The 49,307-nt window shown below is 50.4% G+C and carries 47 protein-coding genes and 1 tRNA gene; 30 read left to right on the top strand and 18 right to left on the bottom strand.

The genetic code is table 11. From position 1 onward, the window contains the following. The 3 genes from MR847_RS02915 to MR847_RS02905 form a co-directional block, all read right to left on the bottom strand. Positions 1-936, bottom strand: a 936-nt coding sequence (locus MR847_RS02915) for an efflux RND transporter periplasmic adaptor subunit (protein ID WP_287722894.1), incomplete at its 3' end; no start/stop codon positions are given. Positions 937-951: 15 nt separating this feature from the next. After that, positions 952-2,355 (bottom strand): TolC family protein, encoded by a 1,404-nt coding sequence (locus tag MR847_RS02910; RefSeq protein WP_100424681.1) that lies wholly within the window; start codon positions 2,353-2,355, stop codon positions 952-954. A gap of 194 nt (positions 2,356-2,549) precedes the next feature. Beyond that, positions 2,550-4,079, bottom strand: coding sequence for a carbon starvation CstA family protein (locus tag MR847_RS02905; protein ID WP_106519017.1), 1,530 nt, complete (start codon positions 4,077-4,079; stop codon positions 2,550-2,552). Positions 4,080-4,275: 196 nt separating this feature from the next. On the opposite strand from MR847_RS02905, the gene hisE reads away from it, so the two are divergent. From hisE to MR847_RS02860, 9 genes are all read left to right on the top strand, one after another. Beyond that, the gene (gene hisE, locus MR847_RS02900; RefSeq protein WP_100424679.1) at positions 4,276-4,536 is read left to right on the top strand and encodes a phosphoribosyl-ATP diphosphatase; all 261 of its coding nucleotides are present in this window, start codon (positions 4,276-4,278) and stop codon (positions 4,534-4,536) included. Further along, positions 4,533-5,372 (top strand): ATP phosphoribosyltransferase, encoded by an 840-nt coding sequence (hisG, locus tag MR847_RS02895; protein WP_100424678.1) that lies wholly within the window; start codon positions 4,533-4,535, stop codon positions 5,370-5,372. The genes hisE and hisG overlap by 4 nt, the downstream gene beginning before the upstream one ends. Positions 5,373-5,383: 11 nt before the next feature. Beyond that, positions 5,384-6,622 (top strand): EAL and HDOD domain-containing protein, encoded by a 1,239-nt coding sequence (locus MR847_RS02890; protein WP_100424677.1) that lies wholly within the window; start codon positions 5,384-5,386, stop codon positions 6,620-6,622. Then, positions 6,615-7,208, top strand: coding sequence for a recombination mediator RecR (gene recR / locus MR847_RS02885; RefSeq protein ID WP_241899413.1), 594 nt, complete (start codon positions 6,615-6,617; stop codon positions 7,206-7,208). The genes MR847_RS02890 and recR overlap by 8 nt, the downstream gene beginning before the upstream one ends. Continuing rightward, the gene (yihA, locus tag MR847_RS02880) at positions 7,205-7,819 is read left to right on the top strand and encodes a ribosome biogenesis GTP-binding protein YihA/YsxC (protein WP_100424675.1); all 615 of its coding nucleotides are present in this window, start codon (positions 7,205-7,207) and stop codon (positions 7,817-7,819) included. Before recR ends, yihA begins: the two co-directional genes overlap by 4 nt. Then, positions 7,819-8,691 carry an MlaE family ABC transporter permease gene (locus MR847_RS02875; RefSeq protein WP_100424674.1) on the top strand — a complete coding sequence of 291 codons (873 nt, stop codon included), beginning with the start codon at positions 7,819-7,821 and terminating at the stop codon, positions 8,689-8,691. Before yihA ends, MR847_RS02875 begins: the two co-directional genes overlap by 1 nt. After that, complete coding sequence (locus tag MR847_RS02870; protein ID WP_100424673.1) at positions 8,691-9,470, top strand: ABC transporter ATP-binding protein; 780 nt, start codon at positions 8,691-8,693, stop codon at positions 9,468-9,470. Before MR847_RS02875 ends, MR847_RS02870 begins: the two co-directional genes overlap by 1 nt. A gap of 90 nt (positions 9,471-9,560) precedes the next feature. Continuing rightward, positions 9,561-10,496: an MlaD family protein gene (locus MR847_RS02865; protein WP_100424672.1), complete on the top strand. Its 936-nt coding sequence runs from the start codon at positions 9,561-9,563 to the stop codon at positions 10,494-10,496. Further along, a complete protein-coding gene (locus MR847_RS02860) occupies positions 10,490-11,272 on the top strand; it encodes a hypothetical protein (RefSeq protein ID WP_100424671.1) in 783 nt (260 codons plus the stop codon). The genes MR847_RS02865 and MR847_RS02860 overlap by 7 nt, the downstream gene beginning before the upstream one ends. Positions 11,273-11,295: 23 nt before the next feature. On the opposite strand, the gene MR847_RS02855 is transcribed toward MR847_RS02860, so the two are convergent. The 11 genes from MR847_RS02855 to MR847_RS02805 all read right to left on the bottom strand — a co-directional run bounded on the left by MR847_RS02855 (position 11,296) and on the right by MR847_RS02805 (position 22,922). Next, a complete protein-coding gene (locus MR847_RS02855) occupies positions 11,296-12,123 on the bottom strand; it encodes a hypothetical protein (protein WP_287722893.1) in 828 nt (275 codons plus the stop codon). A 27-nt stretch (positions 12,124-12,150) separates the two neighbouring features. Beyond that, on the bottom strand, positions 12,151-13,023 hold the full coding sequence (pyrF, locus tag MR847_RS02850) for an orotidine-5'-phosphate decarboxylase (protein WP_100424669.1): 873 nt from the start codon (positions 13,021-13,023) through the stop codon (positions 12,151-12,153). Continuing rightward, on the bottom strand, positions 13,023-14,486 hold the full coding sequence (locus tag MR847_RS02845) for a TrmH family RNA methyltransferase (RefSeq protein ID WP_287722892.1): 1,464 nt from the start codon (positions 14,484-14,486) through the stop codon (positions 13,023-13,025). Before MR847_RS02845 ends, pyrF begins: the two co-directional genes overlap by 1 nt. Continuing rightward, the gene (gene dxs, locus MR847_RS02840) at positions 14,483-16,351 is read right to left on the bottom strand and encodes a 1-deoxy-D-xylulose-5-phosphate synthase (protein WP_287722891.1); all 1,869 of its coding nucleotides are present in this window, start codon (positions 16,349-16,351) and stop codon (positions 14,483-14,485) included. The genes MR847_RS02845 and dxs overlap by 4 nt, the downstream gene beginning before the upstream one ends. Continuing rightward, positions 16,351-17,238 carry a polyprenyl synthetase family protein gene (locus MR847_RS02835; protein ID WP_287722890.1) on the bottom strand — a complete coding sequence of 296 codons (888 nt, stop codon included), beginning with the start codon at positions 17,236-17,238 and terminating at the stop codon, positions 16,351-16,353. Before MR847_RS02835 ends, dxs begins: the two co-directional genes overlap by 1 nt. A 45-nt stretch (positions 17,239-17,283) precedes the next feature. Continuing rightward, a complete protein-coding gene (locus MR847_RS02830; RefSeq protein WP_287722889.1) occupies positions 17,284-18,546 on the bottom strand; it encodes a hypothetical protein in 1,263 nt (420 codons plus the stop codon). Then, complete coding sequence (locus MR847_RS02825; RefSeq protein ID WP_100424664.1) at positions 18,543-19,385, bottom strand: TIGR02147 family protein; 843 nt, start codon at positions 19,383-19,385, stop codon at positions 18,543-18,545. Before MR847_RS02825 ends, MR847_RS02830 begins: the two co-directional genes overlap by 4 nt. A 65-nt stretch (positions 19,386-19,450) precedes the next feature. Beyond that, positions 19,451-20,074 carry a hypothetical protein gene (locus tag MR847_RS02820; RefSeq protein ID WP_100424663.1) on the bottom strand — a complete coding sequence of 208 codons (624 nt, stop codon included), beginning with the start codon at positions 20,072-20,074 and terminating at the stop codon, positions 19,451-19,453. 64 nt (positions 20,075-20,138) lie between these two features. Beyond that, the gene (locus tag MR847_RS02815) at positions 20,139-20,567 is read right to left on the bottom strand and encodes a hypothetical protein (RefSeq protein ID WP_100424662.1); all 429 of its coding nucleotides are present in this window, start codon (positions 20,565-20,567) and stop codon (positions 20,139-20,141) included. Positions 20,568-20,569: 2 nt separating this feature from the next. Beyond that, positions 20,570-21,868 carry a GGDEF domain-containing protein gene (locus MR847_RS02810; protein ID WP_287722888.1) on the bottom strand — a complete coding sequence of 433 codons (1,299 nt, stop codon included), beginning with the start codon at positions 21,866-21,868 and terminating at the stop codon, positions 20,570-20,572. A gap of 43 nt (positions 21,869-21,911) precedes the next feature. Then, the gene (locus MR847_RS02805) at positions 21,912-22,922 is read right to left on the bottom strand and encodes an SGNH/GDSL hydrolase family protein (RefSeq protein WP_287722887.1); all 1,011 of its coding nucleotides are present in this window, start codon (positions 22,920-22,922) and stop codon (positions 21,912-21,914) included. Between the two features lie 32 nt (positions 22,923-22,954). On the opposite strand from MR847_RS02805, the gene MR847_RS02800 reads away from it, so the two are divergent. Next, a complete protein-coding gene (locus MR847_RS02800) occupies positions 22,955-23,494 on the top strand; it encodes a c-type cytochrome (protein ID WP_277002354.1) in 540 nt (179 codons plus the stop codon). A gap of 29 nt (positions 23,495-23,523) precedes the next feature. Here MR847_RS02800 and MR847_RS02795 read toward each other — a convergent pair whose 3' ends face one another. Then, a complete protein-coding gene (locus MR847_RS02795; RefSeq protein WP_100424658.1) occupies positions 23,524-24,093 on the bottom strand; it encodes a hypothetical protein in 570 nt (189 codons plus the stop codon). A 134-nt stretch (positions 24,094-24,227) separates the two neighbouring features. Here MR847_RS02795 and aroC point away from each other — a divergent pair, with 134 nt between their 5' ends. Next, positions 24,228-25,310 (top strand): chorismate synthase, encoded by a 1,083-nt coding sequence (gene aroC, locus MR847_RS02790; protein ID WP_106519009.1) that lies wholly within the window; start codon positions 24,228-24,230, stop codon positions 25,308-25,310. Between the two features lie 71 nt (positions 25,311-25,381). Here aroC and MR847_RS02785 read toward each other — a convergent pair whose 3' ends face one another. Continuing rightward, positions 25,382-27,298, bottom strand: coding sequence for a DEAD/DEAH box helicase (locus MR847_RS02785; RefSeq protein WP_287722886.1), 1,917 nt, complete (start codon positions 27,296-27,298; stop codon positions 25,382-25,384). A gap of 86 nt (positions 27,299-27,384) precedes the next feature. Between MR847_RS02785 and MR847_RS02780 the strand changes: the two genes are divergently transcribed. After that, positions 27,385-27,473: transfer RNA gene (locus tag MR847_RS02780), tRNA-Ser, on the top strand. A gap of 38 nt (positions 27,474-27,511) precedes the next feature. Here MR847_RS02780 and MR847_RS02775 read toward each other — a convergent pair. Next, a complete protein-coding gene (locus MR847_RS02775) occupies positions 27,512-29,170 on the bottom strand; it encodes a bifunctional diguanylate cyclase/phosphodiesterase (protein ID WP_287722885.1) in 1,659 nt (552 codons plus the stop codon). A 190-nt stretch (positions 29,171-29,360) separates the two neighbouring features. Beyond that, positions 29,361-30,548: a saccharopine dehydrogenase family protein gene (locus tag MR847_RS02770; protein ID WP_100424654.1), complete on the bottom strand. Its 1,188-nt coding sequence runs from the start codon at positions 30,546-30,548 to the stop codon at positions 29,361-29,363. A gap of 69 nt (positions 30,549-30,617) precedes the next feature. Between MR847_RS02770 and MR847_RS02765 the strand changes: the two genes are divergently transcribed. From MR847_RS02765 to MR847_RS02680, 18 genes are all read left to right on the top strand, one after another. Further along, positions 30,618-31,328: a tetratricopeptide repeat protein gene (locus MR847_RS02765; RefSeq protein ID WP_320872828.1), complete on the top strand. Its 711-nt coding sequence runs from the start codon at positions 30,618-30,620 to the stop codon at positions 31,326-31,328. Beyond that, complete coding sequence (locus MR847_RS02760; RefSeq protein ID WP_287722884.1) at positions 31,325-32,491, top strand: serine/threonine protein kinase; 1,167 nt, start codon at positions 31,325-31,327, stop codon at positions 32,489-32,491. Before MR847_RS02765 ends, MR847_RS02760 begins: the two co-directional genes overlap by 4 nt. A gap of 18 nt (positions 32,492-32,509) precedes the next feature. Next, a complete protein-coding gene (locus MR847_RS02755) occupies positions 32,510-34,024 on the top strand; it encodes a sigma-54 interaction domain-containing protein (protein ID WP_287722883.1) in 1,515 nt (504 codons plus the stop codon). A gap of 61 nt (positions 34,025-34,085) precedes the next feature. Next, positions 34,086-34,514, top strand: a complete 429-nt coding sequence (locus tag MR847_RS02750; protein ID WP_287722882.1) for a hypothetical protein — start codon at positions 34,086-34,088, stop codon at positions 34,512-34,514. 78 nt (positions 34,515-34,592) lie between these two features. Beyond that, positions 34,593-35,786, top strand: a complete 1,194-nt coding sequence (locus tag MR847_RS02745; RefSeq protein WP_106519003.1) for a hypothetical protein — start codon at positions 34,593-34,595, stop codon at positions 35,784-35,786. Positions 35,787-35,834: 48 nt separating this feature from the next. Further along, entirely contained in the window at positions 35,835-36,152 is a 318-nt protein-coding gene (locus tag MR847_RS02740; protein WP_287722881.1) for a hypothetical protein, read from the top strand. Between the two features lie 177 nt (positions 36,153-36,329). Then, the gene (locus MR847_RS02735; RefSeq protein WP_100424647.1) at positions 36,330-36,929 is read left to right on the top strand and encodes a riboflavin synthase; all 600 of its coding nucleotides are present in this window, start codon (positions 36,330-36,332) and stop codon (positions 36,927-36,929) included. Then, a complete protein-coding gene (locus MR847_RS02730) occupies positions 36,922-38,127 on the top strand; it encodes a bifunctional 3,4-dihydroxy-2-butanone-4-phosphate synthase/GTP cyclohydrolase II (protein WP_277002378.1) in 1,206 nt (401 codons plus the stop codon). Before MR847_RS02735 ends, MR847_RS02730 begins: the two co-directional genes overlap by 8 nt. Positions 38,128-38,138: 11 nt before the next feature. Next, positions 38,139-38,615, top strand: coding sequence for a 6,7-dimethyl-8-ribityllumazine synthase (gene ribH, locus MR847_RS02725; protein ID WP_241899412.1), 477 nt, complete (start codon positions 38,139-38,141; stop codon positions 38,613-38,615). Continuing rightward, positions 38,612-39,076: a transcription antitermination factor NusB gene (gene nusB / locus MR847_RS02720; protein WP_287722880.1), complete on the top strand. Its 465-nt coding sequence runs from the start codon at positions 38,612-38,614 to the stop codon at positions 39,074-39,076. Before ribH ends, nusB begins: the two co-directional genes overlap by 4 nt. Further along, complete coding sequence (locus MR847_RS02715) at positions 39,073-42,159, top strand: glycosyltransferase family 117 protein (protein ID WP_287722879.1); 3,087 nt, start codon at positions 39,073-39,075, stop codon at positions 42,157-42,159. Before nusB ends, MR847_RS02715 begins: the two co-directional genes overlap by 4 nt. 20 nt (positions 42,160-42,179) lie before the next feature. Beyond that, positions 42,180-43,130: a glycosyltransferase family 2 protein gene (locus MR847_RS02710; RefSeq protein WP_100424644.1), complete on the top strand. Its 951-nt coding sequence runs from the start codon at positions 42,180-42,182 to the stop codon at positions 43,128-43,130. Beyond that, complete coding sequence (locus MR847_RS02705; RefSeq protein WP_100424643.1) at positions 43,127-43,840, top strand: polyprenol monophosphomannose synthase; 714 nt, start codon at positions 43,127-43,129, stop codon at positions 43,838-43,840. Before MR847_RS02710 ends, MR847_RS02705 begins: the two co-directional genes overlap by 4 nt. Positions 43,841-43,855: 15 nt before the next feature. Then, the gene (locus MR847_RS02700) at positions 43,856-45,394 is read left to right on the top strand and encodes a glycosyltransferase (RefSeq protein ID WP_100424642.1); all 1,539 of its coding nucleotides are present in this window, start codon (positions 43,856-43,858) and stop codon (positions 45,392-45,394) included. A 72-nt stretch (positions 45,395-45,466) separates the two neighbouring features. Continuing rightward, positions 45,467-45,697: a Trm112 family protein gene (locus MR847_RS02695; protein WP_241899410.1), complete on the top strand. Its 231-nt coding sequence runs from the start codon at positions 45,467-45,469 to the stop codon at positions 45,695-45,697. A gap of 15 nt (positions 45,698-45,712) precedes the next feature. Continuing rightward, entirely contained in the window at positions 45,713-47,368 is a 1,656-nt protein-coding gene (locus tag MR847_RS02690) for a hypothetical protein (RefSeq protein WP_287722878.1), read from the top strand. A 22-nt stretch (positions 47,369-47,390) separates the two neighbouring features. After that, positions 47,391-48,491 (top strand): type IV pilus twitching motility protein PilT, encoded by a 1,101-nt coding sequence (locus tag MR847_RS02685; protein WP_100424639.1) that lies wholly within the window; start codon positions 47,391-47,393, stop codon positions 48,489-48,491. Position 48,492: 1 nt separating this feature from the next. Beyond that, the coding region (locus MR847_RS02680; protein WP_287722877.1) for a nitrilase-related carbon-nitrogen hydrolase at positions 48,493-49,307 on the top strand (815 nt) is incomplete at its 3' end.

The raw sequence follows: 49,307 nt of genomic DNA, 5'->3' as shown, positions 1-49,307 counted from the left end.
AAGCTTCACGAGCTTACGACGGGCTTTGCCTTCTTCGTCCACGATCCAGACGGCGTTCGAACCGTTGCGGTAAACAACGGCTTCGGTCGGAACTGCAACACCGTTCACCTGGCGAGCGTCAAGTTCTGCGGTCACGTACATGCCCGGAAGGAGCTTCTTGCCCTTGTTGTTGAAGGTCACTTCTACCGGGAAGAATCGAGTTGTCGGATTGGCGGCGAGAGGAATCAGGGAAACTTTACCCTTCATCTTTTCGCCGGCGATGGTTACAGTAGCGGCAGCGCCTTTCTTGAAGTAGCCGATATCCTGGCTTGTGACGTTGAGCTTTAAGATTACCTTGTCGAGCTTCGCAATCGTGGCGAGTACGCCACCGACTCCCGGAGTCTGGCCTTCTTTGAACTTGAGTTCGGTGACGACACCTGCTTCAGGAGCGAGAATCAGGGAGGCGCGGCGAGCGGTTTCCAAGTTCATCTTGGCTATTTTCAGATTCGTTTCCTGGGCATCCATGTCCTGCTGGCTGATGCCGCCCTTGTCAAAGACGTCACGCATACGCTGGGTGGCGGCTTCGAGGAGCTTCACCTGTTCTGCGGCCTGCTGGTACTGGGTGTTGTCGCCGGTGAAGAGGTATTCGGCAAGGACCTGGTCCTTCTTCACGGTACTGCCAACTTGTACGTGGATCTTGGCGAGCGGATCGCCCATCTTGCAGATGGCGCTGTTCTGCTGCATGCCTTCAATCGAACCGCTGAATTTGCGGACGTCGGTAATCGTTTGAGTAGAGGCCTTGGCGATACGAGCCGGCTTACCCTTTTCCTTTTGGATTTCTTCGATGGTGGACGCTTTTTTGGCGACCGGTTCCGTCTTGGCTTCTTTCTGGTCGCAGGCAGCCAAGAGCATGGATGCCGTTGCAATGGTCAGGAGGGTTTTGAATGTCTTGTTCATGGATTCCTCTACTTATTAATATTCACCGGTGGCCTGAAGGAGTGCGTTATAAGCCTTGTTCCAGTCGACAATCGCCTGAAGGTAGTCGTTCTTTGCAGAGCGGAGTTTGAGCGATGCGTCGAGGAAGTCGAGCTGGGTGGATCTTCCCACCTTGTACGAAGCTTCAGTCAAATCAAAATTGCGCTGGGCCAAATTGACTTGATTTTTTTGAATTTCGATCTGGTTGTTCGCGTCTTCGAGCGTGTTTGCACAGGATTCAATTTGCACGCGGAAAGCGCGTTCGGTGGATTCCTTTTGAATCTGGACGCTACGCATGCTGGACTTTGCCTGGACGACGGATTCCTTTGTCTTCATACCGTTGAAGAGGTTCATCGTCAGGTTCAGGGCGACGTACTTGTTGATGTTGTCGTCCCAGTCCGGAGCGTCCCATTCGTGGAACTTGTTCTTGTTGTTTGAATACTTGAGGCCGCCTACGAGAACGAGCGTCGGCTTAAATCCGCCTTCTTCAATTTCGATGTTCTTTTCGGCCATCTTCTGCTGGGCATCGAGAAGGGCGAGTTCCTTGCGACGTTTCTTCACATTTGCCATGGCGGTATCCGGATATGGGAGATTGTCCGAAGGGAAGCGGAGCTCTCCTTCGAACTGAGCATCGGAATCCCATTCAAGGCCCATGGTGTTCAAGAGATTGTTGCGGGCGAGAACGCGGTTCTTCTTTGTCTTTTCGAGGGTCGATTTGAGCTTGTCGAGTTCGAGCTGGGCGCGAATCTGGTCGAGTTCCGAAGCGAGGCCGCTTTCGACGGACTTGTTTACGAAGTCGATGTGCTTTTGCGTCTGGTCGATGCTCGTTTCGAGAATCGCGATGGAGGAGTCGAGGAAGATGAGCTGGTCAAAGGCGTTTTCGACGTCGTAACGCACGTTTGCCTTGGCATTTTCGAGGCTCACTTCTTTCAAGTTTTTGTAAGTCTTGGCGATTTCAATGCCGGTTCCAACCTTACCTTGGGCGTAAATCACTTGGGTTGCAGTCAAGCCCACGCTGGATTGCCAACGGTAACCTTGGCTCTTCATGCCGTAAATCAAGTTGTCCATGGCGGGAGCGAGAACGTCTGCTGCATAAGGTTCGTCCGTTCCGGCGTCCATTTGGGATGCGGCGTTGGAAAGATCGTGGCTCTTTTTTACGTCATCCAAGCCAAAGATACGGGTAACGGTTGCGTCAAGGTCAATCGACGGGAGCGCGTTGCCGTATCCGGCGTCCACCTGAGAATTCGCCGAGATCAATTCTTCTTCGGCGGTTTTGATGGTGGAGGATTTTTCGAGCGCTATTTTGACGGCTTCGTCACGTGTGTAAGAAGTTGCCCAAGCCGGAATTGCGGCGAGCACTCCTACTCCAAACAGCGTGAATTTCGAAAGGAATCGACTCATTCGGTAATCATCCTTTGTTGTTCTTTGTTTACATTAATCATCTTGTGTTCCAAAATTAACAAAAAAGGGAATTTCAAAGAATGGGGGAGAGGCTCCTAAGGCGATGAAGTGCTTAATGCACGGATAGATGACGGGTTTAAGAAAAAAACGCCGCATAAAAGCGACGTTTTTGGTTATTTACACTCAAAAAGGGATTAATTTTTTTGGAATTCTCGGCTGGAATCCCAGAAGTCCGGCTGAAATGCGTTGCCCTTATCGGCTAAAGCCTTGCCGCGGGCGCAAAGCAAGAATCCGAGAATGATGGCATCTTGCAAGGCGAACATGATCGCCACCTTATACGGCAGGCCAAAGCCGACCGGAGCGCCGGCGAGGTTTTCCGGGCTTACCCAGAAAATGTAGGCACAGACGATGAAGGTCATGAACATGCACGGAATCAAAGCAACCCAGAAGTTTTTCTTCTTGGCGCGGAGATAGACGGTCGAAACGCAAAGGCTGCAAACCGCCATCACCTGGTTAGACCAGCTGAAGTAATTCCAAAGGATGTTAAAGCCGTCTTTGTTGAAATTGCTCCACAAGATGAGCAGTGCACAAATGGCGAAGATTGGGACTGTTAAAATCAGACGGTTTTTAGGGCTCGATTGGTCAAAGTTTAAAAGCTCTGCAATGGTCAAGCGCAGGCTGCGGAGAGAGGTGTCGCCGCTTGTCACCGCGAGAATAATCACACCGATGACCACGAGGATCGAAATCGGGGCAAACGGAAGAACGGTGGTCACAAGTTCGCTCAAAACGCGCACGCCCGAGGCACCGGAGATGAGTTCCGGCATCTTGTGGTAAATATACATACCGCCTGCAGCCCAAATCATACCGATCAAGCCTTCGACAATCATCATGCCGTAGAAGGTTTGACGACCGACGTGTTCGGACTTTTCCGTACGTGCGACAATCGGGCTTTGGGTACTGTGGAATCCGCTGATGATGCCGCAGGCAATGGTCACAAAGAGCATCGGGATGATCGGCTGACCGGTCGGATGCTTGTGGAAGTTACTCCAGAAATCGGAAAGGCAGAATTCATCCAAAGTACCGATTTCCGGGAGGATTCCGATGAGAATCGCGATGGAAGCGAGAATCAGAAGACCGCCAAAAATCGGGTAGATTCGGCCGATAATTTTGTCAATCGGGAAGAAAGTACTGATAAAGTAATAGACGAAAATGGAGATGACTGCGCCCCAGAAAATCGTCGGGGACGTGTTGCCTTCGCCGACGAGAACCGGTGTGTTGATAAGGCCTGCCGGCGTGTTCGTAAAGACTGCGCCGACAAAGATCAGGGCGACTGCGATCAAGATCATCACGACTTTCGAAGGGCCTCTCCCTAGGAACTTGTGGGAAAGGGCCGGCACGTTCATGCCGTCATTTCGCATGCTGACCATACCCGAAAAATAATCGTGCACAGCACCGCCGAGAACGTTGCCGAGGGGCATCAGCAAAAAGACGATGGCGCCGAATTTAATGCCGAGAATGACGCCGATGACAGGTCCGATACCTGCAATATTGAGCAGTTGGACGAGTACGTTTTTCCAGTGGGGAAGAACGATTCGGTCCACGCCGTCCGGGTGAGCGATAGCAGGAGTTTTTCGGTCATCTGGACCGAAAACGCGCTCCACGAATTTTCCATAGGTAAAATAGCCCCCGATCAGGATGGCTACGCCGATGAGGAATGTAATCATTTGAATAACCTCTAGGTCATAGAACGCTTTTGCTGTAGAATCCGCAAATAGCGAACAAAATTGAGTAAAATTCGTGACGTTCGGCAACTCGGGCTGGACGTGCTTTTTACGCAGGATTTCGGGTGCTTTGAGGTTTTCATTTGTTGCGTTCCATAATATTTGTTAAATTTGAGCAAAATCCATAATCGAGGCTTATATGACTTTTGAAGAAATCTATGCACTCGCCTGCCAGCGAAAAAAAGAAATGCCGGAAGGCAAGGGAACCACTGAACTTTTTAAGAAGGGTCCCCATGGCATTGGCAAGAAGCTTGTGGAAGAAGCGGCGGAATCTTGGATGGCTGCCCGTTTTGAATCCCATGACGCTCAGTGCTTGGAGCTTTCTCAGGTCCTTTACTATGTCGCCGTGATGATGGCTGAAAAGGGCATCAAGCTCGAAGAGGTGTACGCTAAATTATGATTAAGGTTGCTCTTCCCAATAAAGGCATGCTCTTTGAACCGACCCAGGAACTCCTGAAGGATTGCGGTTACAAGGCTTCGAAGCCGTACAAGACTTTGACGCAGCTCGACTCGAAGAATGGAATTGAATTCTTCTTCCTCCGTCCGAGCGATATTCCGATGTACGTTGGACGCGGCATTATTGATGCGGGTATTACCGGTATCGATTTCAATGCAGAAGCGAAGAGTCCGGCGGTAAAGGTTCTTGATTTGCCGTATGGCGCAAGCAAGATGTGCGCCGCCGTGCCGAATGAAAGCCCGGTGCAGTCTCTCGACGATCTGAAGAATGCGACGATCGCAACGAGCTTCCCGAATATCGTCAGCAACTATTACAAGAAGGATATGAATTTCGTCGTGCTGGAAGGCGCGGTTGAAATTTCTGTGAGCCTTGGCGTGTCTGACGCAATCGTCGATGTGGTGGAAACCGGTACGACGTTGAAGCAGGCCGGTCTCCGCATTGTGGGCGAACCTCTGTTCCACAGCAATGCCGCTCTGTTCTGCCATCCGCAAAAGCAGGACCTTGAAGAAGTCCACACTCTCATTCGCCGTATTGAAGGCAAGCTCGTTGCCAAGACGTACATGATGATCGAGTATGACTGTCCGGCGGAACTTCTCAATAAGGCTTGCGACATGACTCCGGGCCTGGATGCTCCGACTATCTCGAAGCTTCACGGCCGTGACTGGTATGCAGTGAAGGCGATGGTGCCGGAAGAAGATGCAAATGCAGTGATGGACAAGCTTTGGGACATCGGTTGCCGTAGCATTCTCCTCTTTAGCATCAAGTCCGCTCGCATTTAATAAGGAATTGGATGAGCCCCGTAGAATCTCCTGCGTATTTGGCCCGTCAACCGATTCTGGATTCCCATCAGGGCATTTTCGCCTATGAACTTCTGTTCCGAGATTCGCCGGATAATAAAACGGCGTTGATTCGGAATGGAGTTCGTGAAACGGCCCAGGTTCTGGAAAACGTGTTGAATAACTTCGGACTTTCGCGCCTCGTGGGGAACCACAAGGCGTTCATCAACTGCAGCCGGGAAATGCTGCTGGACAATATTTTTAGTCCGCTGGATTCCGATCGTTTTGTTTTGGAAATCCTCGAATCGGTGGATGCGGACGATACCGTTGTGTCGGTCGTCAAAAAATACCACGAACGGGGCTATGAATTTGCCCTCGACGACGTCATTTTTGATGCAGAAAATTTGAAGCGTCTCGAACCGTTCTTCCCATACGTCAAGTATGTGAAGCTCGACTTGATCGAGAACTCGGCGGAAGCTTTGAAGGCTGCGGTTCCGTACTTCAAGGAACGCGGCATGGTTCTGCTTGCAGAAAAAGTGGAAACGGAAGAAGATTTTACAGCCCGTCTTGAAGACGGCTACGATCTTTTTCAAGGCTTTTTCTTTGCGAAGCCGGAAATCGTTCGCGGTAAAAGAATGGACGGCTCGCTTGCGACGATTCTTCGCCTGTTGCAGTTCTTGCGAGGGGATCCTTCGCTTGCAGATATCGAAAAGACTTTCCTTGAACATCCTGCCGTGGCGAAAGCCTTGGTGCAATATGCGAATTCGCAAAAGACATTCCGTCGCCGTCCGGTGGAATCGATTCAAGATGCCATCGCTTGGCTCAGCGTTCCGCACATCCAGGACTGGTTGATGCTCTTACTTTATGCGCAACCGGAAATGGGCGGTTCGACTCAAGGAAAACCTCTTTTCCAGAATGTTTCGCAAAGAGCCCGTTTCTTGGAAGCCTTGGCTGACGTTTTGGATCCGGACGGATGCCTGCCTGCTCAAGCATTTATCACGGGCATTGTCAGCCGCATGGATGCTCTTGTGAAGGCTCCGATGCCGACGATCCTTGAAGACTTGGACGTCGATAAGGAAATCACGAGTGCACTGTTGCACGGCTCGGGAAAGCTCGGAACGCTCCTTGCGCTTGCGGAAGCGGTAGAAAATGACCGAGAAGAGCGTATCGGTACGCTGATGAAGCGTCTCTCCCTTTCGAACAAGGATTTGACGGCGAGCTTGAACGCGGCCTACGGATGGAATCATGGTTGAGCCGCCAAGCCTTGAAAAATTGGTGCAGGAATTTGCATCGCTTCCGGGAATCGGTAAAAAGACCGCTCGGAGACTTGCTTACTTTGTGCTCACCCGTCCGCGGGAACGTGCGGAAGCACTTTCGAATACAATTGTCGAAGCCTGTGACAAAGTCAAGCGTTGCAGCCAATGCCATTCTTTTGCAGAAGAAGACCCTTGCCCGATTTGCAAGGCTCGCGAAGGCTCTAGATCCATCTGCGTGGTGGAAAAATTTTCAGATATTCTCCCGTTTGAAAATGCGGGGATTTATCACGGTCTGTACTTTGTACTCGGGGGAGTTCTTTCCCCGCTCGACGGTGTAGGCCCCGAAACGTTGCATATTCCGCAACTGATTCAAAGAATTCAAACGGAAAAGATCGAAGAGGTGATTTTTGCTCTCGGATCGAGCCCGGAAGCGGATTCGACGATACTTCTCATCGATAAACTCCTTGCCGGAGTGCCTGTAAAGCGCTCTAGCCTCGCCAGGGGTATTCCCATGGGCAGCGAATTGGAGTATATTGATGAAGTTACCGTACTTCGCGCATTTGAATCAAGGACTGGAATATGAAACCGAACGAAAAGAACGCATTTCGCCCGACGATGGAGGCTGAATTTACCACCGCTGCGACGAATGTTTCGCAACTGCCGACGGATGGACTTCCGCAGGTGGCTTTTCTCGGTCGCTCCAATGTGGGTAAATCTTCCTTGTTGAATGCGTTGACCGGTCGAAGGAAACTGGTGAAAATCAGTTCCAAACCGGGCAAGACGAAGGAAATCAATTTTTTCAAATTCAACCAGGCGTTTTACCTGGTGGACCTTCCGGGCGTCGGCTTTGCCGGCGTCAAGTTCGACAAAGTCTCTGAAATGCAGAACGGCATTCGCGCTTATGTGGAACATTCCAAGGAGCTGAAGGGTATCGTCTATTTGATCGATTCGAAGCTCGGTCCGCAGCCGATTGATGTGGAAACCATCGAAGGCATTCGTGCCCTGGGTTGTCCGGTTTTGCCAGTGATGAGTAAATGCGATAAGGCGAACCAGTCGGAACTTTCGAAAACGCGTAATGCTTTGAATCAGCTTTTTGAAAATCAGGTCCGTCCGCTTCGCTTGAGCACGCTCCGCAAAATCGGCCTAGGCGAACTCTGGCAGGAAATCCTTTCTACTGTAGCGGTCGAGGCGTAATGAAAGTTCATCGTACACTAGACGACTGGACTTTGCTCGGATCGGTGTTCGATAAAATCGGACGTCGTTTTCTGTCGACGGTTTTTGGAAAACAGCTTCTTCTTTTTTTCAGCGCCCTGTACTCCTTTTTTGCGGAAGGGCAAAATCTGCGCGGTGACCTGCGAAATATTATTCGCCAAATTTATTTTACGGTGGTCGAAGTTTTTCCCGTTCTGTTTATCGTTTCCGTTTTGACGGGAACGGTGACGATAGTCGAAGCGATGACCGTCATGCCGCGTGTGGGCTTTTCGGATGCGTTCGGCGGTTTGCTGGTCGTGGTGATGGTGCGTGAAATCGGCCCGATTCTGACGGCGTTCCTCATTTCGGGGCGTAGCGGTTCCGCTCTCACGACGATGATCGGGACGATGGCGATCAATTCGGAAGTGGACGCCTTGGCAACTCTCGGGGTGAATCCGGTGCGTTACCTGGTGATGCCTGCGCTTTTTGGCGGTATCGTTGCGATGCTCCTTGCGAATATCTTGTTCTCGGCGTGCGGTATCTGTGGTGGTTTTGCGGTCGCGAAAATACTCGTGCTCGCTTCGCGAGAGTCGTTGAATCTGAATCTTTCGTGGCATTATATTTCGGAGTCCATTCTGCTTTCGTTGACGGCGACCGACTTTGTGATGGCGATTTTAAAGCCGGTCGCTTTTGCGATCATCATTTTTATCAATGCTTGCTATCATGGTTTGAATATTCGCCGTGACATTCGCCAGGTGCCGAAAGCGACCTCCCGTTCGGTCATTTATTCCTTTCTGTTTGTGATTGTGATCGATGTGCTGTTCTCGCTCTTTTACATCTTTGACTATACCAATCAAATGTCGAGGATCATCTAATGGATTTGACGCAAGGGGAAGCTCTCCGCATTGAAAATTTGCACTTTCGTTATTCGGAAGATTCTGCGGACACATTGGACGGTTTGGATTTGGTGCTTGGCCGTGGAGAAACACTTTGCATTGCGGGCGCATCGGGAAAAGGAAAAAGCTTGTTGCTTCGCTTGATCGCAGGGCTCGATAAACCGAATTCGGGCGATTTCTATTATTTTGGGGAACACTTGCCAATTTCTCAGCATACGGCTTTGGAAGTGGCGCACCGCGGCGTGGAGTTGATTTTCCAGAATGGCGCTTTGATTTCGAACTTGACGGTTCGAGAAAACATTTTTGTTCCCCTGTATTACCATCACCGTGGTACTGCAATGGAAATTGAACGCCGTGTGAACATGGCTTTGGACTTGATGCGTGTACGTGATGAACAGGAAAAATATCCGCACATGTTGAGTTCTGGCGTGGCGAAACGTGTTGCGATTGCGCGTGCCTGGGCGATGGACCCGCGTCTTCTGCTGATGGATGAACCGACCGCAGGTCTTGACAATTACAACCGCAATACGCTTTTGCCGTTGATCGACAACATGCAGGCGTTGTTCAAAACGTCGATGATCCTTGTGACACATGACCTTTTGATATCGAGAGAGCTTGGCGCGGATCTTTGTTTTTTAGAAAATAAACGTTTGAGCAAGCGCATGAAATTTGAAGAATGGCTGGATTCCGATACGCCGATGGCGCATGAAATGTTCCGCAATTTGCGAGATTTTCAGTTGGATTCCTCCTTTTCGTAGCGAAAAAAGCGTATTTTTTTTAAGTCCTAAGGTGGACGTTTTGGATAAGGAGATTGCTGGTTGCTTAAACCGGTTCGGAAAATTAATTGGATGGATTTGTCTGGCCTCTTGGTCGGCGTTTTCATCACATTCTCCGTAATGGTCTTCTTGTTTGTATTGTATGCCCGAATGATGACCGCAGGGGTTATCGGTATCGAAGAATACAAGCTCTACAGTAATTTTGAGAAAGCCCACGGTTTGCATCCCGGAACGGATGTGCAAATCAGCGGCGTGAGCATTGGACATGTTTCCGACATGAAAATCGAAACGTCGGGAATGGTGCGCATGGAATTTACGATCCGAAAAGAATTCCAACCGTGGATTACGGACCGCGCTACGATCTTCGCCATTCGTGACCAGAACGTGATTTCGGAACGTGTGGTGAACGTGGATGTTCGCAAAGGTGAAGGCCGTATGCTGGAAGACGGCGAAACGATTACCGCAGGCAAATCACAGGATATTGAAACGGTGATCGAAACGCTGAATGAGGTGCTCGAACATGTGACCGTGCTGATCAATCAGGCCGATACGCTAGTCGCTTTGACGATGGATACGAATACGACCATCGGAGCCCTTCTCGGATCGAGAACGATTTACGAAAAGCTGAACCGCCAGTTGGACCGCTTGGATTACTTCTCTTACGAAGGCATCCAGCTGCTGGATATTTTGTCGGGAACTTTGCCGAGAATCCTTTACCGCACGGATTCGCTCACGACAAAGCTTTCGGCGATGAGTGTTGAAATGGAAGACACGCCGCAGAAGCTTGACAACGTATTCCTTTCGTTAGACGGCGTCTTTGGTCGTTTGAACGGAACGATGGATTCCCTCGGCAGGGTCGTGGGGAGCATGAATGGAATCGTCGCCCGTGGCGAAGAAACTTTGCAAAACGCGGATGACTTGATGGAAGGCATTTCGAACATGTGGATTATTCGCCGTTCGATGCCGAACCGTGACTCTGTTCCGTTTGTGGCGGAGGATACATGGTAATCCGTCGTATGTTGATGTCAAGTTTGCTTGTTGCCGTGTGCGCTTTTGCCTCGTCAGAATCCAAGGACCTTTCGTTCCGCGCAGACAAAGCAGTGCGAGCGGGGAAGTTCGCCAAGGCTTATGGCTTGTACGAACGCGCTTTGCTTTCGAGCCGTAAAGAATCGGATATTTCTTCGGAAGGACGCATCTTGATTTCGATGGCGACGTTGCGGGCGCAGAGCCTGGACTTGGAGTTCGCCCAGGGTCTTCTTTTGCAGGTTCACAAGGCGGAACTGGATACGAATACTCTTGCCGCTTACTATCTCGCCTGGATGGAAATCTTCCTGGAACAGGAGAATTACGACAAGGTCATTGAACTTAAATATTCGATGTCCGTGGAATTCTTGAAAGAGATTCCGGACGCACTTCGTGGAAACATTCTCTGTGTCGCAGGAATCGCCTTTGCTGGCAAAGGTGACCGTGCGAATGCCCAAAAGTATTTAGAAGATGCGGATGACGCTTTGGACGGAGATGCTCCTGGCAAGCTCGCCTTTACCGCAGCCCGAATGGCAAACCTGTTGCAAGAATCAAAAGCGGATTCGCTTTACAATGTCGCCTTGCAAAGTTCGATAAATGCGGGTCGCCCCTTTATGTCGGCAACGATCCTTTATTACCGCGGTCTAAATGAAAAACGTTCTGACGTCGCTAAAGATTACTTTATACGCAGTGCGAACGCCTTTGAACTGATGGGACTTTCCCGCAATAAAGAAAGAGCCTCGCAGGCTGCGGGGCGTTAAATCTTTTTCTGAATTTCTGAAAGTTAGTTTGCGATAGTCGCAGTGTCGTTCGCTGTGGTCGTGTCAGGTTCTTTTGCAGAAGCGGAGTCGTCGGGTTCTTCCATTTTGAAGGAGAGCAAACGTTGGTAGGCGTAATTCGGATCGATCGCATGTTCACTGAGCTTCTTCATGATAAAGGAAACTTCATTGACGATGTTTGTATCTGGTTCTCCCTTACGATGCAGGGCGCGCAAAGTCTTTGGGGTAAAGCCCTTGATCAAGTCTTTGAATTGCGGATTGAGTGCGTCGTTGATGAGCATTTCGAGCGCCATTTCGGTCTGCATGGTGTTCAGCTCGAAGTTGCGGTAAATCGATTTGATGTGTGGCGGAATGGTCGTGTCTTTTGAAGTCGAGAAGTGCTTCATGATTTTTGCAGCTTCCGCATAATTGTGCGTGGGACTGTTTGCAAGACGCAGGGCGAAGTAAACCGCCAAACGCCAGTCATCCGGGTACACGCGCACGGCTCGGCGCATCACGATAAAGTCGGTTGTGTCCGGTTCGTCGTTGTTCGTGATACTGCCGACGACATTATACGGCGTGCGGAAAAGCGAATCCAGCTCGGTAGAAAGGTTGCCCACATGGGAAAGCCATGCGTAGGATGTCCCGTACAGGTAACTTTCACCGAGATCGATGATACCGCTAATCCAGAAAAGACCCGATGCGGTCACATTGTGACCCATGGCGAGAGCTTTCGCATATTCCGCCTTGGGCAGGAATTCTTCTTTTTGGGGTAGCTTGGGCAGCGGCTCTGCATAATGGAATGCGAGAGCGACAATTGCACAAGAAAGAAGAATGCAAACAAGATGACGCATACTCAAATAATGTATTTAATCTGAGCGTTAACGGATCGCTTCGGCCAAAGATTCGATAGCATCGACGCAAGCAGAAGCGTATTCGGCTTCTTTGCCTGTGCGTTGCCAGGCGAAATTCAAGCCGCTCGAACTGTTGAGAACATGGAACTTGCGCTTGCCGCCACCGTTTGCGATAGCTTGCAAAACGGTCTTGGCATCGCCGCCCTGTCCACCCGGGACGCCCGGAATGGAAACGCCCGGAATAAGGAACGGAATTTCATGGTTTGCTGCGGCAAAGAATGCCGTGATGCGTTCCAGTTCTTCCGGGTGCGTTGCGCCGACGACGGCTCCGAGATTTCCATTGTCCCATTCGATCAGCTTTTTTGCCACCGAGAAGAATGCAGTGCTGCCTTCGACAGGAAGATCCTGAAAGTCCGCTGCACCCTTGTTGCTTGTGCGGAGAAGGGCGTAAACGCCGCCGTTTGCCGGGTGTTCAAGGAAGGGACCGACGGAATCCTTACCCATCCAAGGGCTAACAGTCACGGCGTCTGCACCGTAAACGTTGAAGGCGGCGTCTGCATAAGCGGCGCTGGTTTTTCCAATGTCGCCGCGTTTGGCGTCCAGCACTACAGGAATGCCTTCGCCCTTGTAAGCGGCGATCAGATCGTGCAGAATCTGCATGCCCTGAATGCTGATACGTTCGTAATAGGCACTGTTCGGCTTTACCACGGCCGGTTTCACGTTACGCTTGGAGCATTCTTCCAAAATGTCCATGTAGAAGAATTTGATTTTTTCTTCTTCGGACTGGACTTCACCATGCTTGCGTTCCACAGGCATCAAGGAAAGCTTAGGATCCATACCGAGGCAAATCGGGTTGCCGCATTCCTGGATTCGAGCTTCAAGACAATCGGAGAATTTCATTAGAGGTCCTTCTGAATCTTTGCCATTTCGTAAGAGAGAATGCCGTGTGCGACGGAGACGTTCAGGGATTCGAGATCGCTGGACATCGGGATCTTCACGGTTTCATCGGAAATGTCGATCAAATGCTGGTCCGTACCTGCGCCTTCGTTGCCGACGAGGAATGCGACCTTGCGGAGCTTGCGCGGTTCGATTTCAGAGAGGCTCTGACGACCGTGTAAATCCGTAGCGATGATCGTGTAGCCGAACTTGTGCAGTTCGTTGATAGCGTCGATCAAGTCGCGGTCCTTTTCAAATGGAACGCGGAGGAACGTGCCCGAGGAGCCGCGGACGACCTTCGGGTTGAACGGGTTCACGGAACCCTTACCGACGATTACGCCCGAGGAATTGAAACCGAGGCTCGTGCGGAAAATTGCACCGAGGTTGCCTGGATCCTGCACGGCATCGACGAGAGTGACGATGCTGCGGCTCTTTTCATAATTCGGCTTTGTACTTGCGGAACGGCAAACGGCGAGAATTCCCTGCGTCGTCGTGGTCGAAGAAAGACGCTTGATCTGATCTTCGCTGATGACGTGAATGTCCACCTTGAGTTCGCGAGCCTTGTCGACAGTCGACTGGAGATTTTCGAGCGGGGTGAAGGTCTCTTCACCGAGGGAGTTCAAAACCGGAGCTCCGTTTTCGTCGAGATTCTTTGTGCCGGCGACATAAACTCCGATGATGACGTCGATGTGGTTCGTGAGAATTTCTTCCACGACGCGGACACCTTCAGCGAGGAACTTTCCTTCGCGTTCACGACCTTTTTCTGTGGTGAGGGCGAGAAGGCGGCGGAACCATGCCGGGTTTGTGCCTGCGGATTCCGGAGTGATGTCCGGAGCATCGGCAAAAGAAAGAACGGCTTCTTCGTCGCGGACGACTTCATCGTCGTCATAGAGCTTGCGTTCCGGCTTCTGACGGAAAATTGGACGGTTGGCTTTATCGTCGAACGGACGGCGTTCGCCGTCGCGGCTGAAGGATCTGCGGCTGTTGCGGTCGCCGAAGGAACGACGTTCACCACGATCCCCGTAGGAACGGCGTTCGCCGTCGCGGCTGAAGGATCTGCGGTCGTCGCGGTCGCCGAAGGAACGACGTTCGCCACGATCCCCGTAGGAACGGCGTTCGCCGTCGCGGCTGAAGGATCTGCGGTCGTCGCGGTCATCGAAAGAGCGTCGTTCGCTGCGTTCACCGTTGAACGGCTTTCGGGTACGTCCGCGGTCGCTAAACGGTCTGCGTTCTCGGTCGCCAAAAGATTTGCGATCCTGGAAACGACCGTATTCGCGGCGTTCACTGCGGGTTTCCTGTGCATCTGGATCCGGAGTTTCCGGACGGCGGCCAAAACCGTGGTCGGCTGGATTATCGCTCATGCCGAACTTGCCTTCGAAGGTCTGTTTGACTACGCGCTTGGGGAATTTGTTGTTTTCTTCTGTCATAGGTCTTTCAGTAGTTTGTTTGCAATGGACGTGCCGTCAATGCCAAGCATACGATACAAGTCCGGAATTTTACCGTGTTCCACAAATGCATCCGGTAAACCGAAGCGAATCAGTTTCTTGTCGTGGAAATCCATATCGGCGAGAAGTTCTGCGATTTCAGAACCGAATCCGCCGACGATGGAGTTGTTTTCCAACGTGACAATTGTGTGGTGCGATTGGAACAGGTTGCGGTAGCCTTCCTTGTCGAGCGGTTTCACAAATTTTGCGTCCACGAGCGTGGGGTTGAAACCGTTTTCGGCAAGAATCTTCGCCGTCTTTTCAAGCTCATGCAGCATAAAGCCAACGCCCAAAAGCAGAATGTCTTTACCTTGTTGCTTGATTTGGAATTTCCCGTATTCGACGGGTTCTACTTCTGCCTTGAGTTCAGACGCAAGCGCCGAACCGCGGGGGAAGCGGATCGCAACCGGACCCTGCATATCGATTGCAGCGGTCACCATATTGCGAAGTTCATTTTCGTCCGACGGAGCCATAATGGTAAGGCCCGGGATCGAACGCAAATAGGTAAGGTCGAGGGAGCCGTGGTGAGTAGGACCGTCGGCACCGACGAGGCCAGCGCGGTCAAGGACAAAGACGACATGCAAGTTCTGCAGAGCGACGTCGTGGATGATCTGGTCGTAGGCGCGTTGGAGGAAAGAAGAATAGATGGCGACAACCGGGACGAGTCCGCCGCAGGCAAGGCCGGCAGCGAAGGTCACCGCGTGTTCTTCGGCAATGCCTACGTCGATCACGCGATCAGGAAGTTCCTTTTGCATAATATCGAGACCGCAGCCACTCGGCATGGCGCCTGTAATACCCACGATCTTTTCGTTCTTCTTTGCAAGTTCAAGAATTGTCTTGCCGAAGATGCTTGTCAGAGAAGGGGTCGGGCTCTTTGGAGAAAGAGGCTTGCCGCTCTTCGGATCAAACGGAACGGAAGCGTGCCATTGGCTCGGATTCGTTTCGGCGAACGACATGCCGCGGCCCTTTTCCGTCATCACCTGAATGAGGCATGGACCCGGAATGGATTTTACGCGTTCGAGAATCGAAATGAGTTCGCCCAAATCGTGACCGTCAATCGGTCCGAAGTAGCGAATGCCCAAGTCTTCAAAGAACTGGCCCGGGCGGATCGCATTCTTCACAGCCTTTTCCACGCTTTGGATAAGAGTGCGGAAATGACGACCGATGATGCCCGGAATCTTTGCCATGACGCGGTCGATATCGGAACGGACCTTGTTGTACATCGGATCGGAAATGATGCGATTCAAGTACTTCGGGAAACCGCCGACGTTCGGAGCGATACTCATCTTGTTGTCGTTCAAGATGATTGTCATGTTCTGCTTGGAAAGTCCTGCGTTGTTCAGGGCTTCGAAAGCCATACCGCCGGTCATGGAGCCATCGCCTATCACGGCGACCACGCTGTTATGCTGGTGCTGTTTATCGCGGGCGACGGCAAAGCCAAGTGCGGCAGAAATCGATGTAGATGCGTGTCCAACGCCAAATGCGTCATAAGGGCTTTCGGAACGTTTCGGGAAGCCCGAAATTCCGCCCTGCTGACGGAGAGTTTCAAAGCGATCAAAACGGCCCGTGAGCAACTTGTGCACGTAAGCCTGATGGCCGACATCCCAAACCAGAATGTCTTCTGGGGCGTTGAATACGTAGTGCAAGGCGAGCGTCAATTCGACGACACCGAGACTCGATGCCAAATGTCCACCGTGGGTAGCGACCTGAGTGATGATCTTTTCGCGAATTTGCGTCGCCAGATCATTCAGCTCGGTAATCGAGCAGCCTTTGATGTCTTTTGGCGATTTAACGTCCTTCAGTTGCATTACTTAACTCGTGTGATAATGAATGCGGCAATAGCCTTGAGAACGGAAGTATCTCCATGGAGACCTTCGAGCTGCTTCAAGGATTCTTCGTAAAGTTCCTGAGCCTTCTTGCGGGAATTGTCGAGGCCCACAAGAGCCGGATAGGTTGCCTTTCCGCTTGCGATGTCGGAACCGGCGTCCTTGCCGAGTTCTTCCGTAGTGGAAACGATGTCGAGGATATCGTCAACGATCTGGAAGGCGAGACCGATCGAACGGCCATAGGCTTCAACCTTTTGAATGTCGGATTCGGATGCCCCAGCGAGCTGAGCGCCAATCACAAGGGACGCTTCAATCAGAGCTGCGGTCTTGTGATAGTGGATGTAGTCCACGACTTCGAGAGAAACGTCTTTTCCTTCGCTGTCGATGTCCGTCATTTCTCCTCCGATCATGCCATAGGTGCCGAGCTTGTGGGCTAGGCTGACCATGGCTTGCGGGTTGCCGGTCTTGGCGATCAGTTCAAAGGCGAGGACGCAAAGGGCATCGCCGCTCATGACGGCAGTCGCTTCACCGAACTGCTTGTGGGCGGTCGGCTTGCCTCGGCGCAAATCGTCGTTGTCGATACACGGCAGATCGTCGTGAATCAGCGAGAAGGTGTGCAAAAATTCAAGAGCGCTGGTTGCATACCAAATGCTATCTCCCTTGCCGCCGAAAAGTTCGAATGCGGCGCAGGCAAGGCCTGGACGCAGACGCTTGCCACCGGCGAATACGGAATAGCGCATTGCCTTGTGCAAGTTGCAAGGAATATCGGTTTCAGGGGGGAGATGCTCGTCGAATTTCTTTTCGGCGAGCGTAGCGATTTTCTCGAGATAATCGCGGGCGAGATCCGCTTCTTTTTGAAGATTTTGCATACTCCCAAAGATATTAATTATTGGCTTCGGGAAAAGGGAGTGTAATCAAAATGTGAGCCCGTAAACGGTGATATCGTCAAGGGAAATTTCTTGGCCGCTTGTCGCGAAGAAATGGACACGCGTAACGGTCTTTTTGACGCTTTCCCAACCTGTGGAAAGGGTATCGTCTTCTGGGAGCTGGAAGTCGGTCGGAGACACGCTAAAACGCGTCCAAGAACTCGTTAAAGGCAGGTCTTTGGTCCAGGCTTTGAGATTGTCGGAGGAAGTGCTTTCCCATCGCTCCAAGGCAAAACGGAGGTTTCCCGAACCTTTGGCGTAAAAGGTTACGGAATCCAAGTCGCTCATATCGATGCCTTCCGTGGAAATCCGGGTTCCAAAGATCACGTAGCCGCCGGGCTCTGTCGAAAAGTATCCGCTGAAAACATGACCATTTCGGTCGGAATTGTCGACGACGGCATCCCAGTAATTGCTCAATAGGGTCGGGTAATTGATCTGGGCCGCGGTGTCCGCCGAGAAGTACCAATTTTTAGCCGCGAAGGAGACGGAGTCTTCGAAATCTTCGAAAACCATCGAAACGAATTCCTTCGAAGAGGAACTGGAAAGTTCGCTTGAACTGGACGATTCAGCGGAGCTAGAAGGCTTGGATTCTTCTGGGCTGGAAGAGCTTCCGGGATCTTCGGCACTGGAAGAGCTTCTGTCCGCAAGGTCCGTGTGAATCCAGGAGCATGTCTTGGACGTTTTCACGGTCAGGTTCGTATCGGCGACAACGGATTTCCGGTCTTCGGAAAGGGCAAAAATCTTGAGTTCGCCGGCAGGAAGTCCCGACAGTGTAAAGTTGCCCTCGGAATCGGTGCGCACGAGAATATCAAGACCGTAGACGCCGATCCAAGAGGCAAGAACTTCACCGTTTCCATCGGCAAAGGTTCCCGAAACGGTTCCCGGAGCTTCGAGGGTAATTTCTCCCAGGTCCAACGTATTCCCGCTATAGGAAATCTCTTCGGAATGGAGTTTTCCGCCTAACGCAATGGATAGACGGTATTTGCCCGTATCCAAATCTTCGAGGGTAAAGCCGCCGAGGCTATCCGTTTCATAATTCGGAACAACGACCGTTCCCGTGGTATCGTTCGAAATGAAGTCCGCTTTGTGCAGGGTAACGCCTGCATAGGAGGCAACCATGCCATCGGAAATCACCGTGGCAACGATACCGTTTGTCGTTTCGCTACCGGGACCTTTGGCTTGCGAACTGTCGCAGCCCCAAAGCCCGAGCAGCGGAATCGCTGCTGTAAAAAACCACTTACTCGCTCTCATCCTTCACCACCCTTTTTATCGAGCAATGCAATGGGGAACAGCTGAACGTTCAGCTGGTACACTGCATCGTCGTCCGTCCCTTCGTTGGACAGACGTAAAAGTTCTCTGCGAAATTCTTGAATGCGTTCGCGGACAAGTCCAATCATATTGCGGTTGAACGTCATCGTTGCCGTGCTGATATCACGCAGGGGAGGCTTGTGTCTCGAAAGAGACTGGCCTGCGAGTGCGATGGTATCTTCCTGAAAACGACGGACCGCTTCGGAACGCCAGTTCCCACCGGTGCTTACGAAGGTTTCGGTGACATACCAGAATCCTTCAGCATCGAGCTTGATCATCTTCAGGTCTTTTAACAGTTTAACGGCATCCTTCGCTTCGCGTACAGAAATCGCTGGGGTGCAGGATTCTGCGAGGCGCTTGTAACTTTCCTCGGTGTCGCGGAAAGCGTCTATGCCGAGAAGCGAACGGATTGCATTCGAATACCAATGTCTGTAAAATTCGAGTTCTTTCGCATCGAGGCGCTTAATGGAAACGCCTTTGATGGAGAGCATTTTTTCGTAATGGTCGAGAGCTTCCTTGTCGCTTTTCGCTCTTCCGAAAAGAACGAGTTCGGTCCAGTAGGCGGATTCCTTTTCGTTCAATCCGAAGAATTCGGCGGTCGGCTGAATATATTTGATGGAAAGTTGGATTTTTCCCTGGGCAACGCGTAAAAGGTTACCCGGATCGCCCCCGATTTTTGAAGCCATATACCGCCAGGATACGGCGCATCGCTCCTTCTTGTAATTTTCGAAGGCGTCGCGTAACCAGGCTCGGTAATCTGTGTAATCAAAAATTGGGTTCATGCTCTCAAAATAATTGGAAAAACGGACGATTCAAGGCTTTGGACTTGGATGAACGTTGTAAAGATTTACAACGGAACCGTTTCTTTTAGGGCAGATAACTTCGCAAGAATAAAGCGTCCCAAGGAGAGCAGAGCTGTGCTGTAGAGGAAGTAAAGGAAGGTGGCAAGCCCGGAAATCGTCAAAGCGGAGTCCGGAAGCGGTGCAAATGGCAAAATTTTTGGGGTCAGGGTCAAAGTGACGATTGCCCCGATGACGAACGGGATTACGGCGATCATTGTCAAATCCGTCTTGTTCCCTTGGAGAACGCAACAGGTGGATGTGATCGTGCGCACAATGAAAGAGGCGAGCATAAAGACGAGGGCGAAGAGCCAAATTTCAGGATCGAGGACGTATTCCGTCAAAAAAACGGCTCCGACGACATACGTGTTCATCATGGCGAGCCATTTGAATTTTTTCCGGGAAAAATCCGTCGTCGGCTTGGCGTAAAGGCCTCCGTAAGCAAAGACGAGAAGCGTCCCAAGCCAGTACAAGAGAACGCTGTAAAAACCTTCGATGGAAAGCAGCAGGGATGATTCGCCAATAAACGCCACCGCGTACGAAAGCGCTACGGCAAGAGCAATCAGAAGCGCGTCTCCGAGCAACAGGAGAATACGCTCCGAATTAAAGTGGAAAATAGACCTCAACTGCATAGTTTCAATCTAAACAAAAAAATCCCGAGCAGAACGCACGGGAGAATGCAGAATTGTTTTTTTACTAGAAGATTTTGAGATTTTGAATCTTGCCGCCCTTTTCGCAACGGGCTGTCAAATTGCAGTTCTTTTCCGGCACAAAGAAAAGAATCGCCTTTTCGAAATCCGTGTTGTCTTCGGGATTGGCGCACTGCCCGCGGAATTCAAGAGCGGAACCTTCTTTTGCAGCGACGCCTAGATATTGAACGTTGAATTCCTTTCCGTTCTTGGACTTTTCCTGGATAACCTTGTCTTCCATTAGGGTACGGGTCATCGAAATCAGGCAGGCTTCTTCCAAAGTCGAATCGATTTCGGCTGGCTTGTAAGACGGATTGACCGCCTGGACATCGCCTTCAAAGCCGTACCAGTTCACGGACAGCGGAATGAATTCGGGAATCTTCTTGGCGCAGCCGAAAAGGAATGCCAATGTCAAGAGAAGTAGAAATTTTTTCATAGTCAAATCTTTTTGATTGCGGCCGTTACGCTGTTTCTACCTCCGCGCTTCGAACTGTAGAGAGCCTTGTCCAAATGTTCGAAAACGATCTTCGGATCTTCATGCGGGAGCATTTCGGCAACGCCGAACGAGCACGTGATCTGCTGCTGGGAAATCAGCTGAGTATTTTCCACGTTCACACGGAGCTTTTCGGCGAGGAACTGGGCGTTCTGCAGTGGCGTGTCGCTGCAGAGAATCACGAATTCTTCACCACCCCAACGCACAAGGGCATCGGTTGTACGGATGCGGCTACGGATGAGCTTAGAAAGGTTCACGAGAACTTCATCGCCAACGCTGTGGCCCCAAGTGTCGTTGATCTTCTTGAAGAAGTCAATGTCGAGCATGATGAACGAGAGGGCGCCTCCGCCGTTGTTCAAACGTTCCTGTTCCCGAGTCAGAACGCTCGTGAAACCGGCGCGGTTCAAGCAACCTGTAAGGGCGTCTTCCTTCGAAGCTTTTTCGTAGTCGGACTTTTCGACTTCAAGGACGACCAGGTTGTGTTCCAGTTCTTCGCGACGTTTTCGTTCCGTGTTGCGCTGAATGCTGTAATCACGCAAGCGAAGAATCAGGTAGAAGAGGAAGGAGAAGAACCAGAGAGCGATAAGAACGAACATCAACTTTTCGGCAGAAATGAGTTTCCCCTTAAATGTGATGCCCATGATTTCGAGAGTGCCGTAACCGAGAGGCGCGGCGGTTCCCGTCTGGATTTCAATTAATGGGATATTCGAAAGATCGACGCGGGCGTGGTGAGCGTTCACGTTGTGCTGAGAAACCCACCAACCGGCAACGCGGAATTCAATCGGAACGAAAACAGCGGGGTAGGTTTCTTCGAGCGGGAAGAATTCGAGCTCATTGAATTTCAGAGTCGACTGGTCTCCGGGTTTCGAAATGGAATCGTCCCAGGCGCGCAGGTAAAGACGCACTGAGCCTTCGCCACGCGGTTTCACCCAAATGTAAATGCTGTCGTAATGGGAAAGGTCCTTGCCGTGGCTCTTGCCGTCACCCAGATAAATCTGCATGTTGACGTAAGGGTAGGGATAACCTTCTCGCAGTTCGTAATCCATGACGATGGAAGAGTCCGTGCGGGTGAGTTCCAAAACGGAAGCTCCGCCGTCTACCGAGTCTGTCTGGCCTACAATGTATGGATAGGTGGCTGGCTGGATGGTGTAAATGTCGTCCATCCCATATTTATTCCAAAAAAGTGCAATCACTGTGACGGAAAGCAAGAATGCAATCATCAAGTTCAAGCGGAAAATGGACATTAATTTTAGCCAAATAACTTTCATAAGTTATATTTAAAATACATTAAATAGATTTTTTCTGAATCGAAATATCCTTAATTTTTAGATACAAAGATTCTGCCATTTGCTGATGACGCTGTAAGTTTGGATGAAAATCGAGCCCGGCATTGTGCGGAGTCTCTAAAAATAGGTGTGAAACGTCCCGGTTTCCACGGCTAAGTTCTTGGGTAAGAACGGTTTCCACCCTTTCCGGCAAATAGTTCACCGGGTAGACTTCGGTCGAAATCAGCACGAACTGCGGTCGCGTATAGTGCTCGCGAAGCTTGTCCAAAAAATCCGCATAGGCGCTATCAAAGGCTTTTGCCTCGGGATGCGGGCCTTCTCCCTGCCAATCGTTGATGCCGACGAACAGACAAACGACCTGTGGATCGAACTGTTTAAAGTTCCATAGGGGAGAACTTCCCAAGGGCGCTTCGCCACCGAGTGTGTATGCGTACAGTTTGGGAATCGTCCAGTTCGGCGCCATGCGCATGTAGTTTTGTACAAGGCCGCGTCCGCTGTAAGCATTGATTGCAAAGGACGCTCCGAGTTTTTGGGCGGTCAAAACGCCGTAGCTCTGGGAAGCGTCCGTCGTCGTAAAAGGGGTTCCCGTAATCGGATCGCGAGCTGCATTTCCAAAGCCTACCGTGTAAGAATCTCCGATGAATTCGATTTGCGAAATGCCGCTTTGGGAGAGGGCGCTCGTGTTTTGGGATTGGGAAACGGTCGGCGCCGGGGATGTGCTGTAAAGCACAACACTTCCGAATTCCGATTCGGTCTTCTTCCAAATGCGAGCTGTATGAACGCCTGAAGAGAGACCTTCGGCGACGTGGTAGAGCTTGCGTTCGCGCGTCAAAAGCTCCGGAAGTTCGTTTCCGTCAATTTCGACTTTGAAACGGGCTTCTCCCTCCATTTCGAGATCGAGAGATTGGCCTTCAAAAGAAAAAGAAAAATTGGCGGCGGGGGCACAGGTCCTTGCCTTTTCGGAATCGAGAGCCCAGCGCCCTTCCCATATTATGTTTTGAAAATCCATCATGCGGAAAGCAATATAAAATCTATTTTGGGAATATGAAAAGAAAAACCTGGAAGAAGTTCCTTTATACGGCCCCGATCCTTTATGGAGTCGCGCTAGGCGTGGACTTGTGTCTGGGTGGCGCGCCCGAGGTTCCGGAACCGGGATCGGCGGCGGATACGCTGACGATTGTAGATAAACGAATGGCGCACCTGGTTTACAATCTGCTCGATTCGAACGGAATGATTAGAGGGGCAGATCTTGTCCGGGGTGAAAAGCTTTTTATGCGGAATTGCCGCCCGTGTCACGGTGATGACGGAAGGCGTATGAACCTTTCGGGCGATATGTGGCATCCGCGGTACATTGGAACGACGGCCCATGACGAGGCTCCGACGTTCTGGTACATGATGAATTTTGGAGATTCCGTTCGAGGCATGTTACCGTATTACGACGAAATCCCTTTGGATGAAATGGTTGATATCGCGGCTTTTTCGCAGACTTTGCCACGGCATCCGTGGACTGCGGAAGAAGCTGCCGCGGCGATGAAGGAAGATTCCATTCTGGAAGAAAGACGAAAAAAGGCGAATCTTCAGTGATTCGCCTTGAATTCAAAACTGTGAAAATTTTAGTTCGGCATCATGTCCGAGAAATCGTGTTTCTTCGACTTGCTTTTGGACTGTTCCTTGGCGAGCTTGCGGTTGGTGACCGAACCGACCGTATAATAGCGACCGTCTTTATAGATAATCGCCGTGTAAATATTCAAGCTCTTGTGGTTTGTCCACTGCTTGTACAGGTTATGAACGCTGGGCTTGATGTCGGCTTCCTGAAGTTCCGTCGTACGAACCTTTTTGCCGTAACGATCGACAAACCGGTCGGACATGTATTCGAGAGCTTCGAAAACTTTGGGGAGACGGTCGACTTCCATACGGCCAGTGCGAACTTCAAAGGCGTAGAAGTGATCGTTCTTGTTGAAGAGGAAATCGACCTGCACCGGCAGTTCGTCCATCATGTACACAGGGATTACAACGCGGTCTGCTCCATCAGCGGAACCCAGCGGGTCGTATCCCAGCTTCATGATTTCTTCGATAACGCTTTCTCTGTTGAGTCCAAAGTTAATGCCAGCAAAGCCAGTCGAAGACTGTGCCCAAACTTGGATAGCCAACAAGGCGCAAACAATGAGAATTACTTTTTTCATCGTGTCTCTATAAGTAACCACACTGAGTAAAACATAGTAAACAAATGGAAAAATTTGAAAGGGTAAAGAACAAAAAGGGATGAAAATAGAGAAAAAAACGTTGAAGGGCCTTATATTGTTATATTTCGCCATATATGTCTAGCATTTACGGTAAATTATTTTCGGTTTCCACCTGGGGCGAATCCCATGGTGAAGCGGTTGGCGCCGTCATTGACGGTTGCCCTGCAGGACTTCCCCTTTCGGAAGAAGACATCCAGCAGGCGATGGATCGTCGCCGTCCAGGGCAAAATACCCTGGTGACGCCGCGAAAAGAAACGGACAAAGTGCACATTCTTTCAGGTGTTTTCGAAGGAAAGACGACAGGAACACCGATTTGCCTCGCTGTTTGGAATGAAAATCAGCATTCCAAGGATTATACCGAGATGATGAACTGGTACAGACCGGGACATGCGGACCTGACTTACGATTTGAAGTACGGATTCCGCGATTACCGTGGCGGCGGTCGTGCTTCAGCGCGTGAAACGCTTGCCCGTGTAGCTGCCGGTGCTGTGGCAAGTAAAATTTTGAAACTCGCCTGTGGAACGGAAATTTTGAGTTGGGTCGAATCGGTGGGAACCGTGACCTCGAACGTGGATGCGTCGAAGGTGACCCTCGAAGCCGTGGAGGCGTCCCCGGTCCGCTGCCCAGATCCGGAAGCGAGCGAAAAAATGGCGAAGGCAGTGGCAGAAGCAAAGTTTGCGAAGGATTCGATAGGAGCGGTTTTGGCTTTGGATATTCGCAAACCTCCGGTTGCAGTCGGGGAACCTGTGTTTGATAAGGCTCAGGCGGTTCTCGGCGGGGCGCTTCTTAGCATTTCTGCCGTGAAGGGCTTTGAAATTGGTGAAGGTTTCCATGCCGCAGAATTGCACGGCTCGGAAAACAACGACGTTATCCGTTTTGAAGACGGCAAGTACCGCACCCTGACGAATCACGCGGGTGGTATTCTCGGCGGTATCACGAACGGCGAAACAATCCATTGCCGTATTGCTTTTAAGCCGACCGCGACGATTGCCCAGGAACAGGAGACGGCTGGCCGCGATCATCAAAACGGGACGCTTGCTGCCCGTGGACGTCACGATCCTTGCGTCGCTTTGCGCGCTCCGGTGATTGTGGAAAGCATGGCGGCTATCGCGCTTGTGAATCTGTTCCTCGAACAGCGCGCACGAAAGCTGTTCTAAAGAAACGCTTTTCAGTCTTGAAGGTATAAAAAAGCGGTCTAAAATGCAGACCGCTTTTCTATTTGAATTTTTTAGTGTCGACCAAAACGACGCGTCTTACGGAAAGGCTTGTCGTCGCGTTCGCGGAATGGACGTTCGCGGAAGTCCTTTTTGCCCTTGCGGCGGTCACCGCGGTTGCGGTCTCTGCGGCTCACGAAATCGCGGTTGCGCTTTCTGTCTCCAAAGGATTCGCGTTCGGTCGGCAAAGGCTTGTCGTCGGTCATGAGACGGAACTTCGAAGGATTGCCGCGGATGGTCATTTCTTCGAGGATCATCCTGAGTTCCGGGGCGAGACCTTCCGGCAGTTCCACGGTACTGAAACGGTCGAAGAGTTTAATGCGTCCGATTTCACCCGAAGAAATTCCGGATTCGCCGGCGATGGCGCCGACGATGTCACGCGGGGAAACGTGATCACGACGTCCGACGCCCAAGTAGTAACGTTCGTAACCTTCTTCGACACCGTTGTCCTTTTCGACGCGTGGAGCGTGGTCCTTAGGACCGTTGCCGAACTTGTCTTCGCTTGCTTTGCGACGTTCTTCGCGGAGTGGAACCGATTTGATGTCCGGAAGATCCGTGGGGAAGAGCGGCTGACCAGCCTGGGCGAGCTTTGTTACAGCGGCTGCGATTTCAAGAGCCGGAATCCCCTTTTCTTCGACAAGGGCTTCCACCAGGTTGCGGAATTCTTCGAGAGCGCCTTCGGCGAGGGTGTCGAGAACCTTTTGCTTGAACATGGAAACGCGGCGTTCGCTGATCTGTTCGCCCGTCGGAATTTCCATCGGGTCGATCTTTTTGCGGGTTGCCTTTTCGATCATCTTCAGCATGCGACGTTCGCGCGGAGTGATGAAGAGAATGGCGTTCCCTTCGCGGCCTGCACGGGCAGTACGGCCAATGCGGTGCACGTAAGATTCGGTGTCGTAAGGCACGTCGTAGTTGATGACGTGAGATATGCGGTCCACATCGAGTCCGCGGGCTGCGACGTCCGTGGCGACGAGAATGTCGATCTTGCCTTCCTTCAAGCGGTTCACGGTGCGTTCACGGAGAGTCTGGGCGAGGTCGCCGCTTAAAGGAGCTGCGTTAAAGCCCCGGGCTTCCAAACGTTCGGAAACGTCGGAGGCGAGCTGTTTTGTGCGCACGAAGATAATCACGCCGTCATAGGTTTCCCCTTCGAGAACGCGGGTGAGGGCTTCCATCTTCTGTTCGGAGCGAACGGTCAGGTAACGCTGACGGACCTTATCGACCGTAGCGGTTTTCGCTTCGATGCAGGCTTCTTCGTATTCGCCGAGGTAACGGTCGATGATCTTTCGAACGTTCGACGGCATCGTGGCGCTGAAGAGACCGCGCTGTGCACTTTGCGGAATTTTGGAAAGAATCTCTTCGACTTCGTCCATGAAGCCCATGTCGAGCATTTCATCGGCTTCGTCCAAGACGACCGCCTGGACATTTTCAAGGCTGATCGTTCCACGCTTCAGATGGTCGATCAATCGACCCGGCGTTGCCACCACGATCTGCGGGGTACGCTTCAAGGCGCGAAATTGAATGCCGATATCTTGTCCGCCGTAAACCGGAACAACATGGACATTCGGCAGGGCGACTGCAAAATGCTGAACCGCTTCGGCAACCTGGACTGCCAGTTCGCGGGTCGGGGAAAGGACGAGCATGGAGGTTTCGCCCTTCTTGAATTGCAGGTGGGAGAGAAGCGGCAGCGTAAAGGCTGCAGTCTTACCTGTACCCGTTTGAGCTGTGCCGAGGAGATTTTTCCCCGAAAGAAAAATGGGGATAGCCTTTTCCTGGATGGGCGAGGGAGTTTCGTAGCCGGCATTTTTGACTCCTTCGAGAACTTCAGGAGAAAGTCCCAAATCGCTGAATTTTAACGCTTTTTCTGCGAAATCGGATGTTTCGGTTACACCATTTTCAGCGATAGTCAGTTCAGAATTGTTTTCATCTTGCATATTAGGGATGCAATATAGAAATTCGAACCTTTTTTTGAAAGCCCCTCGGTTTTTTGAAATTTTTTTATAAATTTGGTGACACCAACGGAGAGATGTCGGAGTTGGTCGATCGAGACGGTCTCGAAAACCGTAGACTCCTTCTAGGGGTCCGAGGGTTCGAATCCCTCTCTCTCCTCGCACAAAACGCCACCCATTCGGGTGGCGCTTTGTGTTTTAAGTCATTTCGATGTATTTCTTTCGGAATTCCGCTTCGGGGAGAGGCTTCGAAAAGAAATAGCCTTGGATGAGATCCGCCCCGGCGTTCTTCATCAAGGAAAGCGATTCTTCGGTTTCGACGCCTTCTGCGCATAAACGAATTTTTCCGTTCTTGCAAAGGTCTGCGACGAGTTTTAAAATGGCGCGGTGCTGTGGATGCTTCACAAAGTTCTGTGTCAGCTGAAGGTCCAGTTTTAGGATGTCCACGGGAATATCGCAAAGAACGATCAGCGAAGCGTAGCCTGTTCCGAAATCATCTAAGGCAGTCATCACGCCGTGGCGCTTGAATTCTTCAAAAAGCTCAGCGAATTCCGCCGTCGATTTCACACGGCAGGATTCCGTGAGTTCAAGGACAAGCGCGGAACCGGGCAGACTGTATTTTTTGAGCGTGTCGAAAACGAATTTCTTGAATCCGGGGACGTGGAATTGAATCGTGGAAACATTGACGTGAATTTGTTTGAAATCCGGATTGATCGTTTGCCATTCTTTAACGGTTTCCATCGCCTTTTCAATGACCCACGCTCCCACGGAGATGATGTCTTTTGAGGTTTCCAAGATAGGAATAAAATCCATGGGACTGACCATGCCGAGTTCCGGCGTGTGGAAACGGAGAAGCGCTTCGGCGGACTCGCAGATTTTTTCTTCCGAGTGGACGATGGGCTGGTAGAAAAGTTCAAAACCTTCAAAGTGGTTGCGGATGCTCTTTTTGATTGCTTCGCGCAACTGTGCCTGGCGAATGTTTTGCAGGTAAAGGTCGTCCGTGTAATAGACGAGTTCTCGGCTGTTGTTCTCCTTGGCGTATTCGACGCCGTAGAAAAGGTTTTGCTGTAAGCGGTCCACATCGACACCGTTGGAAGGGAAGATGGTCGCTGAGCAGACAAAATCCTGATTGATTTCGATGTTGTCTACTGTGACATGGCTCAAAACTTGACGGATCGCTTCAAACGCCGCTTGGATGTCGGACTTTTTGCACGACTTGATGATGACGGCAAAGTTTGAACCCTGCATTCGGAAAATGGAATCTTCCTTGGAGAGGGCTTGCTTGAGAAGCGTTCCCATCGTGTAAAGAAAACGGTCGCCAAAAGAATAGCTGTAATCGTCGATGATCTTTTTAAAGTTGATCAAGTCGAACATCAGGATCGCGCCACGGTCGTTTTTCTGCAAACGATTCTGTAAATTATCGCGGAACTCGTGGACGGTTCTCAAATTCGACACGGGGTCGATCTTGTTTCGGTAACCGAGAGGGCGTATAAAGCCTGCGGCGTGATCCGGATGCCCCTTTTCATCGTAGTAGATGTAGCTGCTGCAATGTAACCATTCGTATTTGCCTGTCGCAGTGAGAATCCGGTATTCAATATCGTGATGATTCCCATGACTGGACAAAACAGAATCGAAATAGCCGTGGAATAGTTCCTTATCATCAGGGTGAATGCGGTTTTCCCAAAATTCACGAATGTTTTCGATGCACTCTTTTTCAAGCCCCAAATATTTTTGCGCAGATTTTGACCATACGGCAATATTTGCCTTCATGTCGCTTGCAAAAAAATATGCCGAGTCGGAGCTGTTGGATAACGCTTCGAACAAGTGCTTTTCATTGTCTTCAAAAATATGGACCATACCAATCCTAGACTTTCCTCATAGATAATATATGATGCAAATTTTTAAAAAGGGAAAGGTTTGAAAAAGAAGTCTTGGGAAAGATTGTGAAAACAAATGGAATCTTCCAAGTTGGAATAAAAGTTTTTTTGCGCAGAAAACAGAAAGCGAGCGCATTTCGCGATCGTTTTCTGTTTGAATATTGGGTGGATTAGACGAGCTTCTGTCCAAAGACTTCGTTCCACGGAAGGCCCCACTTTCCGATTTCCGCCATAAACGGATCCGGGTCGAACTGTTCCATGTTGAAGACGCCTTCGCCCTTCCACTTGCCGGTGAGCATCATGGCGCCGCCGAGCATCACTGGCACGCCCGTGGTGTAGCTCACAGCCTGAGCCTTGACTTCCTTGAAGCATTCGGCGTGATCGCAGACGTTGTAAACGAAGTAAGTCTGCGGCTTGCCGTCTTTGGTTCCGGTGAGCTGGCAACCGATGCAGGTCTTGCCGGTGTAATTCTGCCCGAGCTGTCCTGGTTCCGGAAGAAGAGCTTTGAGGAATTCGAGCGGAATGATCTTTTGACCCTTGAAGTCCACTGGGTCAATGCGGGTCATGCCGACGTCTTCGAGAACGCGGAGGTGAGTCAAGTATTCCTGACCGAAGGTCATCCAGAAACGAGCCTGCTTGATTGGAATGTTCTTGACGAGAGATTCGATTTCTTCGTGCCAAAGGAGATAGCTTTCGCGCGGACCGACCTGCGGATAGTCAACGCTTTTGTGTTCGGACATCGGCGGAATTTCGAAGTATTCGCCGTCCTTGTAGAATTTACCCTTCTGCGTGACTTCGCGGATGTTGATTTCCGGGTTGAAGTTCGTTGCAAAGGCCTGGCCGTGGTTGCCCGCGTTGCAGTCGACGATGTCGAGGGTGTCGATTGTGTCAAAGTAGTGTTTCTTGGCGTAGGCGGTATAGACGTTCGTGACGCCCGGATCAAAACCCGATCCGAGGAGAGCCATAATGCCAGCCTTCTTGAAGCGGTCGTGGTATGCCCACTGCCAAGAGTATTCGAAGTGAGCCTTGTCCTTCGGTTCGTAGTTCGCTGCATCGAGGTAGTTCACGCCTTCGGCGAGGCAAGCATCCATAATGGCGAGATCCTGGTATGGAAGGGCCACGTTGATAACGAGTTCCGGTTTGAAATCGCGAATCAAAGCGGCGACTTCGGCTGGCTTGTCTGCGTCAACGGAAGCGGTATGGACCGGAATGTTCTTGATATCCTGTGCGATGGCGTCGCATTTCGACTTGGTACGGCTGGCGAGGAGAATTTCAGAATAGACTTCCGAGTTCTGGGCGCACTTGCGGACCACTACATTGGAAACGCCACCGGCGCCGATAATCAAAACCTTGGACATTTTTCACTCCATTGGAAAAAGTTTTGAAAACAAATATACTATTTTAAAAAATGGGATTATATAAGAGCTATGATGTTTCGTTGCTTTAAAAAAGTTTCTTGGGTTTGGTTTACATTCTGCATGTTTTTATGCGTGTCGTGTAATTCCGAACAGAAACAGGGTAATGAAGCACTGCGCATGGGTGATTACGACCGGGCCATTCAAAAGTTTTCCCAGGTTCTCGACGCAGATCCCGCCGACAGGGATGCCCGCTACGGAATCGCTCTCGCCTACTTTGGAAAAGCGGAAGCCTCCGAAAAAATTGGCCAACCGTCGATCGATCTGTGGATCAAGACCCAGACCGAATTCCGCATTCTGCAAAAGATAGACAGCACCGTCGCCCGCGCGATGTATTCCACGGCACTCTTCTATTTAGCGCGTGCCAAAGTGATGGAAAATTCGCAGGCGAAAGTTCTCGGTATGCTGAACGAATCGATTGAACTCGACAGCACGAACGACTTTAGCTTGAACCTAAAAGGGCTTGTACTGCAAGGGATGGGCGACGAAGAAGCCGCACAAAAAATATTTACCGATATCCTTTCGAAAAATCCGAATTTTGCCCCGGCCTATTCCAATTTGGGAAACCTTTATTGGGAACAGGGAAAAATCGAAGAGGCCTGGGATATTTGGTCCATGGGGTCGATTCAGTTTCCTAAAAACAGTCATTTAAAGCGTTGGACAAAGATTGCGGAAGACAGCTTGAAGTCGAATGTCCTTGAGGCAGAAGGGAAAAATCCATGATCGAAATGGAAAGGCGTTTGACCGGTTTTCGAAAGGTTCGAACCGGTGGGGAAGCGACTGTCTATCGCGCTTTGCTAGACGGGCAAACGCCGGTTGCCTTTAAGTGGTATTTGGAAGAACGAAAGGTCGATCCCGAAAAAGTCGAGCTTTATATTTCTCACGCTTTTGAAGGAACTTCCCGCCTTTATGGTGCCGGGAAATGGCAGGGGAAGCCTTATTTTGTTTCGGAATATATCCGTGGAACGTCCAGTGCGGAGCTTGCCCCGATTCCTCCGAAAAGAGCGATTCGCATGATTCGGACTCTCTGCGCGACCCTTTCGACGATGTCGGAAGCGGGAGTCTTGCACGGGGATTTAGGACCGGATAATGTGATGGTCGATGCCGATGGAAATCCGGTGCTGATCGACTTTGGAATTCAGGGCTTAGGCACTCCGAAATTTTCCGCTCCGGAACGTTTTGAAGGCTCTGCGCCAACGGTCAAGAGCGAGATATTTAGTCTCGGAGCGCTCCTGTATTATTGGATTGCCGGGGAGCCTTTGTTCGCAGGAGATACTTTCAGTTCCATTGAACAGGCGGTCTTCCATGTGGATTCTTATGACGCATCCATGCTCTTGTACGGTCGCGGGAAACTGGCTGCGGAAGAACTCCGCGCCTTCCAAAATCTGTGGCACGGAATGCTTCGTCGGAACCCGGATCAACGTTTTGAAGATTTTGAAGAATTTGACGAATACCTTGAAATTGCCGAAAATGAGTTGTCCCAGAACTATTTTGCAGGGGAACGAGAAAAGGAAGCGCTTTGGAAGGATGGGATTCGCCTTTCCATTCGAGAACGGGAGGCTGAAATTGACCGGTCTCCGGAAGAAGCATTCTTCTCTGTACCTTTAAAATGCGAAAAAACTGTAACCAAAAGTGCCGAAACAAAAAATCCCGCTGGGAAGTTTTTACTCGGTGGTGCAGTTTTCCTGTTCGTTACCATTTTACTCGTGTTTATATTCTTTTTTAGGACCTATTCCCCGGATGTGGAAAACGTCGGAAAGTTAATGCTTGAAAATTCTCGCGCCCATCAATCGGGAAATGACGCAGAATCTTTGCAACCGGATTCTGTTGCCACTGTTCGGGGAATTATGACGGAAGTGGAGAGCCTTTCCACGGATGCGCAATAACCGGTCAAAGGAGAAAGCATGAACCAAGAATTGATGCAGGCATCCTCGGAGCTGCTGGATACCCTTTCGCAATTACTCGACGAATCGACTCCGCAAGAACTTTTGCCGATGATTGCAAAAGTCGCATGCCAGGTTTTGGATGCGGACGCAGCTGTGCTTGAAATTCCGGCGGAGCTCGCAGATGAACCATTCCGTTTTGCCTATCCTACGTCGGTTGCAATTTCTTCGAGCGCCGTGCGCCGAGCACGTGAAGAAAAACGTGCGGTTCTTTGGAACCAGGCCGATGGCGACATAGCCGATATTTCGAAGTCGATTGTGAAGAACAAGCTCACGAGTATCATGGTCGCTCCTTTCCAGACTCCGACGACCGATATCGTTTCGGGCTTTTTGTACTTGCAGCGCGAATCGCGCAAGGATCCGTTCGGAGATTTCGAAAAGAAGCTCTTTGATAAGTTCGTCTCGGTTTCCGAAAAGATTGCTTTCTCCGCATACAACCGCCAGACCGACAAGGAATCTTTGGACGTGCTTCGCGGTGTAACCCGTAAAGGTTCGATCGTTTTTGCGTCCCAGGCGATGGCGGATATTATTTCCAAGGCAGAAAAGTTTGTGGCGCTCCCGGCGCCTGTGATTATTCGCGGTGAAACGGGTACGGGTAAAGAAGTTCTTGCCCGTTGGCTGCACAGCCAGAGCCCGCGCGCGGAAAAACCTTTTGTGGCGATCAACTGCGGAGCGATTCCAGAGAACCTGATCGAATCCATTTTGTTCGGTCATGTGAAGGGGTCTTTTACCGGTGCAATCGACACGCGCAAGGGCGTTTTTGAGGAAGCCGAAGGCGGTACGCTTTTCCTCGATGAAATCGGTGAACTTCCGTTGAACATGCAGGTAAAGCTTTTGCGAGTGCTGCAGGAACATCACATTACACGCGTCGGCGATAACCGTGAAATTCCGGTGAATGTGCGCATTATTTCGGCCACGCATGTGAACCTCGAAGAAGCGATGAAGGAACATCGTTTCCGTGAAGATCTTTATTACCGCATTCAGGTGATGTCGATCGACATTCCTCCTCTGCGTGAACGCGGTCAGGACGTTCTTTTGCTCGCCGAAGATTTTGCCAAGCGCTATGCTGCGGAATACGGACTTGGAAAGTTCCACTTCTCCCGTGCGGCGGAAAAGGTTTTGCTCGCCTATTCTTGGCCGGGTAACGTCCGTGAACTTGAAAACAAGGTGCAAAAGGCGCTCGCTCAGGCGGATCGTCGTATCATTCAGCCGAAGGATCTTGAACTCGATGTGCTTCGTGAACGCGTGAAGGAATCTCCGAGAACGCTCAAGGAAGCCCGTGAAATTTCGGACCGTGCCGTGATCGACGCAGCCCTGCGTGATTCGAACGGAAACCTGACTTTGGCAGCGACCATCTTGGGCATTGACCGTAAGGTGCTCCGTGAAATCATGGAACGTCTCGATATCAAAAAAGAAGATTACAAGAAGCCTTCGGGGAAAATAAATCCGAAGACTGATTTTTTGATTATTTTTTAGGACGAACCTGGTTGAGGGCAATTTGAATTGGCATAATTATTGCGAGATGTAAGGTATGGTCATGAAGAATTTCTGCATATCCGTTCTGCTCGTCACAGCGTTAGGAGTCGCTGCGTATGCCCAGTCCATGCCCGAATCGCAGGTTTCTAGCCCTGTCGAAGAGTCGGTATCCTCGGACCGATCCTCTTTGGATGCGAAAAACGCCTCTTGGGAGCAGAAACGTGCAGAACGCCGTGCTGCGCGAGAAAAAATTCTCGCCAAACTGCGTGAAAGTTCCTCTCAGGAGAAGGCTTTCGTACGGGAATCGCTCTCGAAAAATCGGGGTGAAATGCCTCGAATGAGGGTTGAATTCCCGAAAAATGAAATGAAGTCTCCCCGCAATTTTAAAGGTGGTCCAGAAAAACGTCCTATGCGTGACGACCGCCGGATGATGGGCCCGGGGCGGGAGATGCCACCGCCGCCTCTTCCTGAGTATGGCGATCCTGATTAATTATTGATGCGGCGCGGGGGATGGTTTCTCCTGTTGGGGTGCGTCCTGTTTTTTACAAACGGGGCGTTTGCGCATGCGGTGCAGGATTCCCTTTTTGAAAAGGCCTTGGACGCGGAAAGCGCAGGCGATGTCGTGCAGACGATCGCCCTTTTGGAACAGGCGAATAGCTACCAGGGAAAGTACAATGCCGAAATCCGCGAAATTTTGGATTCTTATTATGAAGCCCTGCAGATGAAGGATTCTTCCACAAGGGATTCTGCGGTTTCTTTTGCATCGGAAGACTCGGCGAAGAATCGGTTGAATTTCCTTTCGCGTGTAGAATTTATCGGAATTAAGTACGATGAATATGGGGATTCGCTCGGGGCGAATGAATATTCGGGCGAAGCTTATTTGCAAATCGGTGCGGAATATGAAATTCGAAGAGGAACCTTATCCCATTTTTTCATGGCAAGTTTTTCCACGGTCCAGTTTATGCGGGAAGACAGTACCGTTTTTGATACGAGCCGTTGGGCCTTTACGCCGAGTCTTGAATATACGGTCCAAGGGGATCGATTTGTGGCGAGCCTGGGCGGTGATGTGAATATTTCCGAGAGGGATGGCGCTGTGTTCGGAGTCAACCTGGCTGTGGAAAAGGATTTTTACGTTTTGGAGGATTACCGGGCTGGTGTGAGTGCTTTTGGCTATTTGAATGATCGTATTCGGACGCATGCGAAGATCGGCGGTTATTGGGAATACCGTCCGCAGTATGGATTCTGGACAAACCTTTCGCTTTCGGGACGTTTTGAACGCGATACTTCGGTCAGCGCCTACTTTTGGCATTCTACGGATACGGGATTCGGCGGTTTCTGGGAGTATGGGGCAGATTCTTCGATACCGGTTCTCGATTCGGTGCAGGAACGTTATTATTTGGGACGGAATGTAAAAATCGGTCCAGAAGTCCGCATGCAGATGGGTTTCCGTTTCAACAAGATGTTCTCTTTGGATTTTTTGGGTTACTTTTTCTGGTCGTACAATCCGTTTGAAGATGAGTGGATGACTTTTGTCGATGAAGTCGAAGGGCAGGCTGGTTGGGTAAATTTGACGTGGAACCGTGAAATTTTGCAGGGATCGGCACGTTTGCGCTTGAACTGGCATGGTGAACATTTTGGAACCTATTTTTCCGTTTGGACATATTTTCTCCGATATTTGGATTTGCCGAGCGGCCATCCAGAAATCTACGCCTATGCGTATATCCTCGGCGAAATAAGGCTTGGAGCGACTTTCCGCTTTTAAAAAACCATATTTTTTGACATTTGGCACGATATTTGCAATATGTTGGGCATGAAGAAGATGCTCCTTTATATCCTTGTAATGTGTGCGGCAGTATTTGCTAGCGAGGATGAAGAGGTTTCTTCTTTAGACTACAAACTTGCTAATCGTTCTGTCTCCGAGAATGAAATTGTGGATCGCGTCCGCGAGCTCTCTTCGGAATCCCGTTCGTCTTTGGTGGAAATGCGTATGCACCATCAGACGAATCGGATGGAACGCATGGAAGGACGCTTGGAATTCATGTGTGAAAATAAAATGATGAAAATTCGGGAAGACAAGTTCCGACCCAGCGAACAAGTGAAATTTTTCGATAAAGATTCTCAAAAATGAGGCTTGGAATCGCTTGAACATTTTTTTTGAAAAACATATTTTGATTGTACCCCAAACCAAACCCAAGGTCTCGCTCGTTCGAGCGAGGCTTTTTTGTTGCCGTTTGAACGGGTTTATGGGGGAATACGAGCGGTCTACTAGGTTGTTCAAAAGCGATTTTTCTATTTTTTGCGCCGTATGTTTACGGGAATTGTTCAAGCAACTGGTGAAATCGTTTCTTTAGAGAATCGTGGTGATGCGCTTACGATGCGTATTCGCTCGCCGGGATTCTTTAAGGCGTGTAAACTGGGTGATAGCGTTGCCAATAACGGCGTATGTCTTTCAATCGAAAGCCGTACGGATGATGAGGCGACTTTTTGCATGATGCACCAAACTTTGGCGAACACTTCTTTTTCGAGTGCAAAAACTGGAGATTTGGTAAATCTGGAACTCGCTTGCCGTGCGGATTCTTACATGGGAGGCCATTTTGTGATGGGCCATGTGGATACAGCGGTCAAAGTCCTTTCGATAATCCCGCGTGAAACGGGTGGAGAAGTGGAACTTGAGTTGCCGGAGAATTTGAGACGCTATGTAATTCGCCGCGGTTCGATTGCGTTGAATGGAATCAGCTTGACGGTTGCAGAAAAGAATGAGAAGTCGCTTCGCGTGGCAATCATTCCGGATACGCTTTCCCGTACGAATCTGCGTACATGGGAAGTCGGTACCGTGGTGAACGTGGAAGTGGATATGCTCGGCAAGTACATTGAAAATTATTTAGAGGAAAGAGACCGTGCTTAACACGATTGAAGATGCCATCGAAGATTTTAAGAATGGCAAGTTTCTCGTTGTCGTGGACGATGAAGATCGTGAAAACGAAGGCGATTTCATTATTGCGGCAGAAAAGATCACCCCGGAAAAGGTGAACTTTATGTTGCATGAAGGGCGCGGAGTTCTCTGTTGCCCGCTGCCGATGGCCCGTTGCAAGGAACTCGGACTTTCCCGTCAGACTGTGGAAAACACTTCCGTTCTTGGCACACCGTTCACGATTATGGTGGATAAGATTGAAGGCTGCACCACGGGCGTCTCGGCTCACGATCGTGCTGCGACAATCCTCGCTCTTTCCGATCCGAATTCGAAACCGGGTGACTTTGGCCGTCCGGGTCACATCTCTCCACTGTATGCGCAGGAAGAAGGCGTTCTCCGCCGCGCCGGTCACACGGAAGCTGCCGTGGACCTTGCAAAGCTTGCAGGTCTTCGCCCCGCCGCCGCTCTCATCGAAATCATGAATGAAGACGGTACCATGGCGCGCATGCCGCAACTGCAGGAAGTCGCGAAGAAGTTCAACCTGAAAATCATTTCGATCCGAGACTTGATCGCTTACCGCCTTCGCACCGAATCCTTTGTGCAACGCGTTGCCGCTCCGCATGTGCCGACCAAGTTCGGCGATTTCCACGCGATCGGTTTCCGTAGCAAGACAGATGGCTCGGAACATATCGCCTGGGTGGCTGGTGAACTCGACTTCTCGAAGCCGGTCTATGTGCGTGTGCACAGCGAATGCTTGACCGGCGATATCTTTGGCTCCCGTCGTTGCGATTGCGGGGCTCAGCTCGAAAGCGCAATGCGTTTTATCGGTGAACACGGCGGTGTCTTCCTTTACATGAGAAATCAGGAAGGCCGCGGTATAGGTCTTTGTAATAAGCTCCGTGCTTATGAACTCCAGGAACAGGGCCTCGACACGGTCGAAGCGAACCAGCGCCTTGGGTTTAAACCGGATTTGCGCGAATACGGCATTGGCGCTCAGATCTTGAAAGATCTCGGCGTTCGCCAGATGCGTCTTCTTACGAACAATCCTGCCAAGGTGACGGGTATCGAAGGCTACGGCCTCGAAATCGTGGAACGCGTCCCTATCGAAATTCCTCCGACCCCGGAAGATCGTTTTTACTTGCAGACGAAGAAAAAGAAGATGGGTCACATCTTGAACAATTTGGATAAATAAGGAACGATTCCATGATGACAGAAGTCCATACTTACAAGACAAGCCTGAACGGTGAGGGCATGCGCATCGCAATCGCAGTTGCCGATTTCAATACGACGGTGACCGCAGGTCTTCTTTCCGGAGCTGTTTCGAAGCTCGAAGCTCTGGGTGTGAATGCGAAGGATATTTCCGTTGCTCATGTGCCGGGAGCTTTTGAACTCACGGGCGTAGCAAAGCGCTTTGTGGATTCGAAGAAGTTTGACGCGGTGATCGTGCTTGGAGCCGTGATCCGTGGCGAAACTCCGCATTTCGACTGTGTGGTGAATGCGGCGACGAATGGAACGGCGGCTCTCGCTGCGAACGGACAGATTCCGGTGATCTTTGGCGTTCTGACGACGGATACGGTCGATCAGGCGATGTCCCGCTCCGGTCTCAAGGGCGGTAACAAGGGCGCTGACTGTGCCGAAAGTGCTGTGGAAATGGTGAATCTTTACAAGGAACTCGCATGAAGTCTATAAATAGAAGATCGGCTCGTGTGTTCGCCATGGAACTTCTTTATTCCATGGAAATCACGAAACAGCCGGTTGGCAGTTGCGTTGAAGGCGTTTTGATGAGCATGAAGGAAGCTCTGAAGAAGGAACTTCCGGCAGAAATGAAATGCTATGGAATGTCTCTTGTGGACTTGATCCAGGAACACCGTGCAGAACTCGATACGATTATCGCGGGAAAGGCTCAAGGTTGGGATCTCGACCGCATGGCGACTATCGACAAGATTATTCTGAGCATCGCACTCACGGAACTTCAGTACCAGCCGGACGTTCCGGTGAAGGTGGTCTTCGAAGAAGCTGTGCAGATTGCGAATAAGTTTAGCACGGAAGATTCGTCTCGTTTCATCAACGGTATATTGAACCAGTATGCACGTGACAAGGGTATGCTTGCCAAGAACGAACGTGCGGAGGAGAACCAGTGAAGAATATCTCTGAAAATCTGTTGAAGTACTTGACCGCAGGTGTTGCTTTTATTGTGGCGCTTATCGTCTACGTTTCGACGATGGCTCCGACGGTGAGCTTCTGGGACTGCGGTGAATTCGTCGCCTGTGCAAACATCCTCGGTATTCCGCATCCTCCTGGAACTCCGTTCTTTGTGATGCTTTCCCGCGTGATGATAGTCCTTCTTCCATTTGTGGAAGAAATCGCAAAGCGCTTGAACTACATCTCGGCGGTAAGTTCCGCTCTTGCTGTTTTCATCACGTCGCTTTTCGCTTGGGACTTTTTGGCGAAGATTCTCTCTGCGGACAAGCTTGCAAGCAAGGTCTCTGCAGGTCTTCGCAAACTTTCGCTGGCTTCCGCTGGCCTCTGCGCCGGCTTGCTTTTGACCTTCAGCGATACCTTCTGGTTCAGCGCTGTCGAAGCGGAAGTTTACGGCTTTGCGATGTTCATCGTGATGCTCATTTCTTACCTCGCTCTCAAGTGGGTGGACCACAGGGATGATGCCTGGGGAAATCGCATACTCGTCTTTATCTGCTACATCGCATTCCTCGGCGTGGGTGCGCACCTTTACACGCTCCTCACGATTCCGGCTGTGTTCGTTTTGATGCTAATCGTGGAACCGAAAAAGATTTTGCCGCGTATCCCGGTTTGGGTGACGGGTGTTCTGCTTTGCTCGGTGATCTACTATGTAGCGGGCTTTATCGCCATCTCCTTGGTGACGGCGATCGTCCTTGCTGTTTTGTCTTTTGTGAAGACGAGCCATCTCGAATTCAACAAGAGCGTGCGTCTTTCCCTCGCTTTTGCGGTGGTCGCCATGCTCGGTTACAGCTCTCATCTTTACATTCCGATCCGTTCGGAATTGAATCCGGTGATTGATGAAAACGATCCGGAATTGAACTTTAAGGATGACCAGGGTAACCTTCAGCTCGGCAAGCTTTTTGAATCCGAAAACTGGACAGCTTTTAACGACTTCCTCGCTCGTAAACAGTATGGTTCCGAAGGCATGCTTTCCCGCGCTTTCCACCGTCGCGGTCAGGCTGCTCACCAGCTTCTTTCGTTCCCGAACATGGGTTACGGAGGATATCAGATCGCCCAGTATTTGCCGTTTAAGGTCGGTGGAGTTTCCTTTGGAAATGGAACGTATGCGTTCGATCCATCTGAAAACGTTCCGCTCGAACGCTTCGGCTTTTTCTTCCCGACTCAGATGGCGTCGATGGGCGATAATGTCCCGGCTCAGCTCATCTGGTTCTTGATCTTTAACGGTGCGATTGTCGCCGTCTGCGTGTTCTCTTACCGCAGAAATAAGAAGCTCGGCATATACATGTCGCTGCTCTACGGAATATGCTCGATCGGTCTTCTCTTCTACATCAACTTTGCAGACGGTATGCGTATGGATTCTTCTCGCGATTACAAGTACTGGAAGTCCGCGATGGAATCGAATGTGCGGGATCTTGCTCAGGCGGGCATCCTTGTTCCTAGCGTTCCGGATCCGAACGATCTGATCGATATGCGTCAGAAAGTGGAACATGCAAAACTCGCACTGAACACGCTCCGCTACCGTAATGCAAATGCTTCGGAAATTTCCAAGGCAGAACAGAAGCTGAACAATCTCGAAAATTCGAACATTTGGATTTCCTGGAAAAAAATCGAAGCCGCCTATGCGAAGATGGGCCGTCGAGCTCCGTTCCCGGAAGCGGTTCACATTGAAGTCCGCGAACGTGACTACTTCTACACGCCGGCTTACATTTTTATGAGCCTTATCTTCGGTGTCGGCGTCGGCATTCTCGTGTATATGCTCGCGGCGAATGCGGCTGCTTTTGCAGCTCCGGCCGCTGTGGCGTTTGTGCTCATTTGCTCCGTGATTCCGGGCGTTTCGAACTATCACGAACACGACCGTTCTGGTCTTTGGGTGCCGTGGGATTACGCTTACAACCTTCTTATGAGCTGCCGTCCGAATGCAATTCTCTTTACGAATGGCGATAATGACACCTTCCCGCTCTGGTTTGCGCAGGAAGTCGCCGGTATCCGTAAGGACGTGCGCGTTGTGAACCTTTCTCTTGGTAACACGGATTGGTACATCAAGCAGATGCTCGATCATGAACCGATCATGAAGCTCAGCTATGATAAGGAAGGCATCGAAAAGTCGATGGCAATCGGTGATTTGAACGAACGCAATCCGGATCATTATGTGCAGACTTGGGTCGCTAAGGCTGATCGCGTGATTCCGGCACTTCAGGCGCGTATCGAAAGCATGAAGGATTCGACAGGTAACTTCAAGGCGGATGCCGATACGGCGAAACTCAAACAGTACATGGTCATGTACCAGGTTTACAGCGCCTTTAAGGAATGGCAGTCGAAGTCTCGTGCGGGCATTATGCTCACGCAGTACAAGCTCGTGATGGACCTTGCGATGAACAATATCGACCGTCCGCTCCACTTCTCGACGACTGTCGGCATGTCCAACTTTATGGGCCTTGAAAAGTACATGGTTCAGGAAGGCATGATCTACAACTTTATGCAGGGCGATACGACGGACCGTCGTTCTAACAATCGGGACTTTGACCTGGATCGTACGGCAAAGCTTGTTGACAGCGTTTACAAGTTCCGCGGTCTCGGGGATGGTACGGCTTACATCAATGGCGAAACGTCCCGTCTCCTTTCGAGCTACACATCTCTCTATTTGCAGATCGCTTTCCAGATCCGTGAAGAAGTGGAAGCTCTCCTCCGCGATGGTACACCTCTCACGCTTTCAAAGAAAAAGACGATCGATGAAAAGGTCAACTTCGCTCTTCGATTCCTCGACAGGGGTATTTATCAGTTCCCGGAAGAATGGCGCTGCTACTGGGCCGCGGCTTATATCCTGGAACTTGTTCGTGACAAGCAACGTGCTGCGGAATACCTCGACAAGGGCCTCGAAAATGTGCCGGCATACGACGAACAGGGCAGGGCTCGCCTCGAAGGGAACCGTCGCTCTGTGGAATTGATGCGGGAAACCCTCACGGTTGTCCCGGATTCGGCTTCGTCGGACTCTTCCGCAAACGATACGGTCGCTGGGGCTAACTAATCTGGTTTTAGGAAACACGTATGGATTTGAGTCTTGTAATTCCAGTCAAGGAAGAAGAAGAAAATCTTCCGGAACTGATGAAAGAAATTGTGGATGCCATCACTCCGACGGGCAAGTCGTTTGAAGTGATTGTCATCGATGATGGAAGTCGAGATCGTTCTTGGAATGTTTTGCTGGAACTTGCAAAACAGTATGATTTCCTTCGACTGTTCCGTTTCCAGTTCAACTGTGGAAAGGCAGATGCCCTTTCGCTCGGTTTCTCCAAGGCTCGTGGCGAATTGATCGCTACGCTTGATGGAGATTTGCAAGACGATCCGCGTGAAATTCCGAAGATGATGAAGATTCTCGACGAAGGCTATGACCTGGTGTCGGGTTGGAAGGTGCGTCGCCACGATCCGTGGCACAAGACTTGGCCTTCCAAGCTTTTCAATTTGACGGTTTCTGCGGTATGCGGCAAGCGTTTGCACGACTTCAACTGCGGCATTAAACTGTACCGCGCCTCGGTCGTCCGCTTCATCAATCTTTACGGGGATTTCCATCGCTTTATTCCGGTGATGGCAAAGTGGCAGGGCGCCCGTGTGACGGAAATGCCGGTGACGCATCGCGCCCGTGTGCATGGATCTTCTAAGTATGGCGTTTCTCGCTTGGTGTCGGGCTTCTTGGATTTGTTGACCCTTCTTTTCCTCAACAAGTTTGCGACAAAGCCGCTTCACTTTTTCGGCCTTTTTGGACTGCTCTTTTTTCTGTTCGGTGGTGCGGTCTTTGGATACTTCGGTTTTGAATGGTTGAAGACAGGAGCGCTGCATTTGCGTCCGCTGATCGTGGTGGGTGGCTTCTCGCTGCTCATGGGAATTCAGCTGTTCTCGATCGGTTTCTTGGCGGAACTCATGAGTCGTAACAAGGAGCAACGTTATCCGATAGCAGAAACTGTTCGTGATGCCGTTGAAACAGATTTGGAGGAGCGCGTATGAGTTATCCGAAGAGTCTTGTCATCATTCCGACGTATAACGAAAAAGAAAATATCACGCTCATCATTCCCGAAGTCTTGAGGCAGGATCCCTGCCTGGAAGTTTTGGTGGTGGACGACGGCTCGCCCGATGGAACAGGTGACATTGTGGAAGGACTTTCCAAGGAAAATGCAAAGATTCATCTTTTGCGTCGTCCGGGAAAGATGGGCCTTGGTACGGCTTACGTCACCGGTTTTAAGTGGGCTTTGGAAAACGGCTTTGAACGTGTCTTTGAAATGGATGCGGACTTTAGCCACAATCCGAATGACCTTCCGCGTTTTCTCGATGCCGCTGAAGATGCGGACCTTGTGCTGGGCAGCCGTTACAACGGAAAAAAGATCGGCGTTGTCAACTGGGACTGGAAACGTCTTTTGCTGAGTTACTTTGCAAACGTTTATACCCGCATCGTCACGGGCATTCCGGTAAAGGATGCGACGGGCGGTTTTAAGTGCTTTAGACGTTCGGCTCTCGAAGCTTTGGATCTTTCGGGCATGAAGAGTGACGGCTACTGTTTCCAGATCGAAACGACTTTTAAGATTTGGAAAAAGGGCCTTCGCGTCAAGGAAATTCCGATTGTCTTTACCGACCGTGTTCGCGGCGTTTCGAAAATGAGCGGTGGCATTATTTCCGAAGCATTCTTCTTGGTTTTGAAACTGCGTTTTAAGCGCTCCTGATTTTAGGGGAAGTCGATGAGTTCTCCGTTTTCTTGTTCTGTCATCATTGTAGCGTACAATTCCCGCGATTATATTCCGGCTTGTGTCGCTTCGGTTTCAGATGCTCTCGAAAATATCGATTCCGAAATTTTTGTCGTGGACAATGGTTCGTTTGTTCCGATTCTCGAAGAACAAAAAAAGGCGTTCCCGAATGTCCATTGGATTGTCAGTCAGGAAAATCTGGGCTTTGGCAAAGGCTGCAATTTAGCGGCCAAGCAGGCGACAAAGGAAATCCTTTTCTTCATCAATCCGGATACGGTGGTTTCGAAGGGAACTTTTCAGAGAACTCTTGCTTACATGGCTTCTAAAGCGGACGCAGGTGCCGTTGGCTGTAAAATTTTGAATGGGGACGGCACGTTGCAATGGGCTTGTCGCAGGTCGTTCCCTTCGCCTTTTGCCGCAATCTGTAAAACGATCGGCCTTTCGGCTCTTTTCCCCAAGAGTAAGATTTTTGCTTCGTACAACATGACCTATCTGGATCCGAATGTCGAGACGGAAGTGGATGCTGTCAGTGGATCTTTCCTTGGCGTGAAGCGCGAAATCTTTAACCAGCTGAACGGCTTCGATGAAGATTATTTCATGTACGGCGAAGACTTGGACATTTGCTTGCGCATTAAAAAGTCTGGATACCGTAACTACTATTATCCAGGGACGAGCATTCTTCATTTTAAGGGACAGAGCAGTAAAACGCGTCGCTTCCGTACGTTTGTGGACTTCTACATGGCTATGCTCATTTTCGCCAAGAAGCATCACAATTATCACATGCCGACTTTTATCATTGCGCTCGGCATTTTCTTTGCGGCGCTGATCGGCGTGTTCTCGAGACTCGTTCCGCAGTGGTGGAAGATGCTTGTGGATGTGGCAATCGTTGGGCTTTGTGTCCTGCTGTATTCGCTTGCAGCCCCGATCTCGTGTAAAGTAGCTGGCGTACTTGCTCTGTTTACTTGGCTTCCGCTTGCGCTTGCGGGGGATTACGTTTCTTCGAAACTCGACGGGTTTCGCTTGCTCAAATTCTTGCTCCCTTCTGCTGCGGCGGGAAGTGCCGTTTCCGTTTTGCTTTTAGGCACCGAGGCTTCGATTGTGGCGCCTGCAATCGGTGTGGTATTTGGCTGTATTTTTTGGCGACGTCTGCTTTTTTGGCTGGATTATTTTTATCAGATCTTTTCGGGAAAGGCAAAACGTTCCATTTTGCTCGGCGGATCGACCGATGCAATCGACTGCTGGTTTGACCGCTACCATTTGAAACCGGGTTTGAACCTGCTCGGCTGTGTTTCGAACGCTCCGGAAAAGGTGACGGAAGAAAATCGCGAACATTTGCTTGGCGGATTGCGGGATTTGCCGTCGATTTGCAAGCGGACCGGTTGCAAGGAATTGCTCGTCCTTTCGGATTCGAACGGTTTCCGGGAATCCTTTGACCAGGAATGGGTCAAATCGTTGGGAGTCTGTCCAAAGCTCTTGATTGGCACCGAAAACAACTCCGATTATGCCGTTGTGGACTTGAATTACTTCTATTGAGTCGTTCTGCGTAAAAAAAAGAAATTATTTTTATTTTGATAAAAAATAAAAAGGTGAATTATGGATTCTGAAATGCTGTCTCTTTTGTGCACTCCAGATACACGTGAACCCCTCGTGGAAGCGTCCGAAGAAATCCTTTCAAAGGTGAATGCGGAAATCGCTCTGGGAACTCTCAAGAATGTGGGCGGAGCTGCTGTTTCTGAAGCTTTGGAAGAAGCCCTCGTTTCTCAAGATGGCAAAAAGCTTTACCCGGTCAAGAATGGCATTCCGGTTCTTTTGATGGATGAAGCCATCGCACTGTAAAGAATTGAGGTAAATATGGCAACAACAGTAGATTCTCTTCGCAAGGCCATTGGCAAAAAGAAGCAGTCTCAGGCTTTTGCCTGGCTTGCCGATTTGATGCGCTTGAGTGGTGACTTGGACGGTGCCTTGCAGTGCGTAAGGTCCGGTCTTCAGGATTTTCCGGAAAGCGTTGAAGGCCACTTGGTCCTCTCGAAGATTTTGGAAGAAAAACAGGATCTCGATGGTGTAGTCGAAGCTTGCGAAGCTGTGTTGTCGCGTAATCCGTATTGCCTTTCTGCGTTGCGTCGCTTGGGCGATGTCTTTGCCACAAAAGGTGATAAAGGCAACCGAAACTACTATTATCAGTTGTTGCATGATTTAGATCCGCTGGATCCATTCTGGAAGGAAGAATATGCTCCGCAGATCGATATGGCATCGATGGCGCAGGATATGACTCTGGGTGCTGCGGGCGTTGCAACGGCCGCTACCGCAGAACAACCGTCTTTGGATGAAATTTTGAAGGATGAACCCCTGGATTTGGGCGGTGAATCCTTGTTTGAAAAGGCTTCGGAAACGATTGCACCGAAGGCTGAAGATGAAGTCTCAGTTGCCGTGGAAGAATCTCCGGTTGCAGAAGCTCCTGCCGATGAAACCGCTGCAGAAGGATCGCAAACTTCGGAAGATGATCCGTTCTCCGCTCTCGCAAGCCTGATACCTGCAGATGAAGAAAAGGATGCAGAAGTTTCCTTTGACGATTTGGAACACAGCTTGGACGATGCGATAGCGGGCTTTGCCCCGACCGATACGACCAAGGATCAGTTCCCGATGGACGAAATTGACGGCAACGATGTCAATTCTGCTTTGACCGGTATTTTTGGTGCTTCTGAAATGGAAGAATCGGCTCCTACAGCACCTGCTGTGAAAGAAGCTCCGGCGGTGGAAGAAAAGGCTCAGTCTTTGTCCGATGCCTTTGATGATATCTTCGGGGAAGACGAACTTCCGGAAGAATTTGTGCCATCGAAGCCAGCTGCTCCTGTTGCAGAAGCATCTCCGGCTGTTGCAGAAGCTCCGACCGCAGAACCTGCTGCAGAAGAGAATCCGACAACAAGCGACGTTCTGAATTTGGACGAAGCGCTTCCGACTCTCGAAGCCGCTTCAGCAACCAAGACGGAAGAGAGCCTCGAAACCTCAGTCGAAAGTTCGTTCGATACTTTGTTCGGCAAGGATGACGACGATCTTCCGCTGGAAGGAGGCTTTGAAAAGTCTTCCTCTGCAGACGTGGAACTTCCGAAGGCAGAATCTCCGGCTGTTGCAGCAGCTCCGACCGCAGAACCTGTAGCAGAAGAGACTCTCGAAACTTCAGTCGAAAGTTCGTTCGATAATTTGTTCGGCAAGGATTCGGATGACGAACTCTCTTTGGACGAATTGAAGCTTGACGAGGACGTTCCGGCTGTGGAAGGCTCGGTGAATTCTTCCTTCGACAGCATTTTCGGTAAGGATTCGGACGACGCTCTCTTGGAAGATCCGACGACTAGCACGCGTACGCTCGCTGAAATTTATTTTGGCCAGGGCGTTTACGACGAAGCGATCAAGATCTACAAGGATTTGCTCCGTAAGGATTCGGACAACGCTGAATTGAAACAGCGTCTTGCTGAAATCGAAAAGATTCGTGACAACAAAAATTTGAATTAATTCCGTTACCACGGAGTGTTTCATGGGTGCATTGAAAATTGAACAGCTTTTGCGCTTGATGGCGCAGAAGAAGGCTTCCGACTTGCATATTCGCGTTGGAGTACCTCCGATTTACCGTATTAATGGTGAACTTGTCAAACTCGTCGATACGCCGATCGATGCGATGACGATGGATAGTTTTTTAATGGACATGATGAATCGCGATCAGATGACGCGATTTGAAAACAACAAGGAATGCGACTTTGCCGTGGGCGCCCGCGACATGGGCCGTTTCCGTGTGAACGTTTTCCGTCAACGTGGAACTTCCGCTATGGTGATCCGTCACATTAAGGCTACGATTCCGAAGTTTGAAGAATTGCAACTTCCGCCGGTGATTTTGGAACTCGCCGAACGCAAGCGTGGACTTGTGCTCGTGACGGGTACGACTGGTTCTGGTAAGTCGACTTGCCTTGCTTCGATGATTGACCATTTGAACGACACGGTGGCCGATAACATCATTACGGTGGAAGACCCTGTCGAATACTTGCATAAAGATCGCAAGTCGATCATTTCCCAGCGTGAAATTGGTGTGGATACGAATTCTTATGCGAACGCATTGCGTTCCGCTCTGCGTCAGGACCCGGACGTTCTCCTGGTCGGTGAAATTCGTGACTTGGAAACGATGCAAATCGCTTTGACGGCTGCCGATACCGGTCACATGGTGTTCGCTACGATTCATACGACGAACGCAACCGAAACAATCGCCCGTGTGCTTTCCATGTATCCGCCGCATCAGCACGATGAAGTACGTTTGCTTTTGGGTGAATGCTTGGCGGGTATCATCAGCCTTCGCCTTTTGCCGACCGCAGACGGAACAAGTCGAGTGCCTGCTGCAGAAATCATGATCAATACGGCCGCAATCCGCGAATACATGATTGATAAGGATAAGACGAGCATGATCGAAACGGCCATCGCCGAAGGTCACATGCAATATCACAGCCAGACCTTTGACCAGTCCCTCTTGGATCTGTACAGCAACAATAAGATTACTTATGAAGTAGCACTGGCGGCTGCGACAAACCCGGATGACTTTGACCTGAAGGTGCGCGGTATTTCGGGAACATCGGACCGCGGATGGATGTAATATGAGAATTTATGTGGCGCAGATGGAAGTGGTTCCCGGAAATCCGGAGAAGAACTTTTCCACGATGCAAAAATTCATTGGCGAAGGCGTTCAAGCCTCTGCCGATTTAATTGTATTCCCGGAAATGTGTGTTCCGGGATATTTGCTTTCGGACCTTTGGGAAGAAAATTCCTTTGTCGAACGTTGCATTCAAGTGAATGAATCTGTCCGCGAACTTTCGAAGAATGTGGACATTCTTTTTGGCAGCGTGGCGAAGGAAGAAGAGAACGGTGAAAATGGCCGTTCCCTTCTTTATAATGCGGCTTATTACGCTTCGAAGGGAAATTTCAAGACTCTCGTCGACTGCCAGGGCATACAAAAGAAATTCTTGCCGAAGACGCTGCTTCCGAGTTACCGTGAATTTGAAGAACCGCGTTATTTCTCTGATTTGAGAAAGCTCGCTCAGACGAACGGAATACCGGTTTCGGAAATTCTCTGCCCGGTCGAAGTGAACGGTGTAAAGCTTGCCATTACGGTTTGCGAAGACGGTTGGGATTCTCTTTACAAGATCAAGCCGTTTGAAATTTTGCAGAAGAAGATTTCTTCGGGCGATTTGATGATCAATATTTCTTGTTCGCCGTATACGCAGGGCAAGGACAAGGCGCGTGACCGCGTCTTTGGCGCACATGCGAAGAATGCGAACGTGCCACTCCTTTATGTGAACGCAGTCGGTACGCAGAACAACGGCAAGAATATTTATGCGTTTGAAGGCGATTCGAGCGTTTATAATGCGATGGGCGAGAGCATTTTCTCGCTTCCGATTTTTGAAGAACACGG

Origin of the sequence: Hallerella sp. (assembly GCF_022776125.1) — a bacterium.
GTDB lineage: Bacteria > Fibrobacterota > Fibrobacteria > Fibrobacterales > Fibrobacteraceae > Hallerella > Hallerella succinigenes.
The sequence above is the reverse complement of the archived record's forward strand: the minus strand, read 5'-3'. Positions and strand labels throughout refer to the sequence as shown.

Coding starts and splice junctions, on each gene's coding strand:
- MR847_RS02910 (WP_100424681.1), bottom strand. CDS start 2,355: ATGAGTCGATTCCTTTCGAAATTCACGCTGTTTGGAGTAGGAGTGCTC.
- MR847_RS02905 (WP_106519017.1), bottom strand. CDS start 4,079: ATGATTACATTCCTCATCGGCGTAGCCATCCTGATCGGGGGCTATTTT.
- hisE (WP_100424679.1), top strand. CDS start 4,276: ATGACTTTTGAAGAAATCTATGCACTCGCCTGCCAGCGAAAAAAAGAA.
- hisG (WP_100424678.1), top strand. CDS start 4,533: ATGATTAAGGTTGCTCTTCCCAATAAAGGCATGCTCTTTGAACCGACC.
- MR847_RS02890 (WP_100424677.1), top strand. CDS start 5,384: ATGAGCCCCGTAGAATCTCCTGCGTATTTGGCCCGTCAACCGATTCTG.
- recR (WP_241899413.1), top strand. CDS start 6,615: ATGGTTGAGCCGCCAAGCCTTGAAAAATTGGTGCAGGAATTTGCATCG.
- yihA (WP_100424675.1), top strand. CDS start 7,205: ATGAAACCGAACGAAAAGAACGCATTTCGCCCGACGATGGAGGCTGAA.
- MR847_RS02875 (WP_100424674.1), top strand. CDS start 7,819: ATGAAAGTTCATCGTACACTAGACGACTGGACTTTGCTCGGATCGGTG.
- MR847_RS02870 (WP_100424673.1), top strand. CDS start 8,691: ATGGATTTGACGCAAGGGGAAGCTCTCCGCATTGAAAATTTGCACTTT.
- MR847_RS02865 (WP_100424672.1), top strand. CDS start 9,561: ATGGATTTGTCTGGCCTCTTGGTCGGCGTTTTCATCACATTCTCCGTA.
- MR847_RS02860 (WP_100424671.1), top strand. CDS start 10,490: ATGGTAATCCGTCGTATGTTGATGTCAAGTTTGCTTGTTGCCGTGTGC.
- MR847_RS02855 (WP_287722893.1), bottom strand. CDS start 12,123: ATGCGTCATCTTGTTTGCATTCTTCTTTCTTGTGCAATTGTCGCTCTC.
- pyrF (WP_100424669.1), bottom strand. CDS start 13,023: ATGAAATTCTCCGATTGTCTTGAAGCTCGAATCCAGGAATGCGGCAAC.
- MR847_RS02845 (WP_287722892.1), bottom strand. CDS start 14,486: ATGACAGAAGAAAACAACAAATTCCCCAAGCGCGTAGTCAAACAGACC.
- dxs (WP_287722891.1), bottom strand. CDS start 16,351: ATGCAACTGAAGGACGTTAAATCGCCAAAAGACATCAAAGGCTGCTCG.
- MR847_RS02835 (WP_287722890.1), bottom strand. CDS start 17,238: ATGCAAAATCTTCAAAAAGAAGCGGATCTCGCCCGCGATTATCTCGAG.
- MR847_RS02830 (WP_287722889.1), bottom strand. CDS start 18,546: ATGAGAGCGAGTAAGTGGTTTTTTACAGCAGCGATTCCGCTGCTCGGG.
- MR847_RS02825 (WP_100424664.1), bottom strand. CDS start 19,385: ATGAACCCAATTTTTGATTACACAGATTACCGAGCCTGGTTACGCGAC.
- MR847_RS02820 (WP_100424663.1), bottom strand. CDS start 20,074: ATGCAGTTGAGGTCTATTTTCCACTTTAATTCGGAGCGTATTCTCCTG.
- MR847_RS02815 (WP_100424662.1), bottom strand. CDS start 20,567: ATGAAAAAATTTCTACTTCTCTTGACATTGGCATTCCTTTTCGGCTGC.
- MR847_RS02810 (WP_287722888.1), bottom strand. CDS start 21,868: ATGTCCATTTTCCGCTTGAACTTGATGATTGCATTCTTGCTTTCCGTC.
- MR847_RS02805 (WP_287722887.1), bottom strand. CDS start 22,922: ATGATGGATTTTCAAAACATAATATGGGAAGGGCGCTGGGCTCTCGAT.
- MR847_RS02800 (WP_277002354.1), top strand. CDS start 22,955: ATGAAAAGAAAAACCTGGAAGAAGTTCCTTTATACGGCCCCGATCCTT.
- MR847_RS02795 (WP_100424658.1), bottom strand. CDS start 24,093: ATGAAAAAAGTAATTCTCATTGTTTGCGCCTTGTTGGCTATCCAAGTT.
- aroC (WP_106519009.1), top strand. CDS start 24,228: ATGTCTAGCATTTACGGTAAATTATTTTCGGTTTCCACCTGGGGCGAA.
- MR847_RS02785 (WP_287722886.1), bottom strand. CDS start 27,298: ATGCAAGATGAAAACAATTCTGAACTGACTATCGCTGAAAATGGTGTA.
- MR847_RS02775 (WP_287722885.1), bottom strand. CDS start 29,170: ATGGTCCATATTTTTGAAGACAATGAAAAGCACTTGTTCGAAGCGTTA.
- MR847_RS02770 (WP_100424654.1), bottom strand. CDS start 30,548: ATGTCCAAGGTTTTGATTATCGGCGCCGGTGGCGTTTCCAATGTAGTG.
- MR847_RS02765 (WP_320872828.1), top strand. CDS start 30,618: ATGATGTTTCGTTGCTTTAAAAAAGTTTCTTGGGTTTGGTTTACATTC.
- MR847_RS02760 (WP_287722884.1), top strand. CDS start 31,325: ATGATCGAAATGGAAAGGCGTTTGACCGGTTTTCGAAAGGTTCGAACC.
- MR847_RS02755 (WP_287722883.1), top strand. CDS start 32,510: ATGAACCAAGAATTGATGCAGGCATCCTCGGAGCTGCTGGATACCCTT.
- MR847_RS02750 (WP_287722882.1), top strand. CDS start 34,086: ATGAAGAATTTCTGCATATCCGTTCTGCTCGTCACAGCGTTAGGAGTC.
- MR847_RS02740 (WP_287722881.1), top strand. CDS start 35,835: ATGAAGAAGATGCTCCTTTATATCCTTGTAATGTGTGCGGCAGTATTT.
- MR847_RS02735 (WP_100424647.1), top strand. CDS start 36,330: ATGTTTACGGGAATTGTTCAAGCAACTGGTGAAATCGTTTCTTTAGAG.
- ribH (WP_241899412.1), top strand. CDS start 38,139: ATGATGACAGAAGTCCATACTTACAAGACAAGCCTGAACGGTGAGGGC.
- nusB (WP_287722880.1), top strand. CDS start 38,612: ATGAAGTCTATAAATAGAAGATCGGCTCGTGTGTTCGCCATGGAACTT.
- MR847_RS02710 (WP_100424644.1), top strand. CDS start 42,180: ATGGATTTGAGTCTTGTAATTCCAGTCAAGGAAGAAGAAGAAAATCTT.
- MR847_RS02705 (WP_100424643.1), top strand. CDS start 43,127: ATGAGTTATCCGAAGAGTCTTGTCATCATTCCGACGTATAACGAAAAA.
- MR847_RS02700 (WP_100424642.1), top strand. CDS start 43,856: ATGAGTTCTCCGTTTTCTTGTTCTGTCATCATTGTAGCGTACAATTCC.
- MR847_RS02695 (WP_241899410.1), top strand. CDS start 45,467: ATGCTGTCTCTTTTGTGCACTCCAGATACACGTGAACCCCTCGTGGAA.
- MR847_RS02690 (WP_287722878.1), top strand. CDS start 45,713: ATGGCAACAACAGTAGATTCTCTTCGCAAGGCCATTGGCAAAAAGAAG.
- MR847_RS02685 (WP_100424639.1), top strand. CDS start 47,391: ATGGGTGCATTGAAAATTGAACAGCTTTTGCGCTTGATGGCGCAGAAG.